This is a genomic window from Desulfomicrobium aestuarii (genome assembly GCF_055385525.1).
In genome coordinates, this window is sequence record NZ_AP042427.1 from 2,557,170 (window position 1) to 2,602,500 (window position 45,331).

Here is a 45,331-nt window from a genome sequence, read left to right on the forward strand (position 1 = left end):
TGAGGGGTGATGTTCATGACCTCAGACACTCGCTCGGGCCAACAGAATCGATGCTTCTCCAGACGCTTGTGCCAGAGGCAGAAGCCGTTGCGATCCCAGTGCAGCACCTTGATGGCGTCGCGCCTGCGGTTGCAGAAGACGAAGAGGTGCCCAGAGAAAGGGTCCAGATCAAGGATGCCCTGGACCGTCATGCTCAGCCTGTCGATACCGGCCCGCATGTCCGTGGTGCCGGGAGCAAGATAGACCTTGGCCGCAGGCATCCTCAGCATCGGGGTTCCAGGACGGACAGAAGTCTGGTCAGCATAGCTTCGTCGAAGTCGGCAGGAATATCCAGGGCGTAACAGTTGCCGACAAGCAGTCCGATGGACGGAGCCTTCAGGGCCAGGGTGAACGGGAGAGGGACGATTGCGGGCGGCAAGGCAGGCACATCCACTGATGCCGAACGCGATTTGCGCAGCCAGTACCGGAATGAGCTGAAATTCAGGCCGTGCGCCGTGCAATACGCAGTCTTGCCCATGCCGCTTTGCCGCCACTGTTCAACATGAGCGAGCCATCGGGCAGCACGGTTCTGGCGGATGCGAGATTTCATGAGGACCTCCTTGGATTGAAGGTCCTTTATCTCATGGCTTGAAATTATTGGAAGATGGGCTCTAATGAGCGCTTACCCTCTCCCGTCATGCCTGCTGTGCGGTCCGCCACACGAAGCCGAGTATTCCCCCGACCTCCGGGCAAAAAAAAACCCTGCCGGAGCAGGGTTTCGGGCTCAGATCGACGCGACTACCATCTGGGCCGACGTTCACGCTCGGGGCGCGGGCGGGCTTCGTTGACCTTCAGGGAACGTCCGCCGTAATCGGCGCCGTCCAGGGCGGCGATGGCCTCTTCGGCGCCGCTCTCCATCTCCACGAAACCAAACCCGCGGGCTCTGCCTGTCTCACGGTCGGAAATGAGTTTCACATTGGCAACCTGGCCGTAGGTGGCAAACAGGTTTTCCACGTCCTGCTCGGTGGCACTCCAAGGCAGGTTTCCGACATAAATGTTCTTCGACATGATGCACTAGTCTCCTGTAAAAAAAACTGAACAATCCAGGTTGAGTCTCCCATCGGATCGTCGCGCCTTTGGGCCAAACCCCTTCCCGTCACCTCGTACCACGCATCAGCCGCATGACTGATACATGGCTGTGGAAAATACGTGGTTTACACTGAAGAGGCAAGAGTTTCTTTTAAAAAAGGGGAACAATTGCCGCACTCTTTTCAACGTCAGCCGATACAGCTATCTCCGAATGCACGTTGACAAGCTTTCGCTTGAAAAAGCTAACAATATTTATTACCAAATACAAATGTCCGCCACGACACCATCCGGAACCATCTTCGCCATCAAGCGCTACGCCCTGCACGACGGTCCCGACCTGCGCGTGACCGTCTTCCTCAAGGGCTGCCCCCTGTCCTGCCACTGGTGCCACAACCCGGAGGGAATGCGGCCGGGCACGCAGATACTGAGCCTGCCCGACCGGTGCGTGGGCTGCGGCGAATGCCTGACGGCCTGCCCCCAGGGCGCCCTCTCGGCCGGACCGGCCTCCGTTCGGCGGGATGCCGGAGCCTGCACGGCATGCGGCACGTGCGCCGAAACCTGCCCTGCCCTGGCCCACGAGGCCCTGGGCAGGAGTTGGACCGTGGCCGAGGTCATGGCCGAGATCGAAAAGGAACTCCCCTTTTTCGAGGGCAGCCAGGGCGGCGTGACCTTTTCCGGCGGCGAACCCCTGGCCCAGCCCGATTTCCTGGAAGCGCTCCTCGCGGCCTGCGTTCGCCTCGGCATCCACCGCGCCGTGGACACCAGCGGCTTCGCAACGGCCGAGACCGCGCTGCGCATCGCCCGCCACACGGACCTCTTCCTCTTCGACCTCAAGCACATGGACCCGGCCGAACACCGCCGCGCCACGGGCGTGGACAACGCCCCCATCCTCGCCAACCTCCGCCTCCTGGCCGAAACCGGGGCGCGCATCCAACTGCGCCTGCCCCTCATACCGGGGTTCAACGACGGCGGTGAGAACATACGGCAGACGGGCCTTCTTGCCGCCTCCCTGCCGGGAGTGGACGGCATCGACGTGCTGCCCTACCACGCCACGGCCAAAGGCAAGTACGCCAAGCTCGGCCTTCCCTACCCCGGGGCCGACATCCCCGCCGCCGACCCGCAGCGAACGCAGCGGGCCGCGGAAATCTTACGGAACTGCGGGCTCACGGTCCGCATCGGAGGATAGATGAACGACAGAATCGCCCGCCTGCGCCGGGAAAGCTTCGAGACCGAGCCATCCATCTCCATCGAGCGCGCCCTCCTCGAAACGGCCTTCTACCGCGAGAACTACGGCAAATATTCACTGCCCGTGCTGCGAGCCATGGTCTTCAAGGACCTCTGCGAAAAGAAGACCCTCTGGCTCGGCGACGGCGAACTCATCGTCGGCGAGCGCGGCCCGCGGCCCAAATGCGTGCCGACCTTCCCCGAGCTGACCTGCCACTCGGCCGAGGACCTGCGCGTGCTGAACTCCCGGCCCATGACCCGCTACCACGTGTCCGAGGAGGACATCGCCGCCTACGAGCGCGAGGTCATCCCCTACTGGACGGGCCGCTCCATGCGCGACCGCGTCTTCTCCCAAGTGCCGGACGAATGGCGCGCCGCCTACGAGGCCGGCCTCTTCACCGAGTTCATGGAACAGCGCGCCCCCGGCCACACGGCCCTGGACGGCACCATCTACTCCACAGGCATGCTCGACTTCAAAACGCGCATCGCCGACCGCCTGGCCCGCCTGGACTACCTGCACGACCCCCTGGCCTCGGACCGCGCCGAGCAGCTCCGGGCCATGGACATCGCCTGCGACGCGGCCATCGTCTTCGCCGAACGCCACGCCGACCTGGCCTGGGAAAAGGCCAAGACCGAAAAGGACCCGGCCCGCAAGGCAGAACTGACGCGCATCGCCGAAGTCTGCCGCCGCGTCCCAGCCCATGCCCCGCGAAACTTCTGGGAAGCCCTGCAGATGTACTGGTTCGTGCACCTGGGCACCATCACGGAACTGAACGGCTGGGACGCCATGACCCCCGGCCACCTGGACCAGCACCTCGCCCCCTTCTACGAGCAGGGCCTGGCCGACGGCACCCTGACCCGCGAGTCGGCCAAGGAGCTGCTCTGCTGCCTGTGGATCAAGGTCAACAACCACCCCGCCCCGCCCAAGGTCGGCGTCACGGCCAAGGAGAGCGGCACCTACAACGACTTCACCAACATCAACCTCGGCGGGCTGAAACGTGACGGCTCCGACGGCGTGAGCGACGTCTCCTACCTCATCCTCGAGGTCGTGGACGAACTGCGCCTCCTGCAGCCCCAGACCAGCGTCCACGTCAGCCAGAAGACCCCCGACGCATTCCTCAAGGCCGCCGCCCGCGTCATCAAGAACGGCTACGGCTACCCGTCCGTCTTCAACACCGACGCCGTGGTCATGGAGCAGATCCGCGTCGGCAAGACCGTGGAGGACGCCCGCGAGGGCGGCTGCTCGGGCTGCATCGAGACCGGCGCCTTCGGCAAGGAAGCCTACATCCTGACCGGCTACCTGAACGTGCCCAAGGTCCTGGAACTGGCCCTGAACGACGGCCGCGACCAGCTCACCGGCCGCCAGATCGGTCCGCGCACGGGCGACCCGCTCGCCTTCGCGACCTTCGACGACCTCTACGCCGCCTTCACCCGCCAGCTCCAGTGGGTCGTGGACCTCAAGGTCCGCGTCAACAACTACATCGAACGCATGTACGCCGCCCACTCGCCCGCGCCCTTCCTGTCCACGGTCATCCACGACTGCATCGAGAAGGGCCTCGACTACTACAACGGCGGTCCGCGCTACAACACCAACTACATCCAGTGCTGCGGCATCGGCACCGTCACCGACAGCCTCTCGGCCATCAAGACCCACGTCTTCGACACCGCCGCCGTGCCCATGGACCGCCTCCTGGCGTCCCTGCGCGCCAACTTCGACGGCGCCGAGGCCCTGCGCCTCAAACTCTGGAACAAGACCCCCTTCTTCGGCAACGACGACGACCGCGCCGACGACATCATGCGCCGCGTCTACGACTCCCTCTTCACCGCCATCGACGGGCGCCCCAACACCAAGGGCACATCCTACCACCTGAACATGCTGTCCACCACCTGCCACGTCTACTTCGGCAAGATGCTCGGCGCCTCGGCCAACGGCCGCCTCGCGCACCTGCCCGAGTCCGACGGCACCTCGCCCTCCCACGGTGCGGACCGCAACGGCCCCACCGCGGTGGTCAAGTCCCTGTCCAAGATGGACCAGATCAAGTCCGGCGGCACCCTCCTCAACCAGCGTTTCCTCCCGGACGTTCTCAAAACCGACCAGGACCTCGACAAGCTCTGCCGCCTCATCCGCACCTATTTCCGCCTGAACGGGCACCACATCCAGTTCAACGTGGTGGACACCGAAACCCTGCGCCACGCCCAGGCCAGCCCCGACGAATACCGCAACCTCCTCGTACGCGTGGCCGGCTACAGCGACTACTTCGTCGACCTCGACCTCGACCACCAGGAGGAGATCATCAGGCGGACCGAGCAGGAGATGGCGTAAGAGATGCCTCCGGCGGGCAGGGGGCGAGCCCCCTGCACCCCATTCATGTTGGCCTAACAACGAACGCCCGGAGCAAACCGGGCGTTTTCTCTTTCCAAATTCTTGCCTCCGGCGGGCAGGGGACGCATTCCCTGCACCCCGCCCACCCTCTTCCCAACCTCCCGCACCGCCTCAAGCGTGTCGGCGAGGTCCGAGCCGGGGCTGTCGGTTGTCCGACCGAGCCAGGCACCGCCCCCCTCGAAACCACAAGGCCGGGAAGCATTACGAGGCCCGCGAGGAAGTTCCGGCAGCCCCGGCCCGGACCTCGCCGACACGCGCCCCCCGCACTGCAAAAACAAACCTCCAACAAACACAACGCCCCCAATCGTTTCTCTCAACGGATCATCCATTCCTTCCAGAAAAACAAACGTCCGCTTTTAAGCCATTCATCTTGCATTTTCCCGTATTTTGGCCGATGCAAACAAGGATTTTCCGCCATACCGGCTGACCCAACCGTTTTTCATCCATCATCCGCAAGGAGGCTCCATGAAACGCATTCTGCTTTTCGCCGCCCTGGTCCTGGCCCTGTGCGCGACCACCGCGTCGGCCAAGAAACTGATCGTGGCCACGGACACCAATTTCCCGCCCTTCGAGTTCAAGGACCCTGAATCCGGCAAGCACACCGGCTTCGACGTGGAGCTCTGGGACGCCATCGCCAAGGAAATCGGGGCGGAATACGACCTCCAGCCCATGGACTTCAACGGCATCATCCCCGGTCTGCAGTCCGGCCAGCTCGACGTGGGCATCGCCGGCATGACCATCAAGCCCGAACGCGCCCAGGTCGTGGACTTCTCCGACCCCTACTACAACGCCGGCCTGCTGATCCTGGTCAAGGCCGACAACAACGACATCGCCGACGTCAAGGGCCTGGCCGGCAAGGTCGTGTCCACCAAGCTCGGAACCACCAGCGAGGACTTCGCCAAGAAGGAAGCCGGCGCCAAGGAAGTCAAGCTCTTCCCCAACAATGACGCCATGTTCATGGAACTCCTGGCCGGCGGCGCCGACGCCGTCATCTTCGACTCCCCCGTCGTGGCCGAGTTCATGCGCACCGCCGGCAAGGGCCAGGTCAAGGTCGTGGGTCCCCTGTACATGGGCCAGTCCTACGGCATCGCCTTCCCCAAGGGCAGCGACCTGGTGGCCAAGACCAACGCCGCCCTGAAGAAGCTCAAGGACAGCGGCGCCTACCGCGACCTGTACATCAAGTGGTTCGGCACCGAGCCCAAGTAAGCCCCGCACATCATCCCCGGAGGCAGGCATCGCTCCGCCTGCCTCCGTTCCGAGACATCCATGGCCTTCCAGTTCGAACCTAGCGTAGTCGTCGACACCCTGCCCATGCTCATGCGCGGCGTCTGGTACACCATCTACCTGACCGTGGGCGGACTCTTTTTCGGATTTCTCCTCGGCGTCACCGCCGGCCTGATGAAGATCGCCCGGCCCTGGCTGGCGCGCAAGGTCGCCGGGACCTACGTGGAACTCATCCGCGGCACGCCCATGCTGGTCCAGGCCATGTTCCTCTATTACGGCGTGCCCATGGCCGTGGGCATCCGCATTCCGCCGCTCATGGCCGGCATCATCGTCATCGCCGTCAACTCCGGGGCCTACATCGCCGAAATCGTGCGCGGCGCCATCCAGTCCATCAACGTCGGCCAGACCGAGGCCGGACGCTCCATCGGCCTGACCCGGGCCCAGACCATGCGCTACATCATCTGGCCCCAGGCCTTCAAACGCATGATCCCGCCGCTGGGCAACCAGTTCATCATCAGCCTCAAGGACACGTCGCTGCTCATGGTCATCGGCGTGGGCGAACTGCTGCGAACGGGACAGGAGATCGTGGCCGTCAACTTCCGGGCCTTCGAGGTCTACATGGCCGTGGCCATGGTCTACCTCGTCATGACCATGAGCATAGCCAAGGCTCTGAAAATGCTGGAAAACAGATTGATCAACAGGACGAAGCGGGCATGATCGAGATCAGGAATCTGCACAAGAGTTTCGGGGACCTGGAAGTCCTGAAGGGCGTCGACCTGACCGTCAGCGCCGGCGAGGTGGTCTGCATCATCGGCCCCTCCGGCTCGGGCAAATCAACGGTGCTCAGGTGCATCAACCGCCTGGAGACGCCGACCTCGGGCACCGTCATCGTAGACGGGCACGACATCATGGACCCCAAGACGGACATCAACTCCGTGCGCACCGAAGCGGGCATGGTCTTCCAGCAGTTCAACCTGTTCCCGCACATGACCGTCCTCGACAACGTGACGCTCGGCCCCATCAAGGTCCGCAGGATGCCCAAGGCCGACGCCGAGCACCTCGGCTACGACCTGCTGGCCAAGGTCGGCCTGGCCTCCAAGGCCGACGCCTTCCCGGAGCAGCTCTCGGGCGGTCAGAAACAGCGCGTGGCCATCGCCCGCGCCCTGGCCCTGCAGCCCAAGGTCATCCTCTTCGACGAGCCCACCTCGGCCCTGGACCCGGAACTGGTCGGCGAAGTGCTGGAAGTCATGAGGAAACTGGCGGCCGAAGGCATGACCATGATCGTCGTCACCCACGAGATGGGCTTCGCCCGCGAGGTGGCCGACAGGGTCATCTTCATCGACCAGGGCGTGATCCAGGAGGAAGGCGCGCCAAAAGATTTCTTCGGCAACCCCAAGAACCCCCGCCTGCGGGACTTCCTGGGCAAGATCGTGGGTTCGGGCCGGTAGGTTCCGGGTGAGGTCCGGGCGCCGAGTCCTGTTGAAAGGAAAGAGCGTCCGGTTCAGAAGGGACTGAACTCTGCCATACGCTCCAGGCGCCGTACAAGAAGCGGCAGGCGTCGCTGGCTCCCGGCATCCCCTGGAAGATATCCGGGCAGGGCATCGAGGAAATCAACCTGTTTCAGAAGGTCCGCGAACTGACTCCCAAGGTATCGGCGGACTTCCGGTTCGGCGTTCCCGATCTCATCAACTATCTCCGCGCGTCCGTCCACGACCGAGACAATATCTTCCATGTCATGGCTGAGCATGAAATCGCCCCCGCCCCGCCCATCATAAGCCTCAAGTTTCGTAGCCAGAAAATATACGGGACTGACGCACCGGATCTTCACCGAATCCGCAACCACGACCTCTGCATTCCTTGCCGCATCTGAATACCAGCGGTTGGAAAAACCCAAAACCATCGGCTCCGTAGGCATTACGTCAAGCACGATCGGGCCGTTCCGGAAACGGCAGATCACGGTTTCGTCCATGGCTTCTCGAAAGCCCCGCGCTCGGAGCCTGTCCTGAAATGCGTAATACTCCCCACGGGTCATAACTTCGACAATTACATCGATATCGAGGGTGGGACGCATGGACGGGGCCGCCGGATCCGTGACCAGCAAGCCGGCCACAGCGCCCCCTAGGAAAACCACCTCTTCGGCAAGCTCGCCCAGCAGGCGCGCGGTCTCGACGACGCGCTCGACGCCGGCCTCCCTATTCCGCCGCACGCCGCAACGTCTCCAGCAGCATCTTCTCGGCCAGGGAGCGCTCCCGTGCCCGGCCTATGCGCATGGCGTCAAGCAGGGCCAGAGCCGCATACAGAGATTCGTCATGCCTGGCGGCCTCCACGGCCGCGGGAAACAGGGGAGTCAAGGCGGCGCCGCGCACCAGTCCTTCGGGATGCGGCCAGACATACGCCTCCATCTCCGCGGATTCCGAAGACAAAGGATGGCTGAGGACCGGCGCCGCAAAACCGGTCGGAACCCCTCTGGTCACGGGCCCGATATCCGGCGCAAAGGCGTACTTTACGCCATGCACGAGAAATTCCTCGCACGCCCTTCGGTGCGGCCGTTTGGTCTGCTTGTTGAACAGGCGCGCATGGTCGAGCCTGCCGACCCCCTTGTGCACTTCCGACGCACTCATGCGCAGCTCGTACGCCAGTTGATTGTAGGACCACGACCTAACGGGCTCCAGGGCCAGCTTGAGCAGGATCACCATATCTTGCGGCTTCAGCATAGTTTTATTTCCTATTCGCGAATCGCGAATAACACAAGCGCGTCATGGACAGTTTTCGCACGGCAGCCGACGGAACTACAAACCCGGTTCAGGGGTCGGTTCGGCCACCTTCCCCACCAGCTGCGCAAAGGCCGTAGGAACCGGCGCCGTCAGCGTCATGCTTTTTCCCGTGAAGGGATGGGCGAAAGTGACGGACTTGGCGTGCAGGGCCAGGCGCGGGAAGGCGTCGCCGCCCGCCCCGTACTTCCTGTCTCCGACCACGGGGTGGCCCAGGTCCGCCATCTGCACGCGGATCTGGTGCTTGCGGCCCGTCAGCAGTTCGATGTCCAGAAGCGTGTACTCACCCCGTTCCTGCACCACCTTCCAGGCCGTGCGCGCGAGCTTCCCCTGGGCCGTGTCGCGGGTGGAATACACCTTGTGCACACCGCTCTCCACAAGGTGCGAGATGACCAGGCCCGAGGCCTTGTCCATGCGTCCGTGCACCACCGCCGCATAGACCTTGGTCGTTTCGGGCCAGCGCTCCTGGAGGGTCCGCTTGGCCTCTTCGGACTTGGCGAAGATGACCAGGCCCGAAGTCTCGCGGTCGAGGCGGTGGACGATGAAGATCCTGTTGCGGGACTTGGAGTTGCCCTTGCGCACGTAGTCCGTCAGGGCGAAATAGGCCGTGCGGGTCTTTTCCGTGTCCGAGGCCATGGTCAGCATGCCGGCAGGCTTGTCCACGACGATGATGTCGCGGTCTTCGTGGACGATGCGCAGGTTCGACGGCAGATGCCGCGCGCCGGGGCGGGATGGGGCGGTCATGGCGTTCCCTGTTGTTGATGATTGCGTGGAGGCAGGCGTCTACCCGTTGCCGGGGTTCCGGTAAAGCCCGCGTTCAGGGCCCTCAGGCCTTTCCCGGCGCGGCTCCGCCGTCCCCGTCGAGAACCAGGCGTTCGAGGGTTTCGACGAGGCTCTTCATGTCCACGGGCTTGGCCAGATAGGCGTCCATCCCCGATGCCAGCAACCGCTCCCGGTCACCGGCCATGGCGTAAGCCGTCAGGGCCACGATGGGCACCTGCGCGGACTCGGCGAAGCGCGAATCCGTCCGGATGATCCGCGTCGTTTCCAGGCCGTCCAGAACGGGCATCTGCACATCCATGAAAATCAGGTCGACCTTCGCCCTCTGCAGCGTATCGAGGGCTTCCTGCCCGTTCTCCGCCTGGAAGACCTCAATGCCGCGCTTGCCGAGCATGGTCGCAATGCCGAGACGGTTGACGGGTTCGTCCTCCACCAGCAGCACACGCAGAGAGCCCATCCGGCGCCTGTCCGAAAGATGCAGTTCGCAGCACTCCGCGGCGGCAGGCTGCGTTGTCGCACCGAAGGGCAGGCCGACGGCCACGGTCGTCCCCCTGCCCACCTCGCTCTCCACGGACACGGAGCCGCCCATGAGGGTCACGAGGCCACGCACGATGCTCAGGCCGAGACCGGCGCCCTGCCGGCTCTTCTCGCCGGCGCTTTCCCCCTGTCTGAACGGCTCGAAGATCACCTCGAGGCTCTGGCCGTCGATGCCCGGACCGGTGTCCGAAACCAGGAACAGAAAATGCCTGTCGCCTTCGGAACCGTGCGGCAGCACGGAGGCATCCAGCCGCACCTCCCCGCTTCGCGTGAACTTCACCGCGTTGCCGAGCAGGTTCGACAGGATCTGCAGCAAACGGTGCTCATCCCCCGTGACCATGGCCGGCAGGTCATCCGACATGTGCACCGAAAGGCCGATCCCCGCCTGCCGAGCAGCCGGCTGGAAGAGTTCCCCGAGGGAATGCAGCAGCTCCCGCAGGTTGAACGGCTGGCGTTGAATCTGGATCTTCCCGGCCTCCACGCGCGACAGGTCGAGAATATCCCCCAGAAGGCGCGTCAGCCTGGTGCAGGAGAACACCGCCGTCGACGCGTAGTCGTTCTGCTCCCCTCTGAGCTCCGTCATCTGCAGGAGCTGCAGCATGCCCATGATGCCGTTCAGGGGCGTGCGCAGTTCGTGGCTCATGTTCGCCAGAAACGCCGACTTGGCCCGGTTCGCCGCCTCGGCCTGATCCCTGGCAGCCTGCAGTTCCGCCATGACCGCGGCCATGGCCAGGGCGTGCCGCTCCGTGCGCCTGCGCTGCGCCGAAAGGGACCAGATCACCGCGAAGAGCAACAGATCGACCGTCACGCCGCCGACGGCGATCAGCATGGGCTGGTCCGCCGGCATCCCATCCACGAACTCGGGCAGGGCCGCGAAACGGACCGTCCATGTCCGGCCCGGTAGCCCGATAGCCCGTTCGGTCACCAGAGTGCAGTCCTGCCCGAAAATCCGCTCCGGCTGGGAATCGTAAAGGAGGGAATCCTTGTCCACCTCCTCCCCGTCGTGCACGCGGAAATGCAGATTCGGCAGTCCGTGGCCGAGAATCCCGTTCAGCAGATCGCGGATGCGGAACGGGCTGTACACGAAGCCCCGCAGGGCGGCCCTACGCTGTTCGACGGTGTCGACGGAGGCGTCCGGGCTGTAGAGCGGCAGATACATGAGGAATCCGAGCTGCACATCCTGGTTCGTCTCCTGCACGAGGGTGACCTTGCCCGAAACGGCCGGCATCCCGCTGTCGCGGGCCTGGCACATGGCGGCCCGGCGTACGCCCTCGGAAAACATGTCGTAACCGAACGCTCTCAGGTTCCGGCCGGAAAACGGCTCAAGAAAAACGATGGCGCTGTACTGCTCGCGCGCCCCCCGAGGACGGACAGCATAGTCCGCAAAACCTTCGGCCCGCACCTCGCGTTCGTGAGTCTCCAGTTCTTCCGGGGCGATCATCCTGCTGAAGCCCACGCCCTGGATGCCGGGCCAGTAGGCGTCGATCTGCAGGTTCTCGACGAACAGGCGCCAGTCCTCGCGGCTCACGTCATCCGACGCCAGGAAGAGCCCGATCCCGCTGCGCAGGACCTGCTCATATTCCTGCATGCGCTTGGTGATGGCCATTCCGGCCTTCTCGACTTCGAAATCGAATCTGTCACGAAGGTGGTTTTCCACGGATCTGGCGGAAATGTACCAGCTGAGCACCGTGATGGCCAAAGAGATGGCGAGCACCACCCAGGCCGAAACCTCGTTGTGCAGGGAGTCCGCCAGAATCCTGCGGCGGGACGTATGGCGAGAAGCTGTGGGCTCGACTTGAGGAAGCATGGGCATCCTGGGCATGTGCAGCCGCTACGATGAACAGATTCAACACGTTGGATTCGAATATCGCGACCAGGACGTCAAATCAAGCCGGAAAAAAAGATGCGCGGGACATGCCCGCGCATCGAAAGGAAAGGCAGGGAGCCAAGGGCTCAGTTGCCGCCGCTGATCAGGAAGCCCTTGGTGGAGGGGCCCGTGGAGGCGGAGGTGCCGGCGATCTTGGACAGGTAGGTGTCGCCCAGAGTCTCGATGTGGTTGCCGACGTTGTCGAAGTAGTTCATGTGGGCCTGCTCCTCCTCGATGATGGTCTCGAAGAGCTTGGCGCTGATGGGATCGCCGTTGTCGCGGCAGGTCAGCAGGAACTGGCTGTAGACGTCGATGGTGTCGTCCTCGAGCTGGGTGTCGTAGGGGAAGATACTGCGCACATCCTGGCCCTTCTTCAGGTCGCCTTCATAAGAGGTGGTCGGCTCGCCGCCGAGTTCCTTGACGCGCTCGGCGAACATCTCGGCGTGGCGCATCTCGTCGATGGCGATGAGCTTCATCTTGGCGGCCAGTTCGCCGTAGTCCATGCTGTCCAGGTTGTAGTGCTGGTTCATGTACTGGGTGATGGCGAAGAGTTCCATGGCCCGAGCCTGGTTCAAAACGTCAATAACGCGGGCCCTGCGTTCTTCCTTCGAAAGAGCCATATTATCCTCCTGAAATATTAAAGGTTTGTTTGCTTCTGCATGAAACATTGACAGCTTACCAAAGACAGGGCGCAAGCGGCAAGTCATTTCAAAACCGATTTTCCCGACCCGCTCTCTTGATGCCGCAGGGCATCGGGAGTACACAGCGCATCTTCACGCTCACCGCTTTTTTGCTCCAAGGAACGCCATGCTCGTCTACGCCAAACTCGTCGGCTCCGTCTTCTTCTGGGGCGCGACCTGGATCTCCGGCCGCATCCTGGCCCAGGACATGGGGCCCTTCTCCGCCGCCCTGCTGCGCTTCGTCACGGCCTCGGCCTTTCTGCTCTTCTGGTCCTGGCGCGTGAACGGCGCCTTCCCGGCCCTGCCGAAAAAGGACATCCTGCCCGTGGCCTTCCTCGGCCTGACCGGCATCTTCCTCTACAACGCCTTCTTCTTCACGGGCCTGCAGACCGTCCCGGCCGGACGGGCGGCCCTGATCATCGCCTCGGTGCCCGTCATCATCAGCATCATCTCGGCCCTCATGCTCGGCGAACGCCTCACGCCGGGCAAGATCGCCGGGACTCTCCTGTCCCTGACGGGCGCGTCCATCGTCCTCTCCGGGGGCAACCCGGTGAAACTCTTCCAGGGCGGCCTGTCCCACGGCGACCTCATGATCCTGGGCTGCGTGGCCGCCTGGACGGCCTACTCCGTGGCCGGCAGCCGGGTCATGAAGCGGGTGAACCCGCTCATGGCCGTGACCTGGTCCTGCATCCTCGGCACACTCATGCTCGTCACCCCGGCCCTGACCCACGGACTCCTGGACGACATCGGCCGGGCCAGCCTCGTGGACTGGGGCAACATCCTTTTCCTCGGCGTCGTGGCCACGGGCGTGGCCTTCACCTGGTACTACGCAGGCATCCGCGCCATCGGCGCCGCCCGCGCCGGCATCTTCATCAACCTCGTGCCCGTCTTCGCCATCGCCATGGGCTACGTCATCCTGGGCGAACCCGTGACCTCCGCCCTGCTCACCGGCGGCACCATGGTCATCTCCGGCGTGTACCTGGCCAACCGGCCGGGCGCATCGTAGGGGGGAGGGAAGAAGGTGCCTCCGGCGGGCAGGGGGCGCGCCCCCTGCACCCGCGTATGGGGGAGGGTTTTGTTTCGGTGATTTGACGCGTTCAGATTGTGCGCATGGACAGGCCGATGCGACGGCGCTTGACGTCCACTTCCAGCACCGTGACCTGCACCTGCTGGCCCGTGCGGACAACCTCCGAGGGGTCACGGACGTAGCGGTCGGCCAGGTTGCTGATGTGCACCAGGCCGTCCTGGTGCACGCCCACGTCCACGAACGCCCCGAATCGCGTCACGTTGGTCACGATGCCCGGCACGCTCATGCCCGGGTGCAGGTCCGAGATGTCGTGCACGTCGGCGAAACGGAAGACCTGAAAGGCTTGGCGCGGGTCGCGCCCAGGTTTCTCCAGTTCGGCCAGGATGTCCTTCAGGGTGGGCAGCCCCACCTCGTCCCCCACGTAGCGCGAAAGATCGATGCGCCTGCGCAGGCTTTCGTCCCGCAGGAGTTCGGCCACTCCGCAGCCGACATCCTTGGCCATGCGCCCGACCAGTTCGTAGCGCTCGGGATGGATGGCGCTGCCGTCCAGGGGGTTCTTTCCGTTCCGGATGCGCAGAAAGCCCGCGCACTGCTCGAAGGCCTTGGGCCCCAGGCGCTTGACCTTGAGCAGGCCCTTGCGATCCGTGAAAGGGCCGTTTTCCCGCCGGTGCTCAACGATATTCGCGGCCAAGACCGGGCCCAGGCCCGAAACGTGGGCCAGGAGTTCGGGGCTTGCCGTGTTCACGTCCACGCCGACCTGATTGACGCAGGACACGACCACGTCGTCGAGACTCCTCTTCAGGGCCGCCTGGTCCACGTCGTGCTGGTACTGGCCAACGCCGATGGACTTGGGGTCGATCTTGACCAGCTCGGCCAGAGGGTCCATGAGCCGCCGTCCGATGGACACGGCGCCGCGGTAGGTCAGATCCAGGTCCGGGAACTCGCGCCGCGCGATTTCCGATGCCGAATAAACCGAAGCCCCGGCCTCGTTGACCAGGATGACGTCCACCTCCGCAGGCAGCCCAAGGCCCCTGACGAAAGACTCGGTCTCGCGCCCCCCAGTACCGTTGCCCACGGCGACGGCCTGCACTCCGTGGGTCCTGACCATGGAGACGATGACCCGTCCGGCCTCTTCGGCCTGGCCCTTGCCGCCCACGGGAAAAATCGTCTGCCAGTGCAGCAGGATCCCCTGCTCGTCCAGGCAGACGAGCTTGGCGCCGGTGCGCAGGCCGGGGTCCAGGGCCAGGATGCGACGCGGGCCCAGGGGCGGGGCCAGCAGCAGCTCGCGCAGGTTAGCGGCGAACACGCCGATGGCCTCCGCGTCGGCCCTCGTTTTCAGCTCGCCCCACAGCTCCGTCTCCAGGGACGGGGCCAGAAGGCGGCAGTAGCCGTCGGCCGCGGCCTCCCTGACCACCTCGCCGCAAGGCCCCTTCGGGACGGGAAAAGTCCGCGTCAGCAGGGACAGGGCCTCGTCCTGGTCCGGACGCAGGGCCAGGGACAGCACCTTCTCACGCTCGCCGCGCAGCATGGCCAGGATGCGGTGCCCCGGAGCCGTACGCACGGGTTCGCGCCAGTCGAAATAATCGAGGTACTTTTGTCCCGCGTCGTCCTGGCCCTTGCGCACCGCCGACGCGATGACGCCCTTGGCCGCGAACATGGCGCGCAGCCTCTCGCGGCAGCGCCTGTCCTCGCTGACCGTCTCGGCGATGATGTCCCGCGCCCCGGCCAGGGCGGCCGCCGCGTCAGGCACGTCCTTGCCGGGGTCGACGTACCCCGCGGCCGCGGCATCAAGATGCACCCCGCCGGCCAGGATCGCCCGCGCCAGAGGCTCCAGGCCCCGCTCCCTGGCCATGGTCGCGCGGGTGCGCTTCTTGGGGCGGTACGGCAGGTAGACGTCCTCCAGCTCGGCCAGGGTCGCGGACCGTTGCACGGCCCGTTCCAGCTCCGCGCTCAGCAGATCGCGCTCGCGCAGGCTGCCCAGGATCGCCTCCCGGCGCTTGTCCAGCTCGCGGGCCGCGTCCAGGGCGTCGCGGACGTTCTGAATGGCCACTTCATCGAGCCCCCCGGTGCGCTCCTTGCGGTAGCGGGCGATGAAGGGCACCGTGCCGCCCTCGTCCATCAGCTCGGCCACGCTCCTGACCTGGGCCTCGGGGATGGCCACAGCCTGGCCGACGCGTTTGAAAATATCCGATTCCGGCATGGGAACTCCTTGAAGTTGTAATCGAAGGACCGACCTGGTTCTTGCGGGCCGGGAGATCAATACCGTACATGCGGCAGACAACGCGCACAAACGGACGCGACTTCCGATCTGACGGATTCGACGGTCCGGACATGCAAAGCGGCGCTCACTCTCCAGGAGACCGGCTCATGACGTTCAGAATACTGCTGCTCTGGGCGGCCATCATCCCCATGGCCATCGCCAACGGAATGTTCCGCGACACGGTTCTCGTCAGGATGTTCGGGCAAAAACGGGCGCGGACCTTCAGCGGCCTGAGCCTGAGCGCGGTCATCCTGGCCTGGACCATACTGACCATCCCCTGGGTCCGGCTCCCCGGCGCTCCGCACTACGCGGGCGTCGGCCTCACCTGGCTGACGCTGACCGTGGCCTTCGAATTCCTCTTCGGCCGGTTCGTGGCCCGGAAACCCTGGCCGGAGCTCCTGCGGGCCTACCGCTTCGAGGACGGCGACATCTGGCCCCTGGTCCTCGCGGTCGTGGCCCTCTCGCCCTCTGTGGCCGCAGCCCTGCGAACGCTCCATTAGCCGTGGTTCCTTCCGGGTCGCAAAGCGACCGAAAAACCCAGACGGATCGACGAGTACGCCCTGGCGGACAGGAAGGAGACTTTACCGGTGCGTTCGCGCCTGCGAAGGCAAGAGAAAAAACAGGCGGGAGAACGGCGGGACGACCGGACCCGCCCCAAGAAGGCGCTGTGCCTAGTACGCTCCGCCCTGCTGCCGCCAACCTTTGAGCAGGCCAAAACACCCGGCCAGCATCATGTCCCCGCCCGGCGCCAGGAATTCCACCTTGGCGTCGGCCAACAGGGCACGTCTGGGGCCGAGGACCACGATTCGCTCGAAGCCGTCCGGCAGGTCCGGCACGGTCACGCAGCCGTGGCCGCCGTCGTCGAAAACCTCCGCATTGCCCAATTCCCCATGCCTGAAGCGCGTCAGATGATCGAGCAGCCGGGCCTCGTCCAGGTGGCCGGTATGGTGTTCGTAGACCCCGAGCACGCGGGTGCCGAGGACCAGGAAGGCGATGGTGTGACTGTTGCCGACGTTGACCACGAGCACGCCGTCCGTGGCCGCCGTGCGCTCCACGGACGGGTCGAAAAGCGCGCCCAGCAGGGCGGCCGAGCCCGTGTCGGCCACGAGCCCCACGCCGATGGAGCGGCGCAGGCACTGCAGGCGGGTCATCTCCTCGGGCGGGTCGGCGTACAGCAGGCGCGAAATGTCCCCGCCGTCCTCGTTCATGAACCGCTCCCAGTAGGCGAAGCGCGAGATACGGTTGCTCTTGCCGGGGTGGAAGCCGTGATCCTGCACGCAGGCCAGGACGAGGTCGGGCTGGGGCAGGCCCGCGTGCTGCAGGAGGCCGCGCCAGAAACCGGGGTCGAAGTCCGTCAGCAGCACCTGCGAGGCCGAAAGGGGCGGGATGGACGTGATCTCGATGCCGTGGCCGCGCACCTGGTCCAGGTCGTCGCCCAGGGCCAAGGCCGCCTCGGGGTGGGCGTAGACCTTGAGGCCCGCGTCCTGGTGGGCCTTGACCGCCCGCCAGAACCCCCCTCCCATGTTCTGGCCGTGCAGATAGATGTCGCGCCCGGCCTTTGTCAGCTCACGGATGCGGGCGCCCACGTTCCTGGCCGGGGACGGCAGGATGAACTTGGGGCAGTTCTCCAGTTCCAGGCCTTCCTGGTAGAGCAGCACGTCCTGGGTGCCGCTGCCGATATCGAGAATGAGACAGGTCGTGGATTGCACGGTCGCGCTCCTTGCGATGAGAGAATTTCGAGCCACCGACGCCCGAAGGTCCCGGGTAGCCGCTTTCGGCACCGAGGTCCAGAATTCCGGGCCGCAAACTCCGCGAACGCAAAAAAGCCCGGCCCCGATGAAAGCTCGCCGGAACCGGGCAGTGTCATTTCACCCCCTGAAATCAGGCCCTGAAGACCAGGCTCCCACCCGCCTCGTCCACCACCAGCTTCTGCCCGTCGTGCAGGCGGCCGCCGATGATCTCGCGGGCCAGGGGGGTTTCCAGGCGCTGCTGCAGGTAGCGCAGGAGCGGCCGGGCACCGTAGACCGGGTCGTAGGCCTCGCGGGCGATGAACTCCTTGGCCCGGTCGGTGAGCGTCAGAGTGATCTTGCGTTCGTCGAGGCGCGCCTGCAGGTTGCCCAGGAGCAGGTCGATGATGCGCGTGATCTGCTCGATCAGGAGGGGCTTGAAGAGCACGATCTCGTCCACCCGGTTCAGGAACTCGGGCCGGAAGTGGCCGCGCAACACGCCCATGACCGCCTCGCGCACGCCCTCGCGCAGCTCGCCCCCCTCGGTGATGCCGTCCAGGAGCATGGGCGAGCCGATGTTGGAGGTCATGATGATGATCGTGTTCTTGAAGTCCACGGTGCGGCCGTGGCTGTCCGTCAGACGGCCGTCGTCGAGGATCTGCAGGAGCACGTTGAAGACGTCGGGGTGGGCCTTCTCGATCTCGTCGAAGAGGACCACGCTGTACGGCTTGCGCCGCACGGCCTCGGTCAGCTGGCCGCCCTCGTCATAGCCGATGTAGCCGGGAGGCGCGCCGATGAGCCGGGCCACGGTGTGCTTCTCCATATACTCGCTCATGTCGAGGCGGACCATGTTCTCCTCGGTGTCGAAGAGGCACTTCGCCAGGGTCTTGCACAGCTCGGTCTTGCCCACGCCCGTGGGCCCCAGGAACATGAAGGAGCCGATAGGCCGCTGCGGGTTCTTCAGGCCCGCCCGGGCGCGCAGGACCGCGTCGGCCACGGCCTGCACGGCCTCGTCCTGGCCGATGACGCGCTCGTGCAGGATGTCGGCCAGCTTCAGGAGCTTCTCGCGCTCCCCTTCCACCAGCTTGGACACCGGGATACCCGTCCACTTGGAGATGATGGCCGCGATGTCGTCGGGGCCGACTTCCTCGCGCAGCAGGCGCGGCTCGCCGTCGCCGCCGCCCGAGAGAGCGGCGAGCTTCTTGTCCAGCTCCGTCAGACGACCGTACTTGAGTTCGGCGGCCCGGTTCAGGTCGTACTCGCGCTCGGCCTTGGCGATGGCCTCCTTGGTGGCCTCCAGCTCCTTCTTAACCTGGCTGATCTCGTCGATGCCGCTCTTCTCGCGCTCCCACTGGGCGCGAAGACCCGTCTGGGTCTCCTTGAGCTCTGCCAACTCCTTCTCGAGCTTCTCCAGGCGCTCGCGCGACGCGGCGTCGCTCTCGCGGCGCAGGGCCTCGCGCTCGATCTCCAGCTGCATGGTCTTGCGGTTGATCTCGTCGAGTTCCGTGGGCAGGGAGTCGATCTCCGTGCGGATCATGGCCGCGGCCTCGTCGATGAGGTCGATGGCCTTGTCGGGCAGCTGGCGGTCAGAGATGTAGCGGCTGGACAGGGTCACGGCCGTGACCAGGGCCGAGTCGGAGATGCGCACGCCGTGGTGCACCTCGAAGCGTTCACGCAGGCCGCGCAGGATGGAGATGGCGTCCTCGACGCTGGGCTCGTCTACCACCACGGGCTGGAAGCGGCGCTCCAGGGCCGGGTCTTTCTCGATGTACTTGCGGTACTCGTCGAGGGTCGTGGCGCCGATGCAGTGCAGTTCGCCGCGGGCCAGCATGGGTTTCAAAAGGTTGCCGGCGTCCATGGCGCCCTCGGTCTTGCCCGCGCCGACGATGGTGTGCAGCTCGTCGATGAAGAGGATGACGCGCCCGTCGGACTGCTGCACTTCCTTCAACACGGCCTTGAGGCGCTCCTCGAACTCGCCGCGGTACTTGGCCCCGGCGATGAGGGCGCCCATGTCGAGGGCGAAGACGGTCTTGTCCTTGAGGCCCTCGGGCACGTCCTTGTTCAGGATACGCTGGGCCAGACCCTCGACGATGGCCGTCTTGCCGACTCCCGCCTCGCCGATCATGACCGGATTGTTCTTGGTGCGTCGCGAGAGGATGCGGATGCAGCGGCGGATCTCCGAGTCGCGGCCGATGACGGGGTCGAGCTTGCCCTTGCGGGCGTCCTCGACCAGGTCGCGTCCGTACTTCTTGAGCGCGTCGTAGGTCTCTTCGGGGTTGGCCGAGGTCACGCGCTGGTTGCCGCGCACTTCGGCCAGCACAGAGAGGACCTTGTCCTTGGTCAGGGCGAACTGGCGCAGCACCGCGGCCGCCGGGCCCGTGCCCGGCTTGTCGAGGATGGCCAGAAACACGTGTTCCACGCTGACGTACTCGTCCTGCATCTGCTTGGACAGGTCCAGGGCGGCCAGCATGACCTCGTTCATGCGCTGGGTGACGTAGATCTGTCCTGGCTGGGCGCCGGGTCCGCTGACGCGCGGCAGCCTGCCCAGCTCCGTATCCAGGGCCTGGGCGATGGCCTTCACATCGTAGCCGGCCCGCTCCAGCAGACGTGGTACGAGCCCCTGCTCCTGCCCCACCAGGGCGCGGAAGAGGTGGTCGACATCCACCTGCTGGTGCCCGAAACGGATGGCCGTCTGCTGGGCTTCGGCCACCGCTTCCTGCGATTTCTGCGTGAATTTATTCAGATCCATGTGAATCCTCCGTAAAGGTCGCGCGAACGGGACCGTCAGAGCCGGTCAGCCGAGACGCGCAGCCGTTCTTCCAGGTGTGCGATGCGTTCCAGGAGATCGACGATGATGATTCCGGCCACGGGGCTGAGTTCAAAATCCGAACACAGGCGTCTGTACTTGCGCACGCGAAACACATCCATATCGACAAATAGAAATTCCTCCCAGGCGGTCCGGGCCGGGACAATCCAGTCCAGCCGGACCAGCTCCATGAGCGCGTCCTCGGTCACCCCCGTCAGTTCCAGGAACTCCCTGAGGCTGATGCGGTCCGAGGTCACCGGCACGGCGTGTTCATGTATCTGCACGATGGTCATTCCCCACTCCTACCTGGCCTGAAATGAAGAGATTGCCGCAAGTTCCTGCCACAGCTGCCGTTCCCGGTCCGTGAGATTCTTCGGAGAGCGGATGACCATGCGCACGAACTGGTCTCCTTGGCTCTCTCCCTTGCCCAGGCCCTTGCCGGCCAGACGCAGCTTCTGCCCACTGCTCACACCGGCAGGGATGTTCATGTCCACGGGTCCGTCCAGGGTCGGGATGCGCACGGTGCACCCCAGGACCGCCTCCCACGGGGCCAGACGCAGGTCATAGATGACGTTCACGCCTTCGAGGCGGAAGAGCGGGTGTTCGGCAATGGTCACCTGCAGCAGCAGGTCGCCGGCCGGCCCTCCGCCCATGCCGGGCGAGCCCTGCCCTGCCAGGCGTATCTTGGCCCCGTCCTTGACCCCTGCAGGGATGTTGACCTCCAGGGTCTTGGACTGCATCTGCGGCCTGCCGTCGGCGCCGCGCACCTGTTCCTGCAGGGTCAGGGTCTTGCGCCCGCCTCGGTAGGCCTCCTCCATGGTCAGATTGAGGCGTACCTCGGCGTCGTGACCGCGGCTGCGCATGGTCCGGCCGAACGGATCGCCGCCGAAGCGGCCGCCGCCGTAGCTCCCGCCCCCTCCGAAACCGCCGGCGCCGCCGAAGATGGTCTCGAAGAAGTCGCTGAAGCCCTCACCGCCTAAACCGCCTGAACGGAACTGGAAATTCTCGAAGCCGGGCGGCGGCTGGAAGTTCTGTCCTTCCTTCCAGTTGGGCCCGAGGGAGTCGTAGAGCTTGCGCTTATCCGGATCCTTCAGGACCTCATAGGCCTCGTTGATCTCCTTGAACTTGGCCTCGGCCTCGGGATTGTCGGGGTTCAGGTCGGGGTGGTATTTCCGGGCCAGCTTCTTGAAGGCCTTGCCGACTTCGTCCTGACTCGCTCCCTTAGGCACACCGAGCAGCGTGTAATAGTCCTTGTATTCCAAAGTAGTACCACTCCTTATGCTCGTACCGTTCGCGTCTCAGATAATGCGCTCCGAGCGCAAGTCAACAATTTGACGCAGATTTCACCAATGCCCATACCGCATGTAATCGCGGCTCAGCGGAGCCAGGACCAGCCACAGCGGGCGCCCGAAATACGCCCACAGTTCTTCGTCCGCCATCCCGACCTTCTCGGCGAAGCTTTGTCTGAAATGGGCCTCGCGGCGGATGAGGCTGTCGAGTTCCCGGGGTATTCCCTCACCTGCGCGCCTGACGGCGGCGAGCCTGACCGCCTCATCCGCAGGAAAGAGCCTTTCGTGCTCTTCGATGCATGCCCATAGGGCCGACCCTGCAGGTACGACATGCTCACGCGCCAGGGTCGGCGTGTCCATGGCGCTGAAAATCTCTACCGTGTCCGCGCATGACAGGGATCGACATTCGAGGGGCCGGTTCATGTACACGCCGCATGCCGCGCTCTCCTCATCGAAATACATGCATGCCCATCCACCATCTCTGCCGCGGATTTTCAGCAATTCGCTTTCCAGCGCTGCGAGGCCGTTCGTGCGTGGGTCGAAGGCCGGCTCCCCGCGCCTCAGGCAGACCAGGCTGCTCATGGGCACGTGTTCCAGCAGGTCGGCGTCCGACAGGTGCAGGGCCGGCCCCCCTTTCCGACAGCAGGTACCACACCTGCGGCATGTGTTCAAAGACATCGGCCCTCCTTGGGGCAGAACGGTTTTCTTTGCTGAGAATTCGACACTCCGTCCTTCAATCGGCACGCGCAGAGATACGGTAGCGATGTGGGACGAACAGTCAATGCGCAAAAACGAGAAAAGCCGGACAAGCCGGCTTTTCGAGAGAATATGGAAGAAGCGATCAGTTATACAGCTCTTTTTCGAGCCACTGCCTCACATCCTCGTTGACGGGGTACACGCCCTTGTGGTGGTACACGCCCTTGAGAAACTTGTCCGCCAGCTTGTCGGGAAGCGGAAGGACCGCGAGCTCATCTGCACCGTCGGAATTGCGGTACAAAAGAGTTGCCGTCGGTTTTTCATTCCAGGTGTTTATTACGAAGTAATGGGAAAAGTCTTCCTTGCCGCGCACGGCATACTGATATCCACCACGATATCCGTTGTTTCCCCACTCAAGATAGATCGCCACAGCATCTTCCGGGGTCATTTCCCAGTCAATGATGAGATCCTTGAAAGCTCGTAACTGTCCCATAGTTCACCTCCATTTCTTGAGATTAGTTAATAGTAACTAATCTCGAAAACGTCAAGTGGACTTTTAAAGTCGGATATCGGGACAGGTGCTGCCGGCCAGACGAGCGGCTTGGAACACTCGGGCGGCTGACACGAAATTTGCGGCCCAAGCAGGGTTCCCCAAGGCGTGCATGTGCGTATACCCGGCCAGGCAGTTGCGGTGCAGCACACCGTCGCACCCCTTTGCCATGCCTTGCCCCCGCTCGACACGCAACACGAAGGACGAAACGTTTTCGATGTCGATGCAGCGCGAATAATGGAATTCATGCCCGGTCAGGCGTGTCTTTGGACTGTAGAAAGGGTTGGCCGTTTCGACCAGGGAACTCATATACCCGTGCCCTTGCGGCTTCTGGAAGACTTTCGTCGTCAGCGGGAAGACCCCGGCCATGGGATAGGCCGCCCCCTCGAACAGAAGTTCACGGCTCAGGTACATGAGGCCCCCGCATTCCGCGTAAAGGGGCATGCCCTGCTCCACGCACCTGCGCACAGAATGGCGCATGGACTCGTTGTCAGCCAGCCCGGCGGCAAGAGTCTCAGGAAAGCCGCCACCCATGTAGACCGCGTCCACATCGGGGACTGCTCCGTCGGCCAGCAGGCTGAATTCGACGAGTTCGGCTCCTGCGTGGCGCAGGGCCTCGAAATTCTCCTGGTAATAGAACCAAAGGGCAGCGTCACGGGCCACGCCGATGCGCACGGTCGCTCCGGAAACAGGGGCCGGGTACAGCGGCGCTACCTCGCCGGATATCGGCGGAGCTGAACGCGCAATGGCCAGGCAGGCGTCGATATCGGCGTTCGCGCGCAGACATCCGGCGATTGCGGCGAAGGGATCCGCGCCGTGCTCGGCGTCGGAGATGAGCCCCATGTGCCGTTCGGGGATAGGATTCTCGGTCAGCTTGGGCAGAATGCCAAGTACCCGCACATCGGTGTATTTTTCGATGGAGTCACGCAGGATGTTCTGGTGGCGGCACCCGGCAGTGCGGTTCAGGATCACGCCGCGGATGTCGACCTGCGGATCAAAGGCCGTCAGACCGAGAATGATGGCGGCCATGGTGCGCGTGACCTTGGTGCAGTCGGCGACGACGATCACCGGGCAGCGCAGGAGCTTGGCCAGCTCCGCCGAGGAACAGGAACCTTCGACGTCCTTGCCGTCGTACAGGCCGCGGTTCCCCTCAAGAAGGGCCAGGTCCGCCCCTTTCGCCCGTAAGCGGAAAAGGTTTTCCAGAACTTCGGAGGACAATAAGAAAGGATCCAGATTTGTCGTGTCGCTATGGCTGGCCAGGCTCAGCCACTTGGCATCGATATAATCTGGACCCTTTTTGAAGGTCTGGACCGCGAGTCCCTGCTCCTGAAAGGCCCGGGCCAGGCCCAGGCTGACGATGGTCTTGCCTGAACCTCCACCAAGGCCGGCCACAAGAACGCGCGGACAAGACAAAGCAGATGCAGGCATCTGAAAAGCTTATTCTTCGCCTTCCGCACCGGCCTGCTTGCCGGCGCCGGGCAGACCGTACATGGTGGTGCTGCCGCTGGACCAGTACTCGAGCACGCCGTCAGAGACCAGCTGGTTGATGATCTTCTTGGCTTCGCGCATCTTCATTTCGGGGAACAGGGCGGCCAGGTCGTTGAAGTAAAATTTGGACTTCTGCTTGGACTTGGACTGGATGAATTCCAGAACGATGTCTTTGGGATCTGCCATACTCGCCTCTCTTATGGTTTAGGGCCGGCTTTCGCCGGCCCTATGGTTTCATTTCCCGAGGTCGGACTAGAACTTGAAGTTCGTGGTCTGGCGCCAGGTGTAGTAAGCAGGATCACGGAAATCATCGATCATGTGCTCGGAGAAATCGAGACTACACTTTTCGAAGAAACGTTCCCAACCGATACGCTCGGCCCAGTCACCAACGCGCTCGTACTTACGGGCGTCGGCGGCGTAGGCTTCCACGATCTGGCGGATGACCTTGGCCAGCGTGGGCCAGCGGGGCGGCTCGTTCGGGATGAAGGCCACGACGACCTTGGAGAACTTGGGATTGCTGATACGGTTGGAAACCTTGCCGCCGGCCATGATGACGAGGCCGTCACCAGTCTGGTCGGACAGGGGCAGGGACGGACACATGGTGTAGCAGTTACCGCAGAACATGCAGCGCTCGTTCTTGATGGCAACGGTGTTGACCGTCTTGGTCTCGCCGGCTTCAGTGACGATTTCCTTCTTGGTCGGACGGATGGCGCCTACGGGGCAGGCGGCAACGGCCAGCGGGATTTCGCACAGGTTGTCCAGCCATTCGTGGTCGATGACCGGGGGCTTGCGGTGGTAGCCCAGGATGGCGATGTCGGAGCAGTGAACGGCGCCGCACATGTTCAGACAGCAAGCCATGGAGATGCGGACCTGAGCGGGCATGCGCATCTGGCCGAACTCTTCGAACAGTTCGTCAAGAACGACCTTGACCGTACCGGAGGCGTCCGTGGCCGGGGTGTGGCAGTGGACCCAACCCTGGGTGTGGACGATGTTGGTGATGCCGGCGCCGGTCCCGCCAACGGGGAACTTGAAGCTGCCGCCTTCGAACTTCTGGGCATTCAAGTATTCTTTGAGTTTCTTGGCTTCGGCAAGGGTGCCAACCATGAACTCAATGTTGTTGCGGGTGGTGAAGCGCAGGTGACCGCCACAGAACTTGTCGGCGACTTCGCAGATTTCGCGAATGTGACCGACGGACATCAGGCGGGCGCCGCCGCAACGAACAGTGTAGACTTCGTCGCCGCTCTCGGCCTTGTGCATCAGGATGCCGGGCTCGCAGATTTCATGCCACAGCCACTGCCCTTTGTTCTTGGCAATAACCGGAGGAAAGAAGTCGGAAGCATGGCGGGGGCCGATGTCCGAAATCCTGTTTTCCATGGGTTTTTCGGGATTGTATCCGGAAGAAACAAAAGCCATTTTCAACCCCCTTCTTATCTCTGATGGTGTTTACGGTATTCCGCGATGTCGCGATCCCAGCCGCCTTCAACGTCCTCTTCCTTCCAGAAGATGTACGGATTGTGGCGGGGTTCCATGACGTGCTGCGGCACAGGAGTCAGACCGACCGCAGCGATGGCCTTGGCCAGACCCTGACGCTTGATGAGTTCACCAAGACGCTCACGGTTCTTGCCTTCTTCCATCCACCATTCCCAAATGCCTTCGATGATCTCCTTGATCTCGTCATAAGGCTCTTCGACCTTGATGAAGGGCACGAGCAGGGAGCCCATCTGCGCGCCATCCAGAATCGGGGCCTTGGCGCCGACGAGGATGGACAGGCCGCGGTCATTACCGATGCGCAGAGCGCGGGGCATGACGTTCAGACAGTGCATGCAGCGGGTGCACTCACGGTTGTTGATCTTCAGCTTGCCGTCTTCCAGCCACATGCATTCGGTCGGGCAGAGGTCGATGACTTCCTTCTGGATGTCGAACGCACCCCAGTCCTTGCCGGCGTGAGCGCCGCCGTTGGGCTGGATTTCACCACCGATATAGGCGGCGACAGCTTCCTGGTCGATACGGATGTCGTCGCGCCAGGTGCCGATGAAGGACATGTCGGAACGGGCGATGGAGGCCACGCAGCCATTCGGGCAACCATCAAACTTGAATTTGAACTTGTAGGGGAAGGCAGGACGGTGCAGTTCGTCCTGGTATTCCTGGGTCATCTGGTAGCACAGCTCCTGGGCGTCGTAACAGGCCCACTCACAGCGGGAGTCGCCCAGACAGGAAGCGGGGGTGCGCAGGTTGGAACCGGAACCGCCCAAGTCGTTGTTCAACTTGTGGGTCAGCTCGAAGTAGAACTCTTCCAGCTGAGGAGTGGTGGTGCCCAGCAACACGATGTCGCCGGTGGCGCCGTGCATGTTGGTCAGGCCGGAACCGCGCATTTCCCACAGATCGCAGAGCTGCTTCAGAAAATCCGTGGTGTAGTACATGCCAGCGGGCTGGGCCACGCGGACGGTGTGGAAGTGAGCTACGCCCGGGAACATCTGGGGCTGATCACAGTAACGGCCAATAACGCCGCCGCCGTAACCGAAAACGCCGACGATGCCGCCGTGCTTCCAGTGAGTGGTGCCGTCCTTGTAGGACAGTTCCAGGATACCGAGAAGGTCATCGCAAACGTCAACGGGAATCTGGTATTCCACGTTGTTCACGTTCTTATGACGTCTCTCGGCTTCCTCCTTGATGTCCGCCACAAAACTCGGCCACGGACCGCTCTGAAGCTGATCCAGCAACGGGGTCGCATGTTTAGCCATTACACATCCTCCTTAAAAAGATTAGACCGTGCACAGTCATCGCGCGAGTTCCTAACAACTGCGCGACCCTCTACCTCTTAACAATTTCAGCAAGTTTTGAAAAATTCATGCTCGTGAATCTTCGTACAATACCGGTTAATTGTCAACCTGTATTTCACCCCCCGTCGGCCCGGAACAAAGAGTTTATCTATATTGCGAGATCTCCGCCAGCACTTGGGACTCAACGTCGAAACCGGTCTCGACGGCCTTGTCGAAGTAGATGAGGGCCTTCTTCGGCTCGCCCTTCTCCAGGTAAGCCAGGCCGATGTTGTTGTAGGCAGGACCGAACATCGGTTCGATCTCGATGGCCTTGCTGCACTGCATGATGCACCCGTCCGGATCACCGAGGGCGAGGTAGGCGCTCCCGAGGGTCGTGTGGGCCTGAATGAACTGCGGGTCGAGGCTGATGGCCTTCTTCAGGGCCTTCACCGCCTTGTCGGGATTCTGCTGCTGCATGTGCACGAACCCGATGTTCCCCCACGGAACTGCGAATCGAGGACGAACCTCGGTAGCCTTTCGGTTCATCTTCAGACACTCGTCCAGATCGCCGCGGTGCATGGCCAGGCCGCCAAGCTGAACGTAAGCCTCGGCAATGCCGGGTTCGAGGGCGAGAGCCTCCTCGAAAGCCTTCTGGGCCTCATCGAGGTTTCTTTCCGCGACCAGGGACACGCCCAGATTGTACAGGAGCGTTGCGGAATCGGGATTGTCCTGCAGAGCGGCCTTGAGGGCGGCCACCGACTTGGGGCCGTAATCAGCATGTTTTTTCATATGACACCTAGGGCTTGTAATCGTTGATGTCGACACTGTGCTTCTTTAGTTCTTCAGCATACCACAGGGAAAACTCGAACATTCCGATATAGCGCTCGTCTCCGTTGACCATACCGAGACACATCTCGAGAACGCCCTGTCCGTATGCGTTGCTGTACTTCTCGGGGGCATGCTTCTGCAGGTACTCCCTGACGAGTTGCTGCGTGGTTCTCTTGGTCCCGTCCGTGCGCCATTCGATGGGTTCCTTGGGCTCGGCGAAAGGATTCCAGCGCTCGTAGCCGATGCGGTCCACAAATTTGCGCCGCCGCGGAGACATCTTCTCGTAGATGGCCTTTTTCTGTGCTTCGTGCTCTTCGGTCATGGCGAAAGGCTTATGCATCAGGTCCTCCGGCGACGCAGCCCGTGGCGGTATCGTCTTTCTGCAGACCAAAAAACTCATCGGAGTAGACGGTCATAAGGGCCGAAGATACAGGGACGTGCATGAACCTGAAATCGGAGTACTGCGAGCCTACGGAGTCCAGCACCTTGTTGCTCAAAGCCAGCAGCATGTCCTGGATGCGCTCGAGCTTCACCGCCGGGTAGGACTTGCCGGGCTCGAAGCCGGACAGGCCGCAGGTGTGCGACTTGCCGCCAATTTCGAGCGGAATTCCGTAAATCCGGCAAGTGATGGGCCGGTAGCGGTACAGGACGCAGTTGTCGTCCGGGCCGAGCAGTGGACAGCGCAGGCGTTCCTGGGCCGTGCGCAGCAGGATTTCGGAATGATCCACCACTTCCGCTTCGCGGGATGCCTTCTTCTTGAAGACGTAGGCCTTGCGGTCGGCCTTGTCGGCCTCGATCAGAATCGCGTTGCGGCGGGACTCTTCCAGTTCGGCGAACTTCGAGTTCAGGTACATGGCCTCGATGAGCGTCAGGTCGAAAAGGGCATGGCAGCAGTCGCTGCATCCCTGCCTGCACTTCACCTCAGCGGCGAAGTTTCCGGCAACCTTCTGGAAAACGGCGTCAATCTGGGCCACAAGGGCTTCATACTCGCTGAAGAAAACTGAGAAGTCTGAATTCATGGAATACTACCTTCACCGGGAGCGCGGGGCATCCCGTGGAAATGGGCACGGCAGCCGAATCTGGGACTGAAAATTGTGAATATCGGCGAAACAGGGAGCACGCCCTGAGCCGTTGGGGGTTCGGACAAAGGCAGGCCCACAGGGGGCCTGCCTGAGAAAAAGACCTAGTTTTCTTCGATGGTGATGGCGCCCTGGTCGCAGACTTCGACGCAGGACTCACAGCCGAGGCACTCTTCTTCGTTCACGGCCACGGCCTTGCCGCCCTGAAGTTCGTAAACTTCGACGGGGCACACGTCCACGCACTCGCCATCACCAACGCATTTGTCGACATCGACGGTAACAGTATAACCCATGATCTACCTCCAAAATTCTTTGAAATTCCCGCTTTTGCGAGTTGGATAAGGGACCCTTACACACGATCAAAAAACCTGTAAACCCAAATAGCGACCTTGACGCAAAGTAAATTTTCGCTGTGATTTCAGGCAGAAAAAATGCGGGCGCCCGGCAGGGCGCCCGCAGGGGAGGCGATCTACTCCACTTCCTGCTTCACGCCGATTGCGACCTTGTACAGGATGGTCAGCACCAGGAAGCCGGTGGCATAAATGCCAAGGGACACGCCCAGTTCAAGCTGGGAGGGGACGTACTCGGTGATTTCGTGCAGGGGGTTCGGCACGAAGCCGCCGCCGATCATGCCGAGACCCTTGTCGATCCAGGCCCCGATGAAGATCAGGAGGCAACCGATGATGAGCAGATTGTCCTGCTGCCTGTTCTTGGGCACGATCAGAATCAGGATGCCCGCAACGGCCATGATCATGGCCGACCACATCCAGGGCACGAGCACGCCGTGGCCGTGGTAGCCGGCGAAGAGGTACTGCAGGTGCGCCATGTGCGACGGGATTTGGCTGTAGAAGACCGTGAACACCTCGCACAGGAGCAGGAACAGGTTCACGCACATGGCGTAGACCACGGTCTTGCCCAGGGTGGGCAGGACGCCCTTGCCGGGGTCGAAGCCGGTGAAGATCTTGGCGATGTACGTCACCAGGATGAGGAACGCGGGGCCGGCGGCAAAGGCCGAAGCCAGGAAGCGGGCGGCCAGCACGGCGGTCAGCCAGTAGCCGCGGCCGGGCAGACCGCAGTACAGGAAGGCCGTGACCGTATGGATGGACACCGCCCAGGGAATGGACAGATAGATGAAGAACTTGATCCACTTGGGCGGCGCGATCTGCTTGCGCTCGGCTTCGAGGGTCACCCAGCCGACCAGGATGTTGATGAGCAGGTAGCCGTTCAGCACCACCATGTCCCAGAACAGGACAGAGTTGGGCGTGGGGTGCAGGAGCACGTTCATCAGGCGCTGCGGGGAGCCCAGGTCGGCAACGATGAAGAGCAGGCACAGGATGACCATGGCCACGGCGTTGAATTCGCCCAGAATGAGAATCTTTCCGAACTTGTGGTAGTCGTGCAGGTACTTGGGGATTACCAGCATGACGGCCGAAGCGGCCACGCCGACCAGGAAGGTGAACTGCGCGATGTAGAAGCCCCAGGTCACGTCGCGGCTCATGCCGGTGATGGTCAGGCCGTGGGAGAGCTGCTGCCAGTAGCAGGCCGCCCCGATGCTCATCAGGAGGAGCAGAAAGGCGATCCAGCCCCAGTATACTTTCGATCCTTGTATGGCTTTTTCAAGCATGGTTCACCCCTTTACACGAGATAGTAGACACAAGGTTTGGTTCCGAGGTGCGGGCTGCGCCTGATGGCGAAACGCTCCGCCATGAGCTTGCGCACATCGGACTCGGGGTCGGCCAGATCGCCGAACGCCAGGGCCCCTTCGGAAACCTCGACGCAGGCCGGCATCTTGCCTTCGACCAGACGCTCGGCGCAGAACTCGCACTTCTCGACGACGCCCTTGGTCCGGGTCGGGAAATCGGGGGTGGTCGTTTCAATGTACGGGCGGGGGTCCATGAAGTTGAAGCTTCTGGAACCGTAGGGGCAGCCGGCCATGCAGTAGCGGCAGCCGATGCAGCGGTGGAAGTCCATCATGACGATGCCGTCCTCGCGCTGGAACGTGGCCTTGGTCGGGCAGACGCGGACGCAGGGCGGGTTGTCGCAATGGTTGCACAGGGCCAGGGCGGACTTGGCGGCCGTCTCGGGCTGGAACTCGTTGTGCTCGTCCAGGAAGAGATGCTCCATGTGCGTCTCCCAGATCCACTTGATGTTCTGGTTGCCCGGGATGTTCGGCACGTTGTGGATGGTATGGCAGACATGCACGATGTCTTCCATGACCTTTTCGTTCAGCTTGGCCGTGTCGATGACCATGGCCCAGCGCTTGGCCGTAAGGGAGTTGGGCCCGGCATGAACCTTGTGACGGGAGGCGAAAAGCAGCCCCTCGCTCGGCTCCGAGCCGCCGGAGGCCAGAAGCTCGGAGGCGGGACGCACACTCCAGCCGAGCACGGCCACGGCGGCAATTTTCAGGAAGTTTCTACGCATGGTCTTCATTTCTTCACCCCCTTCGGATCAACATGACAATCCCAGCAGTAGGGGTTCACGGAAACCGTCGCGTGGCATTTGTCGCAGAACTGATCCTTGTTCTCGTGACATTTCATGCAGGTTTTGGTCAGGCTCTTCTGGAAGACCTGGTGGTTGGCCTTGGAATGATACTCGTGCACGCCGTCGCGGACGACCTCGTCACGCCACTCGTTGAGCATGGCCATGTGCTCCGCGCGCATGAACTCCACGCTCTCCACGCACTCCTTGGAGTTCTTGGGCTTCTCGATCTCGGGTCTCACGTAGGCCGCACTGCCGATGTTGTTCCAGAAAGGATAGGTCATGAAGACCACGAACACGGCAAGACCGGTCAGTATTTTATTCTTGTCGTACATTATTCATCCTCCCCGGGCAGGTCTTCACCACGCAGATCGGTTTCACGTTCCTTTTCGCCAGGGAAAACCAGCGCGTTGGCGACAAGTTCGTGCAGGCCGCAGACGCTGACTTCAGGCACCCAGTACGCCATGGAGTTGGGAAGCACCGCGCGGTCGATGGCGCAGACGCAACCCAGCATGTTCACGCCGTATTTCTCGTGAACATACTTCACCGCATTGGCGCGGGGCAGGCCGCCCATCATGCGCAGTTCGTCGTTCTCGCCGGCGTTGAGGCCAGCTCCGCCGCCGCAGCAGAAGGTCTGCTCGCGGATGGTGCCTTCGGGCATGTCGGTGAACTTCTCCACCACGCTCTTGGCCACGAAACGGGGCTCATCGAGGAGGCCCATGCCACGGGCGGGGTTACAGGAGTCGTGCCAGGTCAGGTGAACGTTGGCGTTGCGCTTCTTGTTCAGGTTGAGCTTGCCGTGTTTGATCAGGTCCGCGGTGAACTCGGCGATGTGGACCATCTTGGTGCTGGCGGCGTTCTTGAACACCGTGCCCGTGATGGGGTTGACCGGGGTCTCCATGCGCGAGGACTGGAAGTCGGGGCCGTTCAGGGTGTCCATGTACTGATGGATGACGCGCCACATGTGGCCGCACTCGCCGCCGAGAATCCACTTCACGCCCAAGCGGTCGGCTTCCATGTACATCTTTGAGTTCAGGCGCTTCATGGTTTCGTGCGAGGTAAAGAAACCGAAGTTGCCGCCCTCTGAGGCGTAGGTCGACCAGGTCACGCTCAGGCCGTACTCGCGCTTGAGGTACTCGAAGAGCATGAGGTAGCCCATGCAGGTGTAGGTGCCGGGGTCTGCGAAGACGTCGCCGGAAGGCGTGATGAAGAGGATGTCGGCGCCCTTCTGGTTGAAGTTCGGCTCAGGCCGGATGCCGGTGATGTCTTCGATGTCGTCGCAGAAGAAGTCGATCATGTCGAAGAAGGCGTGAGGCTGGATGCCGAGGTGGTTGCCGGTGCGATAGCAGTTGGCCACCGGTGTGGCGATCCAGTCGATGTTCAGACCCAGCAGGTTCAGCAGTTCGCGGCCGATGATGGTCACCTCGGCCGTGTCTATGCCGTAGGGGCAGAACACGGAACAGCGGCGACACTCGGAACACTGGAAGAAGTAGTACCACCACTCCTTGAGCACTTCAGCCGTCAGCTTGCGTCCGCCGACGAAGCGGCCGAGAATCTTGCCGAAGGTCGTGAACTCGCCGCGGTACACGGAGCGCAGCAGTTCGGCGCGCAGCACCGGCATGTTCTTGGGGTCGCCGGAGCCGATGAAGAAGTGGCATTTGTCCGCGCAGGCGCCGCAGCGCACGCAGATGTCCATGAAGATCTTGAAGGAACGGAACTTGTGCAGACGTTCGCGAAGTCCGTTGAAGATGATCTCCTGCCAGTTCTCGGGGAGGCCCCAGTCGTCGTCGAGGGGGTTCCACTTGTGGGCGTTGGGCAGGCCGACGTATTTAACGCTCTCGGGGTTGGCGGCGTAGCAGTAGCGGCCGGGCTTGATCACCGTCGGCACGTCCATCCAGTCCGCCTTGGGGGGCGTGTAGTCGATACTTGCAAAAAGCTCTTCAGGGCGTGGCAGATCAGACATTACTCGGCTCCTTCTGCTAGAGGCTTGTCCACAGGAAGATCCTTCTCGACCATCTTCTCACGGAATTCGTCCTCGTATTCTTCATATGTGTGGTAATGAACGTTCTCGAACTTCCAGGGGTTGACATGCCTGAACTTTCTGGAAGCGCAGTTCATGTTGCGCGTGGGCGAGAGGAACACGCCGCCCATGTGCATGAGCTTGCTCAGGGGGAAGTAGGCCAGCAGCACGGAGACCAGGAACATGTGGATGTAGAACATCACGCCGATGCCCTCGGGGACGTTCCATGAGAAGGTCACCAGGCCCATGGCCAGCTGCTTGACAGCAATGATGTCGACCTTTGCGAAGTAACGCATGAAGATGCCCGAGAAGGCGATGCCGAGGATCAGGAACAGCGGAAAGTAGTCCTGCACCAGGGAGATGTAGCGGATCTGGGGCACGACGACACGGCGCAGGAAAAGATAGGTCACCGCGATGACGAAGACGAGGTCTGTCAGGTACAGGGTCGGCGCGCCGATCTGCAGCATGGCGTCCATGGACTCGATGCCGGCGATCAGCCCCGGAACCGGCTCGGTGAAGAAGCGCATGTGGCGCAGCACGATGGTCAGGAAGGAGTAGTGGAAGGCCAGTGCGCCAAGCCACAGCCACTTGCTCGAACCGTACGTCACCTTGGTGCCTTCATGCAGGTCCACCTTGGTGTTGCGGAACAGGGACCTGAACAGCAACACTTCGAAAAGCATGCGCATCACGACGCCGCCCGTGGTGGAGGGGTTCTCGATGGTGCTCTGCTTGATCCAGGGCAGCGACTCCTGCTGGCCGCATGTTGTGGGGATGCAGAACGGCACTGCCGATTTGCCCCAGTCCACAACCCTCATACAGAATCCCACCACGAAAACCGCGACTGCCAGGAAGGGTATGTACAGCCCAAAGGCTTTTTCCATACCCAAGGCCCCGGCGCCCACAAGGGCTATTGCCGCGAGGGCAAAGACCAGGAATAGGGAGTAAAGAGCTTTCATGTACCTTTTACCTCGCTAAAGGGTTAACACTGAAAATATACTTAACGGACACTACCCCGCTACCTCCTCGTCTTTCAGCAAATTCGCTTTTTCAAGCAGCTTGTGCGTTCTGCTGTACAGTTGGTTGGCTTTTTGCTTCCAAAGAACCTCGCGGCAAGCCATATACAGATCGAATCCGAGCATGGTCAGGCGATCGACACGCACGTTCCAGTCGTGCAGCGCCTCATCCATCTCCTGCACCCGGCCGGTCTTGGCCAACTCCCGGCGCACGATCTCCTTGAGCGCCGGCAGAAAGCTCAGGGCCACGGACGGCGCAAAACCCTGCACCGCCCTGATGCGCAGAATCCCGTCCAGATCCGTGGAACACTCCGCGACGTCCCCGCCGCGCAAAAGGGTCATGAATATCTTCTCGATGTTGCTACGAAAGGTATGCCCGACCGGGTTGGCGAACTGGTTGGAAGACCCGGAGAAAAATTTGGCGCCTTCGTCAGGATAGGTTTTGATGATGGCATCAGTCCATTGCGCGCAAATGCCCTTCTGATTGTCGGTCAAAAATTTGCTGAATTCCATAATTACCTTGAATTCCAGATTGTTAAAAAAAGCGAACGTTGTCTTGGCAACGCATGTGGCGAGCAGGACAGATTTGCGCGGTTCTTAAATCACCTCCCCCTCAAGGTCAAGCGTTTGTGAAAAATGAAACAAGGATGACTGGAATAACATGGCCGTGAATCCGCCATGTTAATTCATGTTTCCGGCTGGCCGGGGCCAAGGCCCGTTCCGGCCACCCCGCGTCTTCGGGCTAGGCATCCAGCTCCGCTTGTGCTACCAGTGCCGCCACGTCCACACGAACTTTCGACCCCCGCAACGGCACCTACATGATGAAGTTACGCATTCTGCTTTCCGGTCTGGTCTGCTTGTTTCTCTTTTCGGCCGGACTGGCTCTCGCCGACGACGCCACCGACACGGAACCCCAGTCCTGGCGTCTGTTGGCCGACAGGACCGCAGCCAGCCATGACAACAAATACATCGAAGCCTTCGGCAACGTGGTGCTCGAACGCGGTGCCGACTACATACGCGCCGAGTACGCGCGCTATTACCAATCCACGAAATGGGTCTTTCTCCGGGGCAACGTCGAGGCCAAATTCCAGGGGGATTTCCTGAAGGCCGAGGAAGCCGAATTCGACCTCGAATCGAACACGGGGTGGCTCAAGAACGGCCAGGTCTTCATGGAGGATCCGCACATGTACTTCGAGGGAGCCGTGCTGAAGAAAACCGGCCCCGAAACGTACGAGTTCCGCGAAGCCACCGTCACGGTCTGCGACGGAGACCGGCCAGCCTGGTCCATCAAGACGTCGCGAGGCGACATCACCGTTGACGGCTATGCCCATCTCTGGGGTCCGCGCTTCCAGATCATGGATCAGCCGATGCTCATGGCGCCTTACGCGGTGATACCGGTCAAGACCAAGCGGCAGAGCGGCTTCCTGCTCCCGGAGATCGGCACGAGCGACAAACTCGGCATCACCTACGACCAGCCCTACTACCAGGTCATCGACGAAGAACAGGACGTAACCCTCTATTCCCACCTCATGACGGCCAAAGGGCTCATGCTCGGCGGTGAATACAGGCTCGTGCCCGACATCCACACCAAGGGCATCTTCAAGTTCGACTATCTGTTCGATCAGGAGACCGAGGGAACTTCTCTCTACAGCGACAATTCGCAAATGAGCCGCGACAACCGCAACCGGTGGTGGGCACGCGGCAAGTTCGACGGCTATCTCGGCGAGCCTGACTGGAATCTCAAGCTCGATCTGGACCTGGTTTCGGACCAGGACTACCTGCGCGAGTTTTCACGGGGCTATTCGGGCTTTAACAAAAGCAGGAAGGATTTCCTGCAGTATTTCGGCCGCGACATCGAGGACAACGACAGCGAACTGCGCGTGAACCGACTCCTGCTGAGCCACAACTGGGCCAATGTCGGCGTCCAGGGTCTGGTCGAATACACCCAGAATCTCGAATACGGCAGCAACAACAAGCTGCCGAACAAGGACAGGGACGACGACCCCACCCTGCAACGCCTGCCGGAACTCAACCTGCACCTATATCAGACCCAGCTCCTGAGCACGCCCCTGACCATCCAAGGCAGTTCGCAGCTGGCCTCATTCTGGCGCGAATACGGGACCACGGGATCGCGCCTCGACGTTCACCCCATCGTGGGCCTGCCCCTGCACTTCGAGTACGGATCCGTCATCCCCAAAGGCGGCCTCAGAGGCACTACCTGGTTCGTCGAGAAATACGAAAACGAAGACGATGACGTGAACACCGATGACAGCAACCCCTCAAGGTTCCTGCCGGACTTCACCACCTCGGCCTACACGGAGTTTTCGCGCGTATTCACCCTGACGGAAGAAAGCGACGTCCCGTCCGACGCGGACTCCTTCACTTGGCTGAAACTCAGACACGCCGTACAGCCGAGACTTGAATACACCTACATCCCCTTCGAGTCGCAGGGCAAATACCCTTATTTCGATGAGGACGACCGCATCAGGCCGACCAACGAACTGACCTACTCCCTGACCAACCTCTTCACCACCAAGACCGGACGGATGCAGCCCAGCCCCGACACCCAAGGCAAGTCGGCCCTGAAGGTGGACTATCTCGATCTGGCCCGCCTGCGTCTCGAACAGTCGTACGACATACGCGAGGAGACCAGAAGCGACGACACGGACGAATACCCGAACCGCCCATTTTCCGACGTGCTCGCCGACCTGACCACGAGCCTCACACCCTGGTTGTACCTGACGAACAAGACGTGGTTCTCGCCGTACGAGAACCACGTGACCGAGCACGAACACGCCCTCTGGGCCTACTATGAAGACCGGGTGTACGCGTCCTTCAGCCTGGATTTCCTGGAAGAGATCGACGAATACCTCAGGCAGGAGCAGGAGCGGCAACGCATCGCCGGCTTCGGAGGAGGTTTCGGCATCACCAAGGAGTGGAGCGCGGCGTTCCTCTACCGGGTGGACTGGGAGTCCGGCACCGACCTGGAAAAGCGCCTCGCCCTGCGCTACGATCACCAGTGCTTCTCTGCCGAGACTGCCTGGACCCAGACCGATGACGACACCCGTTTCGAGTTCCGTGTCATCCTGGCGCAGCTGGGCTCCGTAGGCCGATAAAACATGGCAAGCGCCAGGCAGATACGCCTCCTCCCGCCCGAACTGCAGAACCAGATTGCCGCGGGCGAGGTGGTGGAACGCCCCGCCAGCGTCCTCAAGGAGCTTATCGAAAACGCGCTGGATGCCGGCGCGACCTGTCTGCGCGTCCTGATCCGGGACGGCGGGCAGTCCTGCATCCGGGTCAGCGACAATGGATGCGGCATCCCCGAAAACGAACTCGAGCTGGCCCTGACGCGGCACGCCACAAGCAAGCTCTCGACCATCCAGGACCTCGGCGCCATCCGCAGCTTCGGGTTCCGAGGCGAGGCGCTGCCGAGCATCGCCTCCGTATCCCGCTTCCGTCTGGCGTCCGCCACTCGCGACGGGGAAGGCGCGGCGCTGGAAGTGCTCCATGGCCGTGTAGTGGCCATCGGCCCTGCGGCCATGCCTAGGGGGACCGAGGTCGAAGTCCAGGACCTCTTCGCCAACGTGCCGGCCCGGCTCAAGTTCCTGAAACAGCCCGCCACGGAAACGCGCAAATGCAGCGAACTGTTCGTCCGCATCGCACTTGCCAACCTGGACGTGGACTTCGAACTGCTGAACGGCGACAGGACCGTGCACCGCTTTCTGGCAGGCGAAGACCTCGCCAGACGCCTGAGCGCCGTCTGGCCGAGGGAGCTGGTGGACGCCGCGCACAACGTGGACATGACGGACGGCCCGTTCTCGGTCCGGGGCCTCATCGGCGCCCCTGCGACGGCCCAGGCCCGCGGCGACCGCATTCTTGTGTACGTCAACGGCCGCCCCGTCCAAGACAGGACCATGATCAGCGCAATCCGGGAGGCCTACCGCGGCAGGATACTGGGCAAGGAATACCCTCAGGCCGTGCTGTTCCTGCAACTCCCCCCCGATGAGGTCGACGTCAACGTGCACCCGGCCAAGACCGAGGTCCGCTTTCAGGATGAGGGGGCCGTCTTCCGTCTCGTGAGGCGTGCAGTGTCCAAAGCTCTTGAGGCGGGCAACGACATGACGACGCTGGCCGAGAATACTGCGCAATTCTCCGTGGCACGTCCCCTTCCCGTCCTGCCCGTTTCCGTAGCCCCGGAGAAGGACGTCTCCCCCACCACAGATCCTGCCCTGACCGACAGTCCCCTGTACGAGCAGCCCTGGACCAGGAAGTTTTCATCCTCCGCGGCCGTTCAGCAGCTTTTCGAAACGCCCGAGTCATCCCCCGCGGCACCGGAACCGGCACCGCGGCGCAGTCCCGACCCCGGTCCACAGCCCGAGGCCGAATCCACCCGCTACCTAGGGCAGTTCGCCGACACGTACCTCATCCTCACGGGTTCTGCCGGGATCACGCTCATCGACCAGCATGCGGCGCATGAGCGGGTACTTTTCCATATGCTGCGCTCGAGCGGTTCCCGCGGTGACCGCCGACCGCTGCTCATGCCGCTGGAAATCCCCATGCACCCGTCGCAGGCGCTGCTGGTGCAGGAAATCTGGGCCCAGCTCGACGGACTCGGCTTTTCCCTCGAACTGGCGGCAGGGCCTAAGCTCCTGCTGCACGCCGTACCGGCCCTGCTGACCCCGTCCAGGGCTCGGGAATTCCTTGAGGACGCCTTGGCCGACAAGGCCAGATCCATGGAAGATCTCTGGGCGGTCATGGCCTGCAAGGCGGCTATCAAGGCCGGCGACGTGCTAACACCTGACGAGGCCCTGGCCTTGATCGAATCCTGGCAGTCCCTGCCTGACAGAAATTTCTGCCCGCACGGTCGCCCCGTGTCCCTGCTCTGGACCGTCGGCGACCTGGAGAAACTGTTCAAGAGGCGCTCCTGACAGGAGCGCCTCGAACCACGCACCAGACTTGAGGAGGAACCTTTGAATATTCTCATCGTTGGGGCCGGGGGCCGCGAACACGCCCTGGCCTGGAAAATAAGCCGCAGCCCGCTTCTCACGAAGCTCTTCATCGCCCCCGGCAACGGCGGCACGGCCCTGCTCGGGACCAATATCGCCATCCGTGACGACGACATCGAGGGGCTGACCGCCTTCGCGCGGGACAACCGGGTCGATCTTGTCGTCGCCGGCCCGGAACTGCCCCTTGTCCTGGGGCTCAAGGAAGCTCTCGACGCGGTGAACATCCCGTGTTTCGGCCCGTGCGCCTTCGCCGCCCAGTTGGAGGGCTCCAAGGCCTTCGCCAAGAACATGATGCGGGAGACAGGGGTGCCGACGGCCGACTTTCGGGTTTTCGACTCCTACGACAGCGCCCTGGAATACGTCCGCGCCCATCCCCTGCCCATGGTCATCAAGGCCGACGGGCTGGCCGCGGGCAAGGGCGTGGTCATCGCCCAGACCATGGCCGAGGCCGAAGGCGCCCTAAAGGACATGATGCTGGACCGCGTCTTCGGCGACGCAGGCCTGACGGTGGTCGTCGAGGAGGCCCTGGTGGGCGAGGAGGCATCCTTCCTGGCCTTCTGCGACGGCACGACCGTGGTGCCCATGCCTTCCCTGCAGGACCACAAGCGCATCGGCGACAACGACACGGGCCTCAACACCGGAGGCATGGGCGCCTACAGCCCGGCCCCGGTCCTGCCCGAGGACAGGTACGCAGCCATGGCCGACCTCGCCATCCGCCCCATCACCACGCACCTCGCGGCCATCGGCCAGCCTTTCAAGGGCGTGCTCTATGCGGGCCTGATGATGACGGGCAAGGGCCCCATGGTCCTGGAGTACAACGTGCGCTTCGGAGACCCGGAGTGCCAGCCCCTCATGGCGCGCCTCAAGTCCGATCTCGTCGAGATCATGCTGGCCTGCGTGCACGGCGAGCTTGACCCGTCCAAGGTGGTCTACCATAAGGAAACCAGTTGCTGCGTGGTCTTGGCCGCCAAGGGCTATCCCCAGAGCTACCCCAAAGGGATGGTCATCGAGGGCATCGACGAGGCTGAGAAAGTCGAGGGAGTGAGTGTCTTCCAGGCCGGAACGAAGCTCCTGGACGGACGGACCGTCAGCAGCGGCGGCCGGGTTCTGGGCGTGACCGCCCTGGGCGCGGATCTCGAACAGGCGCGGGAGCGCGCCTATGAGGCAGTGGCAAGGATATCGTTTGAAAACAGCTATTACCGCACGGATATCGCCGTCAAAGGACTGAGGAGAACACAATGACGCAGGTTGCGATCTTCATGGGCAGCAAATCCGACGAGGCCACGGTGCGGCCGTGCGCGGACGTGTTGGACAAGCTCGGCATTTCCTACACCTTCACCATCACCTCCGCCCACCGCACCCCCGAGCGGACGGCCCGGCTGATCCGCGAACTGGAGGATGCCGGAGTGCAGGTCTTCATCTGCGCCGCCGGCCTGGCGGCGCATCTGGCCGGGGCCGTGGCGGCCAAGACCATCCGCCCGGTGCTCGGCATCCCCATCTCGGCCTCGTCGCTTGGCGGCTGGGACGCTCTGCTGGCCACGGTCCAGATGCCTCCGGGCTTCCCCGTCGGCACCCTCGCCCTGGACAAGGTCGGCGCCCGCAACTCGGCGTGGCTTGCGGCCCAGATTCTGGCGCTGCACGATGCGGCCCTTGCCGAGCGGATCCAGGCTGAACGGCGCAAAATGATCGAGCAGGTCGAGGAAGACGCGAAAACGCTGTAGCGTTCAGCAACCAAGGCAAAAGAAAAGGCGGGTCACCCCGCCTTTTCTTTTGCCTTGTGTTCGGACAGCCTACTGCAGAAACTTGAAGAACTCGCTTTCAGGAGTCAGAACGAACTGCGTCTGGTCCTTCATGGTCTTCTTATACGCATCCATAGTCCGCACGAACTCGTAGAATTCGGGGTCCTGCGTAAGGGCTTGGGCGTAGATGGCCGTAGCGGCAGCCTCGCCCTCGCCGCGGGCGGACTCGGCAGCCCTGCGCGCATCGGCCAGGATGACCGCCCTCTGCCTGTCGGCCATGGTCGTGATCTTCGCGGCCTCTTCCCGGCCTTCGGAACGATACTGCTTGGCCTGCCGCTCGCGCTCTGCCTGCATGCGGCCGTAGATGGCCATCTGGTTCTCCTTGGGCAGGTCGGTGCGCTTGATGCGCACGTCGATGACGCGGATGCCGTAGTCGCGAAGCAGGGAATTGGCTTTGGCCGTGACTTCCTCCATGATGGTGGAGCGTTCGATCGCGACGATTTCAGTCAGGGTATAGCGACCGAGAGCCTCGCGCAGCTGCGAGTAGACGATGTCGTCGATGCGGGACAACCCGCCCTGGATGTTGCGCACCGTCCTGTAGAACAGCAGCGGGTTTTCGATCACCCAGCGCGAATAGTTGTCCACGACCATGTTCTTCTTGTCCTGGGTGATGATTTCGGCCGCCGGCGAGTCGTACTCGAGGACCCTGGCGTCGAAGAAGATGACGTTCTGCACGAAGGGCAGCTTGAAATTGAGTCCGGGCCCGAAATCCTCACCGACGGGCTTGCCCAACTGCAGGAGTATGGCCCGTTCGGTCTGGTCGACCACGAACACGCACTGCAGCAGGAGGAAAACGCTCACAACAATGGCGGCCAAAGCGATCTGGATCGTTCTCATTGCTGCGCCCCTCCCTGAGTTGACACGCCGGCCTTGCCCGACCGCTGCAGGGGAAGGTACGGAAACACCCGCTGCATGGACTCGTTGGAAATGATGATCTTCTCGACCTCGGGCCTGGAAAGGATTTCCTCCATGGTTTCGAGATAGAGCCTCTTCTTGGTGATGTCCTTGGCCTTGCGGTACTCCTCCAGCACGAACAGGAAGCGGTCGCTGTCACCCCGTGCCTGGAGTATCTTCGACTCCTTGTAGGCCTGGGCCTGGTTGGTTATGGCGGCAGCCTCACCCCTGGTACGGGGGATCAGGTCGTTCTCGTAGGCCTCGGCCTCGTTGATGAAACGGCTCTTGTCCTCCTTGGCGCTGGCCACGTCCTTGAAGGCGTCGATGACCTGCTTGGGCGGGTGCACGTCCTGGAGCTGCACGGCCACGACCCTGATACCGCTCTTGTAGCTGTCGAGGGTCTTCTGGAGGAGATCGCGCGTGTCGTTTTGGATGGTCAGCTTGTCGTCCGTGAGGGCTGCGTCGATCTTGTTGTAACCGATGACCTCGCGCATGGCCGCCTCGGCGGCGTCTTTCACCGTCTTTTCCTGATTGGCGACGTTGAAGAGGTAATCCTGGGCGTTCTCAATGAGGAACTGCACGATGAACTGGACATCGACGATGTTCTCGTCGCCCGTGAGCATGAGGGATTCCTCCGGGACCAGGCGGACCTGGGATCCGGTGACAGCGGTGAGCGCTGAACCCCCGCGGAATCCGACTTCGATCCGCTGGATCTTCGTGACCTGGGGCGTGAGTACGGACTCAATGGGGAACGGCAAACGGTAGTGCGGGCCGGGTTCCGTGGTGCGGTCGTAGGCGCCGAAGCGTTTGACAACGCCTACCTCGTCCGGCTGGACGATGTAGATGCCGCTGCCGAGCCAGAGGACAACGGCGATGACCACGATGACCTTCCAGCCGGGAAGGTTCATCTGTTTCAACTGTTTGACTTTCTCGTTCAAATCACCGAGATCCGGGCCTGGTATGGGCCCAGACTGCCTCTGCCGTCGTTCTTGTAGTTTTTCCCAATCCCAATTCATAATTATCCTTGGTAAAAGACTCCTCCTGAGAGGTCAAGGAAATGAGAGGATACCCGATTGACCGCACCCGCCCTACATCCTGAAGACACCGAAAAAAAGGGCCCGACTCCGGGCTGCGTCGTGACGATTTATACAGATGGATCCAGTCTTGGCAATCCGGGTCCCGGTGGTTGGGCCGCAATTCTGGTCTGGGGAGACAGAAAGAAGGAAATCAGCAAAGGATATATTGAGACGACCAACAATCGGATGGAGATCCGCGGGGTCATCCATGCCCTCACGGAACTCTCACGGCCATGCATCGTCCACGTCCACACAGACTCGCGATACGTATGCGACGCAGTTGCCAAGCGGTGGATTGCGGGATGGGTGAGAAACGGGTGGCTGACTTCAGCCAAGAAGCCGGTGAAAAACCGGGACTTGTGGGAACGGCTGATTCCTCTGCTGAAAACGCATAAGGTCCACTTCCACTGGATCAAGGCCCACGACGGACATCCGGAAAACGAACGCTGCGACGAACTGGCCAAGAACGCGGCCAAGGCTCCGGGAAGGGTGGCTGACGAAGGTTACCGTGCGGATTCGTGACCGGCGCGGGCGATTTTCAGAACAAGACGTCGAAAGACTGAACCAGCAACACGGCACCAATCCCTATCTTGACTGAAAGACCGAGCACCTTGCCCAGCATGGCCCCCAAGGCGGCCTGCTTGGCCTCGTGCACGGGGCGTTTGTTCAGAAGCTCGATGCCCAGACACCCGAAATAGGCCCCGATGACGGCCCCGGCCAAAGCGCCCAGACCCAAAAGGAACGGGGCGCCGAAAATGGCGCCGGCAATGGCTCCGGCAATTGCGCCCCAGTTTCCGGACCGGGAGGCGCCATATTTTTTGGCGCCGACAGTCTGCAGCCCGAACTCGATGCATTCCCCAAGAAATGAAAAAAAGAGGAAAAGCAGGTAGGTCCGAACAGAAATTGTCACTTCCGGATTCAGGATGTCCCAAATCCAGAGGATAAGAATGATCAACCAGTTCGCCGGCAGACCGAAGACGTGAGTAGCGAAGGCAGTGATGAGAAGGAGGAATACGAAGGCGGCGAAGAAAGCGGACATGTGGTTGTGAGAGGGAAGAAAAAAAAGTCCTGGCGACGACCTACTTTCCCACCAGTGGACTGGCAGTATCATTGGCGCTGGAGGTCTTAACTTCCGAGTTCGGAATGGAATCGGGTGTGGCCCCTCCGCCGTGGTCACCAGGACGAAATATGTAAGAGAAACAGGTGAAGGAAGAGAGTTAAGACTCACGATCTATTAGTACCGGTCAGCTGAACGCATTACTGCGCGTACACTTCCGGCCTATCTACCAGGTGGTCTTCCTGGGATCTTGAGTGTCTTTCGACAAGGGAGAACTTATCTTGTGGCTGGTTTCCCGCTTAGATGCTTTCAGCGGTTATCCATTCCGATCATAGCTACCCTGCTATGCCGCTGGCGCGACAACAGGTCCACTAGGGGATCGTCCATTCCGGTCCTCTCGTACTAGGAACAGACCCACTCAATTCTCCTACGCCCACAGAAGATAGGGACCAAACTGTCTCACGACGTTTTAAACCCAGCTCGCGTACCACTTTAAACGGCGAACAGCCGTACCCTTGGGACCTGCTCCAGCCCCAGGATGTGATGAGCCGACATCGAGGTGCCAAACCGCATCGTCGATGTGAACTCTTGGATGCGATCAGCCTGTTATCCCCGGCGTACCTTTTATCCGATGAGCGATGGCCCTTCCATGCGGGACCACCGGATCACTAACACCTACTTTCGTACCTGCTCGACATGTCTGTCTCGCAGTCAAGCTCCCTTATGCGTTTGCACTCGACGGCTGGTTTCCAATCAGCCTGAGGGAACCTTTGCGCGCCTCCGTTACTCTTTGGGAGGCGACCGCCCCAGTCAAACTACCCACCAGACACTGTCTCCCTGCCGGATGACGGCGAGGGATTAGAGTCCTAAACTAACAAGGGTGGTATTTCAAGGTTGACTCCACGGATACTAGCGTACCCGCTTCGCAGTCTCCCACCTATCCTA

General features: G+C 62.2%; 44 protein-coding genes and 2 rRNA genes (2 of these 46 only partly in view). 12 read left to right on the forward strand and 34 right to left on the reverse strand.

From position 1 onward, the window contains the following. From tnpB to ACZ5AC_RS11570, 3 genes are all read right to left on the reverse strand, one after another. Window positions 1–269 carry the 5' portion of an IS66 family insertion sequence element accessory protein TnpB gene (gene tnpB / locus ACZ5AC_RS11560; protein ID WP_464247385.1) on the reverse strand. Its footprint begins 82 nt before the window's first position, so only the first 269 of its 351 coding nucleotides appear in the window; its start codon is at window positions 267–269; its stop codon lies off the left edge, out of view. Continuing rightward, window positions 263–589: an IS66 family insertion sequence element accessory protein TnpA gene (tnpA, locus tag ACZ5AC_RS11565; protein ID WP_464247386.1), complete on the reverse strand. Its 327-nt coding sequence runs from the start codon at window positions 587–589 to the stop codon at window positions 263–265. The genes tnpB and tnpA overlap by 7 nt, the downstream gene beginning before the upstream one ends. Window positions 590–777: 188 nt before the next feature. Then, window positions 778–1,047 (reverse strand): RNA recognition motif domain-containing protein, encoded by a 270-nt coding sequence (locus ACZ5AC_RS11570; protein ID WP_028578026.1) that lies wholly within the window; start codon window positions 1,045–1,047, stop codon window positions 778–780. A 289-nt stretch (window positions 1,048–1,336) separates the two neighbouring features. On the opposite strand from ACZ5AC_RS11570, the gene ACZ5AC_RS11575 reads away from it, so the two are divergent. From ACZ5AC_RS11575 to ACZ5AC_RS11595, 5 genes are all read left to right on the forward strand, one after another. Then, complete coding sequence (locus ACZ5AC_RS11575) at window positions 1,337–2,254, forward strand: glycyl-radical enzyme activating protein (RefSeq protein ID WP_464247765.1); 918 nt, start codon at window positions 1,337–1,339, stop codon at window positions 2,252–2,254. Then, window positions 2,255–4,615, forward strand: a complete 2,361-nt coding sequence (gene hypD, locus ACZ5AC_RS11580; RefSeq protein WP_464247766.1) for a trans-4-hydroxy-L-proline dehydratase — start codon at window positions 2,255–2,257, stop codon at window positions 4,613–4,615. A gap of 525 nt (window positions 4,616–5,140) precedes the next feature. Continuing rightward, on the forward strand, window positions 5,141–5,881 hold the full coding sequence (gene glnH, locus ACZ5AC_RS11585) for a glutamine ABC transporter substrate-binding protein GlnH (RefSeq protein WP_464247767.1): 741 nt from the start codon (window positions 5,141–5,143) through the stop codon (window positions 5,879–5,881). A 60-nt stretch (window positions 5,882–5,941) separates the two neighbouring features. Continuing rightward, window positions 5,942–6,616, forward strand: coding sequence for an amino acid ABC transporter permease (locus tag ACZ5AC_RS11590; RefSeq protein ID WP_464247768.1), 675 nt, complete (start codon window positions 5,942–5,944; stop codon window positions 6,614–6,616). Then, window positions 6,613–7,347 carry an amino acid ABC transporter ATP-binding protein gene (locus ACZ5AC_RS11595; RefSeq protein ID WP_464247769.1) on the forward strand — a complete coding sequence of 245 codons (735 nt, stop codon included), beginning with the start codon at window positions 6,613–6,615 and terminating at the stop codon, window positions 7,345–7,347. The genes ACZ5AC_RS11590 and ACZ5AC_RS11595 overlap by 4 nt, the downstream gene beginning before the upstream one ends. 53 nt (window positions 7,348–7,400) lie before the next feature. On the opposite strand, the gene ACZ5AC_RS11600 is transcribed toward ACZ5AC_RS11595, so the two are convergent. The 5 genes from ACZ5AC_RS11600 to ACZ5AC_RS11620 form a co-directional block, all read right to left on the reverse strand. Then, on the reverse strand, window positions 7,401–8,105 hold the full coding sequence (locus ACZ5AC_RS11600; protein ID WP_464247770.1) for a hypothetical protein: 705 nt from the start codon (window positions 8,103–8,105) through the stop codon (window positions 7,401–7,403). Next, a complete protein-coding gene (locus ACZ5AC_RS11605) occupies window positions 8,092–8,613 on the reverse strand; it encodes a hypothetical protein (RefSeq protein ID WP_464247771.1) in 522 nt (173 codons plus the stop codon). Before ACZ5AC_RS11605 ends, ACZ5AC_RS11600 begins: the two co-directional genes overlap by 14 nt. Before the next feature lie 75 nt (window positions 8,614–8,688). After that, entirely contained in the window at window positions 8,689–9,414 is a 726-nt protein-coding gene (locus tag ACZ5AC_RS11610) for an RluA family pseudouridine synthase (RefSeq protein WP_464247772.1), read from the reverse strand. An 82-nt stretch (window positions 9,415–9,496) separates the two neighbouring features. Next, complete coding sequence (locus tag ACZ5AC_RS11615) at window positions 9,497–11,794, reverse strand: CHASE domain-containing protein (protein ID WP_464247773.1); 2,298 nt, start codon at window positions 11,792–11,794, stop codon at window positions 9,497–9,499. 146 nt (window positions 11,795–11,940) lie between these two features. Beyond that, complete coding sequence (locus tag ACZ5AC_RS11620; protein ID WP_464247774.1) at window positions 11,941–12,474, reverse strand: ferritin-like domain-containing protein; 534 nt, start codon at window positions 12,472–12,474, stop codon at window positions 11,941–11,943. 187 nt (window positions 12,475–12,661) lie between these two features. Here ACZ5AC_RS11620 and ACZ5AC_RS11625 point away from each other — a divergent pair, with 187 nt between their 5' ends. Beyond that, window positions 12,662–13,540 (forward strand): DMT family transporter, encoded by an 879-nt coding sequence (locus tag ACZ5AC_RS11625; RefSeq protein WP_464247775.1) that lies wholly within the window; start codon window positions 12,662–12,664, stop codon window positions 13,538–13,540. Window positions 13,541–13,631: 91 nt separating this feature from the next. On the opposite strand, the gene ACZ5AC_RS11630 is transcribed toward ACZ5AC_RS11625, so the two are convergent. Next, window positions 13,632–15,761 carry a Tex family protein gene (locus ACZ5AC_RS11630; protein ID WP_464247776.1) on the reverse strand — a complete coding sequence of 710 codons (2,130 nt, stop codon included), beginning with the start codon at window positions 15,759–15,761 and terminating at the stop codon, window positions 13,632–13,634. A 167-nt stretch (window positions 15,762–15,928) separates the two neighbouring features. Here ACZ5AC_RS11630 and ACZ5AC_RS11635 point away from each other — a divergent pair, with 167 nt between their 5' ends. After that, window positions 15,929–16,321 carry a hypothetical protein gene (locus tag ACZ5AC_RS11635; RefSeq protein WP_464247777.1) on the forward strand — a complete coding sequence of 131 codons (393 nt, stop codon included), beginning with the start codon at window positions 15,929–15,931 and terminating at the stop codon, window positions 16,319–16,321. 171 nt (window positions 16,322–16,492) lie between these two features. Here the strand turns inward: ACZ5AC_RS11635 and ACZ5AC_RS11640 are convergent, their stop codons facing one another. The 20 genes from ACZ5AC_RS11640 to ACZ5AC_RS11735 all read right to left on the reverse strand — a co-directional run bounded on the left by ACZ5AC_RS11640 (window position 16,493) and on the right by ACZ5AC_RS11735 (window position 35,067). Then, window positions 16,493–17,530, reverse strand: a complete 1,038-nt coding sequence (locus ACZ5AC_RS11640) for a DUF1786 domain-containing protein (RefSeq protein ID WP_464247778.1) — start codon at window positions 17,528–17,530, stop codon at window positions 16,493–16,495. Window positions 17,531–17,702: 172 nt separating this feature from the next. Next, window positions 17,703–20,297 (reverse strand): ATP-dependent chaperone ClpB, encoded by a 2,595-nt coding sequence (gene clpB / locus ACZ5AC_RS11645; protein ID WP_464247779.1) that lies wholly within the window; start codon window positions 20,295–20,297, stop codon window positions 17,703–17,705. 35 nt (window positions 20,298–20,332) lie between these two features. Beyond that, entirely contained in the window at window positions 20,333–20,647 is a 315-nt protein-coding gene (locus ACZ5AC_RS11650; RefSeq protein ID WP_464247780.1) for a chaperone modulator CbpM, read from the reverse strand. A 9-nt stretch (window positions 20,648–20,656) separates the two neighbouring features. After that, entirely contained in the window at window positions 20,657–21,616 is a 960-nt protein-coding gene (locus ACZ5AC_RS11655; protein WP_464247781.1) for a DnaJ C-terminal domain-containing protein, read from the reverse strand. An 81-nt stretch (window positions 21,617–21,697) separates the two neighbouring features. Beyond that, window positions 21,698–22,321 carry a YkgJ family cysteine cluster protein gene (locus ACZ5AC_RS11660; RefSeq protein WP_464247782.1) on the reverse strand — a complete coding sequence of 208 codons (624 nt, stop codon included), beginning with the start codon at window positions 22,319–22,321 and terminating at the stop codon, window positions 21,698–21,700. Between the two features lie 163 nt (window positions 22,322–22,484). Beyond that, entirely contained in the window at window positions 22,485–22,832 is a 348-nt protein-coding gene (locus ACZ5AC_RS11665; protein WP_464247783.1) for a DVU0772 family protein, read from the reverse strand. Window positions 22,833–22,895: 63 nt separating this feature from the next. Then, a complete protein-coding gene (locus ACZ5AC_RS11670; RefSeq protein WP_464247784.1) occupies window positions 22,896–24,302 on the reverse strand; it encodes a cobyrinate a,c-diamide synthase in 1,407 nt (468 codons plus the stop codon). Window positions 24,303–24,326: 24 nt separating this feature from the next. Next, a complete protein-coding gene (locus ACZ5AC_RS11675; protein ID WP_464247785.1) occupies window positions 24,327–24,563 on the reverse strand; it encodes a dissimilatory sulfite reductase D family protein in 237 nt (78 codons plus the stop codon). A gap of 66 nt (window positions 24,564–24,629) precedes the next feature. Then, complete coding sequence (dsrB, locus tag ACZ5AC_RS11680) at window positions 24,630–25,790, reverse strand: dissimilatory-type sulfite reductase subunit beta (protein ID WP_464247786.1); 1,161 nt, start codon at window positions 25,788–25,790, stop codon at window positions 24,630–24,632. A 14-nt stretch (window positions 25,791–25,804) separates the two neighbouring features. Beyond that, the gene (gene dsrA / locus ACZ5AC_RS11685) at window positions 25,805–27,118 is read right to left on the reverse strand and encodes a dissimilatory-type sulfite reductase subunit alpha (protein ID WP_464247787.1); all 1,314 of its coding nucleotides are present in this window, start codon (window positions 27,116–27,118) and stop codon (window positions 25,805–25,807) included. Window positions 27,119–27,301: 183 nt separating this feature from the next. Beyond that, the gene (locus ACZ5AC_RS11690; RefSeq protein ID WP_464247788.1) at window positions 27,302–27,925 is read right to left on the reverse strand and encodes a tetratricopeptide repeat protein; all 624 of its coding nucleotides are present in this window, start codon (window positions 27,923–27,925) and stop codon (window positions 27,302–27,304) included. A gap of 7 nt (window positions 27,926–27,932) precedes the next feature. Beyond that, window positions 27,933–28,304: a hypothetical protein gene (locus ACZ5AC_RS11695; RefSeq protein ID WP_464247789.1), complete on the reverse strand. Its 372-nt coding sequence runs from the start codon at window positions 28,302–28,304 to the stop codon at window positions 27,933–27,935. Then, window positions 28,297–28,983 carry a YkgJ family cysteine cluster protein gene (locus ACZ5AC_RS11700; RefSeq protein WP_464247790.1) on the reverse strand — a complete coding sequence of 229 codons (687 nt, stop codon included), beginning with the start codon at window positions 28,981–28,983 and terminating at the stop codon, window positions 28,297–28,299. The genes ACZ5AC_RS11695 and ACZ5AC_RS11700 overlap by 8 nt, the downstream gene beginning before the upstream one ends. A 164-nt stretch (window positions 28,984–29,147) precedes the next feature. Next, window positions 29,148–29,336 carry a ferredoxin gene (locus tag ACZ5AC_RS11705; RefSeq protein ID WP_464247791.1) on the reverse strand — a complete coding sequence of 63 codons (189 nt, stop codon included), beginning with the start codon at window positions 29,334–29,336 and terminating at the stop codon, window positions 29,148–29,150. 176 nt (window positions 29,337–29,512) lie between these two features. Beyond that, window positions 29,513–30,667: a sulfate reduction electron transfer complex DsrMKJOP subunit DsrP gene (gene dsrP, locus ACZ5AC_RS11710; protein WP_464247792.1), complete on the reverse strand. Its 1,155-nt coding sequence runs from the start codon at window positions 30,665–30,667 to the stop codon at window positions 29,513–29,515. An 11-nt stretch (window positions 30,668–30,678) separates the two neighbouring features. Continuing rightward, window positions 30,679–31,473, reverse strand: a complete 795-nt coding sequence (dsrO, locus tag ACZ5AC_RS11715) for a sulfate reduction electron transfer complex DsrMKJOP subunit DsrO (protein WP_464247793.1) — start codon at window positions 31,471–31,473, stop codon at window positions 30,679–30,681. Then, entirely contained in the window at window positions 31,470–31,856 is a 387-nt protein-coding gene (gene dsrJ / locus ACZ5AC_RS11720; protein ID WP_464247794.1) for a sulfate reduction electron transfer complex DsrMKJOP subunit DsrJ, read from the reverse strand. The genes dsrO and dsrJ overlap by 4 nt, the downstream gene beginning before the upstream one ends. Then, complete coding sequence (dsrK, locus tag ACZ5AC_RS11725) at window positions 31,856–33,484, reverse strand: sulfate reduction electron transfer complex DsrMKJOP subunit DsrK (RefSeq protein WP_464247795.1); 1,629 nt, start codon at window positions 33,482–33,484, stop codon at window positions 31,856–31,858. Before dsrK ends, dsrJ begins: the two co-directional genes overlap by 1 nt. Continuing rightward, a complete protein-coding gene (gene dsrM / locus ACZ5AC_RS11730; RefSeq protein ID WP_464247796.1) occupies window positions 33,484–34,497 on the reverse strand; it encodes a sulfate reduction electron transfer complex DsrMKJOP subunit DsrM in 1,014 nt (337 codons plus the stop codon). Before dsrM ends, dsrK begins: the two co-directional genes overlap by 1 nt. A gap of 51 nt (window positions 34,498–34,548) precedes the next feature. Next, complete coding sequence (locus tag ACZ5AC_RS11735; protein WP_464247797.1) at window positions 34,549–35,067, reverse strand: RsbRD N-terminal domain-containing protein; 519 nt, start codon at window positions 35,065–35,067, stop codon at window positions 34,549–34,551. 305 nt (window positions 35,068–35,372) lie between these two features. Between ACZ5AC_RS11735 and ACZ5AC_RS11740 the strand changes: the two genes are divergently transcribed. Genes ACZ5AC_RS11740 through purE form a run of 4 tightly spaced genes read left to right on the forward strand, consistent with a single transcriptional unit; the run spans window position 35,373 to window position 41,281 of the window. After that, window positions 35,373–37,670: an LPS-assembly protein LptD gene (locus tag ACZ5AC_RS11740; RefSeq protein WP_464247798.1), complete on the forward strand. Its 2,298-nt coding sequence runs from the start codon at window positions 35,373–35,375 to the stop codon at window positions 37,668–37,670. Between the two features lie 3 nt (window positions 37,671–37,673). Then, entirely contained in the window at window positions 37,674–39,482 is a 1,809-nt protein-coding gene (gene mutL / locus ACZ5AC_RS11745; RefSeq protein WP_464247799.1) for a DNA mismatch repair endonuclease MutL, read from the forward strand. A gap of 42 nt (window positions 39,483–39,524) precedes the next feature. Next, window positions 39,525–40,802 carry a phosphoribosylamine--glycine ligase gene (gene purD, locus ACZ5AC_RS11750; protein WP_464247800.1) on the forward strand — a complete coding sequence of 426 codons (1,278 nt, stop codon included), beginning with the start codon at window positions 39,525–39,527 and terminating at the stop codon, window positions 40,800–40,802. Continuing rightward, window positions 40,799–41,281 carry a 5-(carboxyamino)imidazole ribonucleotide mutase gene (gene purE, locus ACZ5AC_RS11755; protein WP_464247801.1) on the forward strand — a complete coding sequence of 161 codons (483 nt, stop codon included), beginning with the start codon at window positions 40,799–40,801 and terminating at the stop codon, window positions 41,279–41,281. Before purD ends, purE begins: the two co-directional genes overlap by 4 nt. A gap of 69 nt (window positions 41,282–41,350) precedes the next feature. Here purE and hflC read toward each other — a convergent pair whose 3' ends face one another. Both hflC and hflK read right to left on the reverse strand, forming a co-directional pair. Beyond that, window positions 41,351–42,196 (reverse strand): protease modulator HflC, encoded by an 846-nt coding sequence (gene hflC / locus ACZ5AC_RS11760; protein WP_464247802.1) that lies wholly within the window; start codon window positions 42,194–42,196, stop codon window positions 41,351–41,353. Continuing rightward, entirely contained in the window at window positions 42,193–43,269 is a 1,077-nt protein-coding gene (gene hflK / locus ACZ5AC_RS11765) for an FtsH protease activity modulator HflK (RefSeq protein WP_464247803.1), read from the reverse strand. The genes hflC and hflK overlap by 4 nt, the downstream gene beginning before the upstream one ends. A gap of 120 nt (window positions 43,270–43,389) precedes the next feature. Here hflK and rnhA point away from each other — a divergent pair, with 120 nt between their 5' ends. Continuing rightward, the gene (rnhA, locus tag ACZ5AC_RS11770) at window positions 43,390–43,851 is read left to right on the forward strand and encodes a ribonuclease HI (protein ID WP_464250613.1); all 462 of its coding nucleotides are present in this window, start codon (window positions 43,390–43,392) and stop codon (window positions 43,849–43,851) included. Window positions 43,852–43,867: 16 nt separating this feature from the next. Here rnhA and ACZ5AC_RS11775 read toward each other — a convergent pair whose 3' ends face one another. From ACZ5AC_RS11775 to ACZ5AC_RS11785, 3 genes are all read right to left on the reverse strand, one after another. Further along, entirely contained in the window at window positions 43,868–44,368 is a 501-nt protein-coding gene (locus tag ACZ5AC_RS11775) for a DUF456 family protein (RefSeq protein WP_464247804.1), read from the reverse strand. A gap of 27 nt (window positions 44,369–44,395) precedes the next feature. After that, a 5S ribosomal RNA gene (gene rrf / locus ACZ5AC_RS11780) occupies window positions 44,396–44,510 on the reverse strand. Between the two features lie 32 nt (window positions 44,511–44,542). Then, window positions 44,543–45,331 (reverse strand): 23S ribosomal RNA (locus ACZ5AC_RS11785) (it continues 2,154 nt past the right edge of the window).

Excerpts from the sequence above, each read along its gene's own strand:
- glnH (WP_464247767.1), top strand. The coding sequence starts at position 5,141 with ATGAAACGCATTCTGCTTTTCGCCGCCCTGGTCCTGGCCCTGTGCGCG.
- mutL (WP_464247799.1), top strand. The coding sequence starts at position 37,674 with ATGGCAAGCGCCAGGCAGATACGCCTCCTCCCGCCCGAACTGCAGAAC.
- ACZ5AC_RS11590 (WP_464247768.1), top strand. The coding sequence starts at position 5,942 with ATGGCCTTCCAGTTCGAACCTAGCGTAGTCGTCGACACCCTGCCCATG.
- ACZ5AC_RS11775 (WP_464247804.1), bottom strand. The coding sequence starts at position 44,368 with ATGTCCGCTTTCTTCGCCGCCTTCGTATTCCTCCTTCTCATCACTGCC.
- ACZ5AC_RS11740 (WP_464247798.1), top strand. The coding sequence starts at position 35,373 with ATGATGAAGTTACGCATTCTGCTTTCCGGTCTGGTCTGCTTGTTTCTC.
- ACZ5AC_RS11690 (WP_464247788.1), bottom strand. The coding sequence starts at position 27,925 with ATGAAAAAACATGCTGATTACGGCCCCAAGTCGGTGGCCGCCCTCAAG.
- hflK (WP_464247803.1), bottom strand. The coding sequence starts at position 43,269 with ATGAATTGGGATTGGGAAAAACTACAAGAACGACGGCAGAGGCAGTCT.
- dsrK (WP_464247795.1), bottom strand. The coding sequence starts at position 33,484 with ATGTCTGATCTGCCACGCCCTGAAGAGCTTTTTGCAAGTATCGACTAC.
- ACZ5AC_RS11630 (WP_464247776.1), bottom strand. The coding sequence starts at position 15,761 with ATGCCGGAATCGGATATTTTCAAACGCGTCGGCCAGGCTGTGGCCATC.
- ACZ5AC_RS11635 (WP_464247777.1), top strand. The coding sequence starts at position 15,929 with ATGACGTTCAGAATACTGCTGCTCTGGGCGGCCATCATCCCCATGGCC.
- hflC (WP_464247802.1), bottom strand. The coding sequence starts at position 42,196 with ATGAGAACGATCCAGATCGCTTTGGCCGCCATTGTTGTGAGCGTTTTC.
- dsrP (WP_464247792.1), bottom strand. The coding sequence starts at position 30,667 with ATGCTTGAAAAAGCCATACAAGGATCGAAAGTATACTGGGGCTGGATC.
- ACZ5AC_RS11675 (WP_464247785.1), bottom strand. The coding sequence starts at position 24,563 with ATGGCAGATCCCAAAGACATCGTTCTGGAATTCATCCAGTCCAAGTCC.
- ACZ5AC_RS11700 (WP_464247790.1), bottom strand. The coding sequence starts at position 28,983 with ATGAATTCAGACTTCTCAGTTTTCTTCAGCGAGTATGAAGCCCTTGTG.
- dsrB (WP_464247786.1), bottom strand. The coding sequence starts at position 25,790 with ATGGCTTTTGTTTCTTCCGGATACAATCCCGAAAAACCCATGGAAAAC.
- ACZ5AC_RS11705 (WP_464247791.1), bottom strand. The coding sequence starts at position 29,336 with ATGGGTTATACTGTTACCGTCGATGTCGACAAATGCGTTGGTGATGGC.
- tnpA (WP_464247386.1), bottom strand. The coding sequence starts at position 589 with ATGAAATCTCGCATCCGCCAGAACCGTGCTGCCCGATGGCTCGCTCAT.
- ACZ5AC_RS11620 (WP_464247774.1), bottom strand. The coding sequence starts at position 12,474 with ATGGCTCTTTCGAAGGAAGAACGCAGGGCCCGCGTTATTGACGTTTTG.
- dsrJ (WP_464247794.1), bottom strand. The coding sequence starts at position 31,856 with ATGTACGACAAGAATAAAATACTGACCGGTCTTGCCGTGTTCGTGGTC.
- ACZ5AC_RS11735 (WP_464247797.1), bottom strand. The coding sequence starts at position 35,067 with ATGGAATTCAGCAAATTTTTGACCGACAATCAGAAGGGCATTTGCGCG.
- dsrM (WP_464247796.1), bottom strand. The coding sequence starts at position 34,497 with ATGAAAGCTCTTTACTCCCTATTCCTGGTCTTTGCCCTCGCGGCAATA.
- ACZ5AC_RS11650 (WP_464247780.1), bottom strand. The coding sequence starts at position 20,647 with ATGACCATCGTGCAGATACATGAACACGCCGTGCCGGTGACCTCGGAC.
- hypD (WP_464247766.1), top strand. The coding sequence starts at position 2,255 with ATGAACGACAGAATCGCCCGCCTGCGCCGGGAAAGCTTCGAGACCGAG.
- purE (WP_464247801.1), top strand. The coding sequence starts at position 40,799 with ATGACGCAGGTTGCGATCTTCATGGGCAGCAAATCCGACGAGGCCACG.
- ACZ5AC_RS11595 (WP_464247769.1), top strand. The coding sequence starts at position 6,613 with ATGATCGAGATCAGGAATCTGCACAAGAGTTTCGGGGACCTGGAAGTC.
- ACZ5AC_RS11615 (WP_464247773.1), bottom strand. The coding sequence starts at position 11,794 with ATGCTTCCTCAAGTCGAGCCCACAGCTTCTCGCCATACGTCCCGCCGC.
- dsrO (WP_464247793.1), bottom strand. The coding sequence starts at position 31,473 with ATGAAGACCATGCGTAGAAACTTCCTGAAAATTGCCGCCGTGGCCGTG.
- ACZ5AC_RS11610 (WP_464247772.1), bottom strand. The coding sequence starts at position 9,414 with ATGACCGCCCCATCCCGCCCCGGCGCGCGGCATCTGCCGTCGAACCTG.
- clpB (WP_464247779.1), bottom strand. The coding sequence starts at position 20,297 with ATGGATCTGAATAAATTCACGCAGAAATCGCAGGAAGCGGTGGCCGAA.
- ACZ5AC_RS11665 (WP_464247783.1), bottom strand. The coding sequence starts at position 22,832 with ATGGGACAGTTACGAGCTTTCAAGGATCTCATCATTGACTGGGAAATG.
- ACZ5AC_RS11660 (WP_464247782.1), bottom strand. The coding sequence starts at position 22,321 with ATGTCTTTGAACACATGCCGCAGGTGTGGTACCTGCTGTCGGAAAGGG.
- ACZ5AC_RS11575 (WP_464247765.1), top strand. The coding sequence starts at position 1,337 with ATGTCCGCCACGACACCATCCGGAACCATCTTCGCCATCAAGCGCTAC.
- ACZ5AC_RS11570 (WP_028578026.1), bottom strand. The coding sequence starts at position 1,047 with ATGTCGAAGAACATTTATGTCGGAAACCTGCCTTGGAGTGCCACCGAG.
- dsrA (WP_464247787.1), bottom strand. The coding sequence starts at position 27,118 with ATGGCTAAACATGCGACCCCGTTGCTGGATCAGCTTCAGAGCGGTCCG.
- ACZ5AC_RS11625 (WP_464247775.1), top strand. The coding sequence starts at position 12,662 with ATGCTCGTCTACGCCAAACTCGTCGGCTCCGTCTTCTTCTGGGGCGCG.
- ACZ5AC_RS11605 (WP_464247771.1), bottom strand. The coding sequence starts at position 8,613 with ATGCTGAAGCCGCAAGATATGGTGATCCTGCTCAAGCTGGCCCTGGAG.
- ACZ5AC_RS11695 (WP_464247789.1), bottom strand. The coding sequence starts at position 28,304 with ATGCATAAGCCTTTCGCCATGACCGAAGAGCACGAAGCACAGAAAAAG.